Source organism: Pseudomonas sp. TH08 (genome assembly GCF_016651275.1).
GTDB lineage: Bacteria > Pseudomonadota > Gammaproteobacteria > Pseudomonadales > Pseudomonadaceae > Aquipseudomonas.
This window is the reverse complement of the sequence record NZ_JAEKEE010000001.1, coordinates 1-57352: the sequence shown is the minus strand read 5'-3', so window position 1 is coordinate 57352 and position 57352 is coordinate 1. Positions and strand designations below refer to the sequence as shown.

The window sequence follows — 57352 nt, the reverse complement described above, 5'->3', positions numbered from 1 at the left end:
TGGTCTTGCTGATTCAGATGCAGCCGTACCGGATGGCGCGTCTGACCAACTTCGCCGACCCGTGGGCCGACCAGTTCGGCGCCGGTTATCAGCTGTCGCAAGCGCTGATCGCGTTCGGTCGCGGCGAGTGGCTGGGCGTAGGCCTGGGCAACAGCGTGCAGAAGCAGTTCTACCTGCCGGAAGCGCACACCGACTTCGTGTTCTCGGTTCTGGCTGAGGAACTTGGTGCGGTCGGTTCGTTGTGCACCGTGGCGCTGTTCGTGTTCGTGTGTATTCGCGGCATGTACATCGGCTTGTGGGCCGAGAAAGCCAAACAGTTCTTCGCCGCTTATGTGGCCTACGGTCTGTCGTTCCTGTGGATTGGTCAGTTCCTGATCAACATCGGTGTGAACGTCGGCCTCTTGCCAACCAAGGGGCTGACCCTGCCGTTCCTCAGTTATGGCGGCAGTTCGTTGGTGATTTGCTGTGCCTGTCTCGGCTTGCTACTGAGGATCGAGTGGGAGAGTCGAACCCACCTGGGCAGTGAAGAGATGGAATTCCATGAGAGCGACTTCGCTGAGGAGCCGAATCATGGGCGCTAACGTATTGATCATGGCCGGCGGCACCGGCGGCCACGTATTCCCGGCGCTGGCCTGTGCCCGCGAGTTTCAGGCGCGCGGTTACACCGTGCACTGGCTCGGCACGCCACGTGGGATCGAGAACGAACTGGTGCCAGCCGCAGGGCTGGAACTGCACCGGATCAATGCCACCGGCCTGCGCGGCAAGGGCAAGCTATCGCTGCTCAAAGCGCCGTTCATGCTGCTGAAATCGGTATGGCAGGCGCGGGCGATCATTCGCCGTCTGAAGCCGGTGTGTGTGGTCGGCTTCGGTGGTTATGTGACTGGCCCCGGTGGTCTTGCCGCGAAACTGGCCGGCGTACCGGTGATCGTTCACGAGCAGAACGCCGTCGCTGGCACCGCCAATCGGTTGCTGGTGCCGTTCGCCGCCCGGGTGTGTGAAGCGTTCCCCGACACCTTTACTCTGTCGGACACCCGCCGTACCACCGGAAATCCGGTGCGCAGCGAGCTGTTCCTCGACACATCGCGACCTGCTCTGGCCGGTCGCAAAGCGCGTTTGCTGATCCTCGGCGGAAGCCTGGGCGCAGAACCGTTGAACAAATTGCTGCCTGAAGCCCTGGCCCAAGTCGCTGCCGATTTGCGCCCGGAAGTGTTTCATCAGGCCGGCAAAAACCACGATGAAGTGACTGCAGAGCGCTACCGCGCCGCCGGCGTCGATGCGCAGGTGCAGCCGTTCATCAAAGACATGGCCCAGGCCTATGGCTGGGCTGACCTGGTGGTGTGCCGCGCAGGCGCGTTGACCATCAGTGAGCTGGCTGCCGCCGGTCTGCCCTCGATGCTGGTGCCTTTGCCCCATGCGATCGACGATCACCAGACCCGCAACGCCGATTATTTGGCCCGTGAAGGCGCTGCCTTCCTGATGCCGCAAAGAACGACTGGTGCCGCGGACCTTGCCGCGCGCCTGACAGAGGTCTTGATGCAACCGCAACGACTCGAAGATATGGCCCAAGCCGCCCGCCGTCTGGCGAAACCCGATGCCACCCGTAGCGTGGTCGATACCTGTCTGGAGGTGGCCCATGGTTGAGAATCAGAAAGCCATGCCGCAACCGGAAATGCGCCGCATCCGTCGCATCCACTTCGTCGGCATCGGCGGCGTGGGCATGTGCGGCATCGCCGAAGTGTTGTTGAACCTGGGCTATGAAGTCTCCGGTTCCGACCTGAAAGCTTCGCCGGTCACCGAGCGTCTGGAATCGTTCGGCGCGCACATCTTCATCGGCCACCGTGCCGAGAATGCCGCGACCGCCGACGTACTGGTGGTGTCGAGCGCTGTGAACACCTCCAACCCGGAAGTCGCCACCGCCCTTGAGCGCCGCATTCCGGTGGTGCCGCGTGCGGAAATGCTCGCCGAGTTGATGCGCTATCGCCACGGCATCGCCGTTGCCGGTACCCACGGCAAAACCACTACTACCAGCCTGATCGCTTCGGTATTCGCCGCCGGTGGTCTCGATCCGACGTTCGTCATCGGTGGTCGACTGAATGCTGCGGGCACCAATGCACAACTGGGTACCAGCCGTTACCTGATCGCCGAAGCCGATGAAAGCGATGCGAGCTTCCTGCACCTGCAACCGCTGGTGGCCGTGGTCACCAACATCGACGCCGACCACATGGCGACCTACGACGGTGACTTCAACAAACTGAAGAAAACCTTCGTCGAGTTCCTGCACAACCTGCCGTTCTACGGTTTGGCCGTGATGTGCCTGGATGACCCGGTCGTGCGCGAAATCCTGCCGCTGGTGAAACGTCCGACCGTGACCTACGGCTTCAGCGAAGATGCCGACGTGCGTGCAATCAATGTGCGTCAGCAAGGCATGCAGACCTTCTTCACCGTGCTGCGTCCTGACCGCGAGCCGCTGGATGTTTCCGTGAACATGCCGGGCAACCACAACGTGCTCAACTCGCTGGCGACCATCTGCATTGCGTCCGACGAGGGCGTCAGCGATGAAGCCATCGTTCAGGGCCTGTCGGGTTTTCAGGGCGTCGGTCGACGCTTTCAGGTCTACGGCGAACTGCCGGTGGACGGCGGCAACGTGATGCTGGTCGACGATTACGGTCACCACCCGACCGAAGTCGCGGCCGTAATCAAAGCCGTGCGTGGTGGCTGGCCGGAGCGCCGTCTGGTGATGGTCTACCAGCCGCACCGTTACAGCCGCACCCGCGACCTGTACGACGATTTCGTCAATGTACTGGCCGATGCCAACGTGCTGCTGCTGATGGAAGTCTATCCGGCCGGCGAAGAGCCGATCCCGGGCGCTGACAGCCGCAAACTGTGCAACAGCATCCGCCAGCGCGGTCAGCTCGACCCGATCTACATCGAGCGTGGCGTTGATCTGGCGCCGCTGGTCAAGCCGCTGCTGCGTGCTGGCGACATTCTGTTGTGCCAAGGCGCCGGTGATATCGGCGGTCTCGCGCCGAAGCTGTTGAAAAGTGAATTGTTCGCTGGCGCCGTGGCGGCGTCGGTCGAGGGGAAGTTGAAATGACTGCTGCCTACGCCAAGCTGTTTTCCACTATCGCGCCGAAAGACTTCGGCCGCGTTGCCGTGCTCTTTGGCGGTCTGAGTGCCGAGCGTGAGGTTTCGCTGAAATCCGGTAATGCTGTGCTCGACGCGCTGCAAAGCGCTGGCGTGGACGCGTTCGGCATCGACGTTGGCGCCGATATTCTGCAGCGTCTGCTGAGTGAAAAAATCGACCGCGCGTTCATCATTCTTCACGGCCGTGGCGGTGAAGACGGCAGCATGCAGGGCCTGCTCGAAGTCGCCGGGATTCCCTACACCGGCAGCGGCATCCTCGCGTCCGCACTGGCGATGGACAAATTGCGCACCAAGCAGGTCTGGCACAGCCTCGGGATTCCGACGCCGCGTCACGCCGTGCTGTGCAGCGAAGCCGATTGTATTTCCGCGGCGACGGAACTGGGCTTCCCTTTGATCGTCAAACCGGCGCATGAAGGTTCAAGTATCGGGATGGCCAAAGTGAGTTCTGCGTCCGAGTTGATCGACGCATGGAAAGCGGCCAGTACCTACGATTCGCAAGTCTTGGTTGAGCAATGGATCCAAGGTCCGGAGTTCACCATCGCCACCCTGCGTGACCAGGTGTTGCCTCCTATCGCCCTGGGTACACCGCACACGTTCTACGACTACGACGCCAAGTACATCGCCAACGATACCCAGTACCGCATTCCGTGCGGGCTCGATGCCGCCAAGGAACAGGAACTCATGGATCTCACGGCCAAGGCCAGTGAGGCGCTGGGGATTGCCGGTTGGGGCAGGGCGGACGTCATGCAGGACGCCGACGGGCAGTTCTGGTTCCTGGAAGTAAACACCGCACCGGGAATGACAGATCACAGTCTGGTGCCGATGGCGGCACGTGCTGCCGGTCTGGATTTCCAGCAGTTGGTGCTGGCCATTCTGGCCGCCAGTGTTGAAGGCGCAGTAACCCAAGAGGCGCGAGGTTAAGACCATGCAAGGCGCTCAGCTCAGACATCAGCCACCCGCACCCGGCCGCAAGCCGGTGCCGCGGGGTGCCAGCCGAATGGTGGCCAAAGAGCCGATGTCCGCGCGCCTGCCGAAAGCCAATTTCAGCTTTCTGAAAAGCCTGTTCTGGCCGGTGCTGTTGGTGGTACTGGGCTTTGGTACGTACGAAGGCGCAACGCGTTTGCTGCCGTACGCCGACCGACCGATCACCAAGATCGCCGTGCAGGGCGACCTGAGCTACATCAGCCAGCAAGCGGTGCAGCAGCGGATCGCCCCGTACGTGGCGTCGAGCTTCTTCACCATCGATCTGGCTGGCATGCGTACCGAGCTTGAGCAGATGCCCTGGATCGCCCACGCCGAAGTACGCCGTGTGTGGCCGGATCAAGTGGTGATCCGCCTCGAAGAGCAACTGCCGGTGGCCCGTTGGGGCGACGAGTCGTTGCTGAACAACCAGGGCCAGGCGTTCACGCCCAAGGAGCTGGCGAACTACGAACACCTGCCACAGCTGTTCGGCCCACAACGGGCCCAGCAGCAAGTGATGCAGCAGTATCAGGTGCTGAGCCAGATGCTGCGGCCGCTGGGCTTCTCGATTGCGCGCCTGGAATTGCGTGAACGCGGTAGCTGGTTCCTGACCACCGGTGCCGGCAGTTCCGGCCCCGGCATCGAGTTGCTGCTGGGACGCGGCAACCTGGTGGAAAAGATGCGCCGCTTCATCGCCATCTATGACAAGACACTTAAAGACCAGATTACGAACATTGCGCGCATCGATCTGCGCTACGCCAACGGCCTCGCTGTTGGCTGGCGGGAACCTGTAGCGCCGACGACAGACAAACCCGCTGTCGCAAAGAATTAAGAAGAGGCAGGACCCATGGCAAACGTGCAAAGCGGCAAAATGATCGTCGGTCTCGATATCGGCACCTCCAAGGTGGTGGCGCTGGTCGGCGAGGTCTCCGACGACGGCTCGCTGGAAATCGTCGGGATCGGTACGCATCCGTCCCGTGGCCTGAAGAAGGGCGTGGTGGTCAATATCGAATCCACCGTGCAATCGATCCAGCGCGCGATCGAAGAAGCCCAACTGATGGCGGGCTGCCGCATTCACTCGGCGTTCGTCGGCGTGGCGGGCAATCACATCCGCAGCCTGAACTCCCACGGCATCGTCGCGATCCGTGATCGCGAAGTCAGCTCGGCTGATCTTGAGCGCGTTCTTGACGCCGCCCAGGCTGTGGCGATCCCGGCTGACCAGCGCGTGCTGCACACCCTGCCGCAGGATTACGTGATCGACAACCAGGAAGGTGTGCGCGAGCCTCTGGGCATGTCCGGCGTCCGCCTGGAAGCCAAGGTTCACGTGGTCACCTGCGCCGTCAACGCCGCACAGAACATTGAAAAATGCGTGCGTCGCTGCGGTCTGGAAATCGACGACATCATTCTTGAGCAACTGGCGTCTGCGTACTCGGTACTGACCGACGACGAGAAAGAGCTGGGCGTGTGCCTGGTCGATATCGGCGGTGGCACCACCGACATCGCGATCTTCACCGAAGGTGCGATTCGTCACACCGCCGTGATCCCGATTGCCGGTGATCAGGTGACCAACGACATCGCGATGGCGTTGCGCACTCCGACCCAGTACGCCGAAGAAATCAAGATCCGTTACGCCTGCGCCCTGGCCAAACTGGCCGGTGCCGGTGAAACCATCAAGGTGCCAAGCGTTGGCGACCGTCCACCGCGCGAACTGTCGCGTCAGGCCCTGGCCGAAGTGGTCGAGCCGCGTTACGACGAACTGTTCACGCTGATTCAGGCCGAGCTGCGTCGCAGCGGCTACGAAGACCTGATCCCGGCCGGCATCGTCCTCACCGGCGGTACGTCGAAGATGGAAGGCGCCACTGAACTGGCCGAAGAAATCTTCCACATGCCGGTTCGTCTGGGCGTGCCGCACGGCGTCAAAGGCCTGGATGACGTGGTGCGTAACCCGATTTATTCCACTGGCGTTGGCTTGTTGATGTACGGCCTGCAAAAGCAGTCCGACGGGATCTCGTTCTCGGGCATCGGCAGCCGCGACAGCTACAGCAACGAAGAGCCACAGGCGCCGTTGCTGGACCGATTGAAGAAGTGGGTTCAAGGCAACTTTTAAAAGCAGCTGGAAGCGTCAAGCTTCGAGCGGCAAGCAGTAGCAGTAGATGCACCGCGACAAAAATGCAGTAGGCGAAAAAACTAGAGAATGTAAGGAGAGGGAAAATGTTCGAACTCGTAGACAACATCCCCGCAAGCCCGGTAATCAAAGTTATCGGTGTCGGCGGTGGCGGCGGCAACGCTGTCAACCACATGGTCAAAAGCAACATTGAAGGCGTTGAATTCATCTGCGCCAACACTGATGCTCAAGCGCTGAAAAACATCGGCGCGCGAACCATTCTGCAACTGGGTACCGGTGTGACCAAAGGTCTGGGTGCCGGCGCCAACCCTGAAGTAGGTCGTCAGGCCGCTCTCGAAGACCGTGAGCGCATTGCCGAAGTCCTGCAGGGCACCAACATGGTGTTCATCACCACTGGCATGGGCGGCGGTACCGGTACCGGTGCTGCACCGATCATTGCCGAAGTGGCCAAGGAAATGGGCATTCTGACCGTTGCGGTCGTGACTCGTCCGTTCCCGTTCGAAGGCCGCAAGCGTATGCAGATCGCCGACGAAGGCATCCGCATGCTGTCCGAAAGCGTCGACTCGTTGATCACCATTCCTAACGAGAAGCTGCTGACCATCCTCGGTAAAGACGCCAGCCTGCTGTCGGCTTTCGCCAAGGCTGACGATGTATTGGCCGGTGCCGTTCGCGGTATCTCCGACATCATCAAGCGTCCGGGCATGATCAACGTCGACTTCGCCGACGTACGTACCGTGATGAGCGAAATGGGCATGGCGATGATGGGCACTGGCTGCGCCAGCGGTCCGAACCGTGCACGTGAAGCCACCGAAGCGGCGATCCGTAACCCGCTGCTGGAAGACGTGAACCTGCAAGGCGCACGCGGCATCCTGGTGAACATCACCGCCGGTCCTGACCTGTCTCTGGGTGAGTACTCCGACGTGGGTAGCATCATCGAAGCCTTCGCTTCCGAGCACGCGATGGTCAAGGTCGGTACTGTTATCGATCCGGACATGCGCGACGAGCTGCACGTAACCGTAGTAGCCACCGGTCTGGGCGCGAAAATCGAGAAGCCTGTGAAGGTCATCGACAACACCGTTCACACTTCCATGGCTGCCTCCCAGGTACAACAACCGGCTGCGGCTCGTCAGGAAGCGCCAGCGGTCAACTACCGTGATCTGGACCGTCCGACCGTCATGCGCAACCAGGCTCAGGCCGGTGCTGCGGCTGCCGCGAAGATGAATCCGCAAGATGATCTGGACTACCTGGACATCCCGGCCTTCCTGCGTCGTCAGGCCGATTGATGGAATGTATCAGGGCTATGAAGGTGATTGGTGTTCAGCAAAGGCTCGGTCTGCTATTATCGCCAGCCTTTGTTGATACCAGTTCGCAATTTGCGCTGAAGCGGCCCAAGCCATGATTAAACAACGCACACTGAAAAATATTATCCGTGCCACAGGTGTAGGCCTGCACTCCGGTGAGAAGGTCTATCTGACCCTCAAGCCTGCGCCTGTCGACACTGGCATTGTGTTTTGTCGCGCTGACCTCGACCCTGTGGTGCAGATCCCTGCCCGCGCGGAAAACGTCGGTGAAACCACTATGTCGACGACGCTGATTAACGGCGACGTCAAAGTGGACACGGTAGAGCACTTGCTCTCGGCCATGGCTGGCCTGGGCATCGATAACGCCTACGTCGAGCTCTCCGCGTCCGAAGTCCCGATCATGGATGGCAGCGCTGGACCCTTCGTATTCCTGATTCAATCGGCTGGCCTGGAAGAACAGGACGCCGCCAAGAAATTCATCCGCATCCTGCGTGAAGTGACAGTGGAAGACGGCGACAAGCGCGCCACTTTCGTCCCTTTCGAAGGGTTCAAGGTGAGCTTCGAGATCGATTTCGATCACCCGGTATTCCGGGACCGCACCCAAAGTGCAAGCGTGGATTTTTCCAGCACTTCGTTCGTAAAAGAAGTCAGCCGCGCCCGTACCTTTGGTTTCATGAGTGATATCGAGTACCTGCGCAAGCACAACCTCGCACTCGGCGGCAGCGTTGAAAACGCAATCGTGGTCGATGCCGATGGCGTACTGAACGAAGACGGCCTTCGCTATGAAGACGAATTCGTGAAGCACAAGATCCTCGATGCCATTGGCGATCTGTACCTGCTGGGTAACAGCCTGATTGGTGAGTTCAAAGGCTTCAAGTCCGGTCACGCACTGAACAACCAGCTGCTGCGCAAATTGATTGAGCAGACAGATGCCTGGGAAGTGGTGACGTTCGAAGACGCCAGTACCGCACCGATCTCTTACATGCGCCCTGTTGCGGCGGTGTAAGTAAAAAACCTCTCTAGTTTTTTGAAGGCCATCCTCGGATGGCCTTTTTTTATGCCCTTAGTTTTTGTGTTGCCTGGGCCGGCCTCTTCGCGAGCAGGCTCACTCCTACATTTGAAATGCATTCCCCTGTAGGAGTGAGCCTGCTCGCGATAGGGCCAGTGAGGCCACTATATCTATCAGGAAGCCACCACCACCCGATTGCGCCCACTTTCCTTGGCCTGATACAACGCTTTGTCCGCCGCAAACAACAGCTGCTCCAGGGTCATCTCACTCGCCGCCGTCCAGGTCGCGATGCCAATACTCACCGTCATCGGCCTCTCGGCACCGTCGACCGGCGGTAACTGCTCAACCGCCTGACGAATATGCTCGGCAATCTGCTGCGCCCCATGACTGTCGGTCTCGGCCAGAATCACCGAAAACTCCTCACCACCGTAACGTGCAACCAGATCCGCCGGTCGTCGTACGTTTTCAATGATCACTCGGGCCAGTGTTTTCAACGCCTGATCCCCGGCCGGATGGCCGTGGCGGTCATTGAACGCCTTGAAATGGTCGGCATCGATCATCATCACCGATATCGGCTGGCCCGAACGCTGTGCGCGGAACCATTCGTGGCGCAACGACTGATCAAGCATCCGCCGGTTGGCGACACCGGTCAGCGCATCCGTGGCCGCCAGTTGCGCCAGTTCACGCTCGGCCCGCTGGCGCAAACGCAGTTCGCGGGCGAGCAGCCAGGTCAGCCACAGCAAACCCGCGCACAGCACGCCAGTCGCGCCGCTGATCAATATCGCGGTGCGGCGCCAAGTGGCAAATACCTCATCGCTGGAGAGCGCGACCATCACCGTCAGCGGCAGATTGCCAACCCGCGAATAGGTGTAGAGGCGCCGTTGATGGTCGATACTCGAAATGCTGGTGAAACTGCCATTACCATCCTTGTCGCGCAGAATCCGCACCACGTTGGGCCGATTGCCGAAGCTCTTGCCGATGGAGTCGCTTTGCAGATAGGGCTTCTGCGCGAGCAGCACGCCGTCGTTGTCGATGATGTTCAGCGTGCTGTTTTTGCCGATGTCGAGGCTGTTGAACAACTGATCGAAGTAGTCGAGTTTCATCGACGCCACGGCCACGCCGATGAACTCCCCGGTGTCCGAGGAAATGCGCCGGCTGAAGCTGATGCGCCATTGATTGGCCTCATCGCAGTCGCAGCGGGTTTTGAACGGGCGGCTGATGAACATGCCGACATCACGGTTGAAAGCGTGCGCGAGGAAGTAGTCGCGGTCGGCGAAATTACCCGGTTTGGGGTCGACCCGCGAGGAGTCGGCAATCACCTCGCCATGCTTGTCGAGCAGCAGGATGTCGCCTTTGAAGCGCGCGGTGGTGGAGCGGTCGAACAGCGCCAGATGGCGAATCTCTGGGGTGACGTCGCGCAAGTCATCACGCTGGGCGGCGGCGATCAGGCCTTGCAGGGTCAGGTCGTACAGTTCGACCGTGCGCAGGACGTCGGCGTCGATCAATTGCGCGATGGTGGTGGCGCTGCGGGTGGCCGAGTCCTGAGCGTTGGCGTGCTCACGAATCAGCAGAAAGGTGACGATGCAGATAATCGCGATCACGGTCAGTGAACTGCCGCAGATCAGCAGCAACTCGGGGCGTCCGGTCTTGCCCGTAACGGGTGGGGTACGGCTCGCGATCATGATGGGGTTATCGGTTGGGGGATTTGTGTAGTGAGGGGATTTATCCCCGATGGGCTGCGCAGCGGCCCCCTGATTTTTCAGTGAAGACAGGGGCGCTGCGCGCCCCATCGGGGATAAATCCCTCGCCACAGCTTAGAAGACGTTGATCGGGTAGTCGACGATCACGCGGTATTCATCTGTATCCGAATCAATCGCGCCGTAGCCATTGCCGCCACGGTTGGTCGCCCATTGCAGGCGCACCGCCAGATCTTTGGCCTGGCCGCTTTGCACCACGTACTTGAGGTCGATGTCGCGTTCCCAATGCTTGGCATTGCGACCTTCAGCGCTGTACCAGTTGGAATAGCCCTTGCTGTCCGGGTCGACTTTGGTCAGATCCACGGTGCCGCGCGAGTAGGACAGCGCCGAGGTCAGTCCCGGCAGGCCGAGGCCGGCAAAGTCGTAGGCGTATTTGAGTTTCCACGAGCGCTCGTTCGGGCCGTTGAAGTCCGAGTATTGCTGCGAGTTGTCGAGGTAAACGCTGTCGCCCTGGCTGATGTAATCGAACGGCGTATTGCCATTGACCCGTTGATACGCGGCAGTAACGCTGTGGCTGCCCACGCCGACAGTGAAATGCAGGCTGTAGGTGTTGTTGTCGATGTTGCCGAGCAGCGCATCACCGGTGTCCTGCGTGTGATAGAAATGCAGGCCAGGGTTGAGGCTGACCAGATCGTTCAACTGCCAGGTGTAATCCAGGTCGTAGTAGTACTGGTTCCAAATGTCCTTCAACTCGGACGCATACAGGCTACTGGTCAGGCCTTCAACGCCGCTCCAGGCCACGCCGGCCCAGTTCAGGTGCTGGCTGTCGTCGCCATCGGCCAGGCTGCCGTAGGAGGTGCCGATGCGTTTGTGGCCACTCTGGTTGTACGGTTTGGTGAAACTCGCCTGGCCGCCTTCGATCAACCAACCGTCGAAGCTGTGGTTGGTCAGGCTCACGCCACGAAATGTTTGCGGGAGCATGCGCGATTCACCGCCGGCAATCACCGGGTTGGTGAGGAACAAGTCGCCGGCCTTGAGTTCAGTGTCGAACGCACGCATCTTCAGCGTCCCGCCCGCCGTGGAAAATGAGCCCGGCGCTTTGCCGCCATTCTCTCGAACCGGCAGGATGCTCGAACCGTCCGTGCCGCCACCGCCGTCGAGTTTCAGCCCGAGCATGGCGTGGGCATCGATGCCGAAACCGACCGTGCCTTCGGTGTAACCCGACTGGAAGATGCCGAGAAAGCCTTGACCCCACTCGATGTTGTCGTCCGCCTGCTGCAAGCGGTTGCGATTCATGTAGTAGTTGCGGGCGTTGAGGTTGAGGCTCGAGCCTTCGACGAAACCTTCTTTGGCAGGCTCATCGGCGTGAGCGGAAGATGCCATCGTTGCGGCAATTGCAATGAACAACGGAGTAAAGCGGACTGGGTAACGCACGTGCAATGGAGCTCCTTGGGTCAACTGGCACCTCTATATTTTGAGGCGCTTGATGTTTCTTGTTGTTACAGACGAACCAAACGGCTTTCAGACCACAACGAAAAAAGGCCGCTGAATGGCAGCGGCCTGGAGTGACGACGGTTGAACGGGAAGAGCCAAACAACCGCGTCGAGGGAAACGGAGCGGTGCGCGACTCAGCTGTCTTTCTCGGACGCTTGAGCCTGGGTTGCGGCAGCCTGAGGCGCCTGCGTCGCGTCTTTGGCCTTGGCCATCATTTCAGCCTGGTGCTGGTCGAACGCCTGGGCGCGTGCGCTGTTCTGCGCAACGAACGCGTGGGATTCTTCAGCCATCGCCATCGGCGACAGGATCAATGAGGACAAAACGAAAGCGCTGGCAATACCCATACTGTTGGACATTCTGAAAACCTTCTCGCTTGGCGAGTGCTGTTTGGTGCGGGCAAAGATAAGGTTGCCGGGCGTTGGGAAACAGCGTGATTTTCATAAATGACTGTTACAGCAAAAGCAAAGATCACCTGTTGGTAAACGCATTCCCGGAGGCTGGGAAAACTTGTGGTGAGAGGATTTATCTGTGGCGAGGGGATTTATCCCCGTTGGGCTGCGAAGCAGCCCCAAAACCTGCGATCGCGATCTTTCTGACACAACCTGCACATAGAATTCAGGACTGCTTCGCAGCCCATCGGGGATAAATCCCCTCGCCACAGGGTGGATATGCAACAGTTAAACAGGCAAATAAATCCCGAACGTATTCATCCCGCGATCACTCCTCACAAACACATCGCCACCATGCATCAGCGCAATCGCCTTGACGATCGCCAGCCCCAGGCCATGGTTGTTGCCACTGTTACTGCGTGACGCATCCACCCGATAAAATCGCTCGAACAATCGCGGCAGATGCTCGCCGGCAATAGGTGAACCGGGGTTGGCTACACCAATACTCACTTGATGTTCTTCGACCTCAATTCGTACTTCGATCACTTGTCCCGGCGCGGTGTGCTGCACTGCGTTGCTGAGCAAATTAATCAGCGCCCGGCGCAAATGCGCGACCTCGATCTGCACCAGCGCATCGCCGCTGACCCGCACCTGAACCTGCGCGTCTTCGAGTATGAAATCCAGATACTCCAACGTCGTTGCCACCTCAGCGGCCATCGACGTCGAGGTGAGCTTGGTCGCCTTGTTGCCCTGATCGGCACTGGCCAGAAACAGCATGTCGTTGATGATTGAGCGCAACCGTTCCAGTTCTTCAAGATTGGATTGCAGCACTTCAAAGTAGTGTTCGGCCGAGCGTCCGCGCGTCAGTGCCACTTGGGTCTGGCCAATCAGATTGGTCAGCGGCGAGCGCAACTCGTGAGCGACATCGGCGTTGAACGATTCCAATCGCGAGTAGGCCTGTTCGACCCGCTCCAGCGTCGAGTTGAATGAGTCGACAAACTGCTCAAGCTCCGGTGGCAGCGGCGACAGACGCAAGCGTCCAGCTCTTAGCGGAGGTGCGAGTCTTTGAGCTTCATGGGACAGTTTGATCAGCGGCTTGAGGCCGATCCGAGCGACCCAATACCCCAGCGCCGAAGCCATCAGCACACCGACAATCGCCAGCCCGATCAGCGCGATCAACAGGTTGTGCTGGGTCTCGTGAAACGTCTCGGTATCAATGCCGATCATGAAGCGCAGCGGCGGACGCTGATCTTTTGCCGGCAGTTCAGTCAGCAGCACTTTCAGCGGATAGGGATGTTCGGCCAGCTGCATGTCGCGCATGCCCAGCGGGCCTTGGGCAAAAGCGCGAATCGCCGCATCCGGCTGACCGTATTCGTAACCTGGATCGCCGCTGACTACCCAGAAACGAATGCGCTTGTCCTCTTCGCCGAGCAGCTTCAGCTTGGCGTTGATCTTCACCCAATGCTCCGGCGTACCGAAGCGATTAAGGGCGGATTCGAGCACGCTGTAACGCGCGTCCAATTCGGCTTCCGGTAACAGGCCCAGTCCTTTGTCGACCTGTTGATACAGCGCGCCACCGATCAACAGAAACACCAGCAGAGCCACCAGCGTAAACATCCCGCTCAGGCGCAAGGCAATCGAATTACTGGACACCACGGCTCTCCAGCACATAGCCCATGCCGCGGATGGTGTGCAGCAGTTTCTCGTCGAACGGCCCGTCAAGCTTCGCGCGCAGGCGTTTGATCGCGACTTCGACGACGTTGGCGTCGCTGTCGAAATTGATGTCCCAGACCATTTCGGCAATGGCAGTTTTCGACAGAATTTCACCCTGACGCCGCGCCAATACACTGAGCAGCGAGAACTCTTTGGCGGTCAGGTCCAGCCGTGTCCCGGCGCGGGTCGCCTTGCGGCTGATCAAATCTATCCACAGGTCGGCGATGCTCACTTGCACCGGTTCATGGCCGCCACTGCGCCGGGTCAGCGCTTGCAGGCGCGCGACCAGTTCGAGGAAAGAAAACGGCTTGCCGAGGTAATCATCGGCACCGTCGCGCAAGCCTTTGATGCGATCTTCGACGCGCTCACGGGCGGTGAGCATGATCACCGGGGTCTGCTTGCGCGCACGCAGCGCGCGCAGCACGCCGAAGCCATCGAGGCCCGGCAACATGACGTCAAGGACGATCACCGCGTAGTCGCTTTCCAGCGCCAGATGCAGACCCTCGACGCCGTCGCGGGCCAGATCCACGGTGTAACCCTGTTCCGTCAGACCGCGGTGCAGATAATCCGCGGTTTTTTCCTCGTCTTCGATAATCAGAACGCGCATGACCGCCTCAGTCTGTAGTCGCCAGTGCCGCAGAAGGCAAAGCTTTAGGCCGGTGAAACAGCCGCTCAAGCCACAAGTATATGACCGGCGTGGTAAACAGCGTCAGCATCTGGCTGACCAGCAAGCCGCCGACCACCGCGATCCCCAGCGGTTGGCGCAGTTCGGCGCCGGTGCCGTAACCGAGCATCAGCGGCAACGCGCCGAGCAGGGCGGCGAGGGTGGTCATGATGATCGGCCGGAACCGAGTGATACACGCCTCGAAAATCGCATCCTGCGGTGACATCCCACGGTGGCGCTGAGCCTCCAATGCGAAGTCGATCATCAGAATGCCGTTTTTCTTGACGATGCCGATCAGCAACACCAACCCGATCAACGCCATGATCGAAAAGTCCTGGCCGCAGATCCACAGCATGATCACCGCGCCCAGACCCGCCGCCGGCAGCGTCGAAATGATCGTCAGCGGGTGTACGAAGCTTTCATAAAGCACGCCGAGAATGATGTACACCGCCACCAGAGCCGCGAGAATCAGCCATGGTTGACTGGCCAGCGAACTCTGAAACGCCTGCGCCGCGCCCTGGAAATTGCCGCTGATCGCGGTCGGCATGCCGATCTCGGCCTTGGCCTGATTGAGCAGAATCACCGCATCACCCAACGCCACGCCGGGCGCGAGGTTGAACGACAGGTTGGCGGCCGGGAACATGCCGTCGTGGGCGATCGACAGTGGGCCGATGGTCGGTGCATCAAATTTGGCCAGTGCCGACAGCGGCACCATCTCGCCACTCAGCGGCGAACGCAGGTAGAAATAGTTGAGGCTTTCGGCCTTGCCGCGCTGTTTGGTGTCCAGCTCCAGAATCACGTTGTACTGGTTGACCTGCGTCTGGAACTCGTTGATCTGCCGTTGGCCGAACGCGTCGTACAACGCCTCGTCGACATCGCTCGCGGTCAGGCCGAAACGCGCCGCCGCACTGCGGTCGATGCTGATGTGGGTGATGCTGCCGCCCAACTGCAAGTCGTTGGAGATGTCGCGGAACGCCGGGTTGCTGCGCAGTTTTTCCGTGAGGCGCTGCGTCCACGTCGCGAGGGTCGCACCGTCGTTGCTCTTGAGTACGTATTGGTACTGCGCACGGCTTGGGCCGGAGCTGAGGTTGATGTCCTGGCCGGCGCGCAGGTAGAGGACGATGCCGGGGACTTTCATCAGTTGCGGACGAATGCGGTCGATGAACTGGCTGGCGCTGACATCACGGTCGCCGCGTTTTTTCAGGGCAATCCAGAAGCGGCCGTTGGCGATGGTCTGGTTGCTGCCGGAGACACCCACCGAGTGGGAAAACGCCTGCACGGCCGGATCGGCCGCGACGATTTCGGCCATGGCCAAGTGTTTTTTCACCATGTCGCCGTAAGAAATATCCGCAGCAGCTTCGGTGGTGCCGAGGACGAAACCGGTGTCCTGCACCGGGAAGAAGCCCTTGGGGATAAAGATGTAACCCGCGATGGCCAAACCAAGCGACAGGCCGAATACCCCGAGCATCAATTTTTGATGGGCGAGGGCGCGGCGCAGGCCTTTTTCGTACCAGCCGAGCAGGCGTTCGCTGAACCCTGGTTTGTCGTGGGCGTGATGCACCGGTTTGCGCATGAACAACGCGGCGAGTGTCGGCGCCAGCGTCAGCGAAACCACCACGGAAATCAGAATGGTCGAGGTCGCGGTCAGAGCAAATTCCTTGAACAAGCGCCCGACCACACCCCCCATAAACAGCAGCGGAATAAACGCGGCCACCAGCGAGAAACTGATCGAGACCACGGTAAAACCGATCTCGCCCGCGCCTTTGATCGCAGCTTCGCGCATATCGTCGCCGGCTTCCAGATGCCGGTGGATGTTCTCCACCACCACAATCGCATCGTCGACCACGAAGCCCACCGCGACGACGATCGCCACCAATGTCAGGTTGTTCAGGCTGAATCCGAGGATGTACATCAAAGCGAAACTGGCGATCAACGACACGCCGAGTACCGCCGAAACAATTAGCGTCGCCGACAACTGGCGCAGGAACAGCGCCATCACTGCGACAACCAGCATGATCGCGATCAGCAGCGTGATTTCCACTTCATGCAGCGAGGCGCGGATGGTCTGGGTGCGGTCGATCAGGGTTTTTACCTGCACCGAGGCCGGCAACATGGCTTCGAGGCCGGGCAGGGCGGCCTGAATGCGGTCAACGGTTTCGACAATGTTGGCGCCGGGCTGGCGCGAGATCACCAGGTTCACCCCGGGTTGATCGCCGGCCCAGGCTTGTACGTAGGCATCTTCCGAACCGTTGACGACTTTGGCGACGTCGCGCAGGTGAACCGGGGCGCCGTCCTTGTAGGAAACGATGAGTTGGCTGTAGTCCTCGGGGTGGAACAACTGGTCGTTGGTCGACAGCGTGGAAATGCTCGACTCGCCGTATAGCGCACCCTTGGCCAAGTTGAGGCTGGTCTGCTGGATCGCCAGACGAATGTCGGCCAAGGTCAGGCCAATGGCGGCCAATTTGTCCGCCGAGGCTTGTACGCGAATCGCCGGACGTTGCTGACCGGTGATGTTGATTTGGCCTACACCGTCGATCTGACTGATCTGACGCGAGAGCAGTGTTTCCACCAGATCGCTGAGTTCGGTGCCGGGCATTTGCGTCGAGCTGACGCTGAGGATCAGCACCGGGCTATCGGCCGGGTTGACCTTCTTCCAGGTCGGCAGCGTCGGCATGTCTTTCGGCAGTTTGCCGGCGGCGGTGTTGATCGCTGCCTGGACTTCCTGGGCGGCGGTGTCGATGCTTTTGTCGAGGGTGAATTGCAGGGTCAGCAGGCTTGAGCCCAAGGCACTGCTCGAGGTCATCTGGGTCATGCCGGGAATGGCGCTGAATTGCACCTCCAACGGTGTGGCCACCGACGACGCCATAGTGTCGGGGCTGGCACCGGGCAACTGCGCGGAGACTTGAATCGTAGGAAATTCCGCTTCAGGCAGTGGGGCAATCGGCAAGCGTGGGAAGGCAATCACGCCGACCAGTACGAGCGCGATGGTCAGCAGAATCGTCGCCACCGGGTGATCGATACACCACGTCGAAACGCCTTTGTGTTCCTTCATGGTTTCGGCTCCGCTTGCACCACTTGCGGCGGCTCCGTCATGACTTGCACGGTCGAACCGGGTTTGAGCCGCGACTGGCCATCGGTCACCAGCACGTCGCCAGCCTTCACGCCTTTGATGATGTCCTGACCGCTGCCCTGATAAACCATCTGCACCTGTACGGCTTCGACTTTGTCGCCATTCACTCGGTAGACGAAGTGTTGGTCGAGGCCGCGTTGTACGACGGTGGGCGGCACCACCAGCGCATCTTTATCGAGGGCTGTCTGAATTTTTACCGTGACCAGCAGACCGGGCCAGAGCTTCTGGCTGGCGTTGTCGAATTCGGCCTTGGCGCGGATGGTGCCGGTGTTGGCGTTGATCTGGTTGTCGATAAGGGTCAGATGACCTTCGCCGAGCAGGTTGCCGGTTTCGCCATCGGTGTCGGCGCCGATGTAGGCCTTGACCTGGGCGTGCTCGGGATCGTTGATCAGGCCTTGCAGGGTTGGCAGCATTTGCTGGGGAAGGGAAAACTCCACCGCGATCGGGTCGATCTGGGTGACGGTGAACAGGCCTGCGGTGTCGGTCATGCGCAGGAAGTTGCCTTCGTCGACGGTACGAATACCGACGCGGCCGGTGACCGGGGAGCGGATCTGCGTGTAGGAAAGTTGTACCTGCGCCGCATCGATTGAAGCCTGGTTGCCTTGGGCGGTGGCTTTCAGTTGGTTGACCAGGGCTTGTTGCTGGTCGTAGGTCTGTTTCGAGATGCCGTCGTCGACGGTGAGCAGTTTGTAGCGTTTGAGGTTGACCAGGGCGACTTGCAGTTGGGCCTGGCTTTCGCCGAGTTGGGCGCGGGTCTGGTCAAGGCTGGCGCGGATCGAGCGGTCGTCGATGGTGGCCAGCAGGTCGCCTGCTTTGACGAGTTGGCCTTCTTTGACGAGGATTTTGGTGAGGATGCCGTCTATTTGGGGGCGCACTACGACGCTGTGTAATGAGAGTACCGAGCCGATGCCGCTGGTGTAGCGGGGGACGTCTTTTTCGCTGACCGCTATGACTCGCACGGGGATTGCGGTGGGGGTGGCGAGTTTGGTCGGGGCGGGTTTGAGTGCAAACCATAGGCCTGTGGCTGCGATGGCGATCAGCAGGGTGGCTAGCAGGGCTTTGTTCTTTTGGATTTGCATGCGGTTGGGGCGCCAGGGTTTGGAGTTTGGGCAGGTTGGGTAGTTATAAACTTGTTTGGGGGTCAGGAGGGTGACGGCTGGCTGTCAGCGCTGTCAGTTTCGTGTGGGTGCATATCCGTTGCTGCGGTAATGGCGGCTTAGGGTTTCGCCCTTACGGCGACTCACTTTTTTACAAGCGCCTAAAAAAGTAAGCAAAAAACGCTTGCTCCTACGTGCGGCCCGCTCGCTGGGGCTCGGGGTTCCTTCGCTGCGGGATCGATCCGGGCGCAGCGCCTACGGTTTGCTGCGCTGCACCTCCTCTCGCTGTGTTTGGCTGCGCCAAACGGTCGCTGCGCTCCCACGCCCGGATCAATCCCTCCACTCAGCCTTCCGACGTCGCCCGTGGATCAAGATCAAAAGCTGCACCCGAGCTAACGCTCATCCTGTTGAGTGGGGCGGCATACGCCGCGTGCGGGTTGTACTTATCTTCCCTGTGTGAGCTGGCTTGCCAGCGATGGCGGCCTGACAGCCGACCAAGGTCTTGCAAACTGCATGCTATCCCATTGTAGGAGCAGAGCTTGCTCGCGATGGCGGCCTGACAGCCGACCTGTCTCTGTCAGATGAACTCAACCCCTGTGGGAGCTGGCTTGCCAGCGATGGCGGCCTGACAGCCGACCAATCTCTGGCAGATGTACTCGGTCCAAACTGTGGGAGCGAGCCTGCTCGCGAAGGCGGCCTGACAGCCGACCTGTCTCTGCCAGATGAACTCAACCCATGTGGGAGCTGGCTTGCCAGCGAAGGCGGCCTGACAGCCGACCTGTCTCTGCCAGATGAACTCAACCCCTGTGGGAGCTGGCTTGCCAGCGATGGCGGCCTGACAGCCGACCTGTCTCTGCCAGATGAACTCAACCCTTGTGGGAGCTGGCTTGCCAGCGATGGCGGCCTGACAGCCGACCAATCTCTGGCAGACGGCATACGATCCCATTGTAGGAGCGAGCCTGCTCGCGAAGAGGTCTGTCCAGTCAGCCGATTACCTTGTGCTGTTTAAATATGAGTCAAATAACCAGAACCTTCCCACAAGGTTTTCAGGTTGTCCGTCGGACGTGCGCTCTCTAGGCTTGGGTTGTCGCCGAATACTCGGCGATCGGGTGTGAGAACCCGTTGAGATGTTTTAATCAAACACGAGTACGACCATAATCGCCGCCAGCTCATCTGCTGCCGGCAATACGTTATGGCGGCTGTGTGCGGGCGAACCTCGGTTCGGCCGGGTTGCTCTCTTACCGGTTTCTCACTCCGCACATAGCTGCCACCTCTCGTCGCGTGAGAAACGACAAGTGATGGCTTCAAATCATTTGATAAGAGAGTGTTTCCATGACTAAGCCCGTACCCGATCCCCCGCTAGAAACAACAACCCCCCTCGAAGACGCTCTCCGCGCCGACGACCAGTTAAAAAACCGCGAAGCCATAAAACGCGCCCTCGATTTCTACCTCAGCCCCGATCCCATAAAACCGCGCCTACCCAGCACGATGTTCCTCGTCCACCCGAACATCGACACAGAAAGCCTCCTCGCTCACGCCTGCGAGTCCCTGGCCTCGGCCCACGTGATGGCTGGCGATTTCGCTGATCAGCTCAGCCGTCCGCAACGCAGTACGGCATTGGCCATCCAGCAGATCGTGATGCTCGCCGAACTGGCGGTAAACCGTGTTTTGGATCGGGTTGATCCTCAGTCCTGATCAGGCAGGAACGCCGCGTCATCGTTCATCGCGAGCAGGCTCGCTCCTACAGTGGGAATGCATTTCAAATGTAGGAGCGAGCTTGCTCGCGATGGCGGTATAACGGTCCTCAAAAGGGACCGATCAGTCCCAATTCGGGACCCATTTGCCAACTACGCTTCTCAAGATCCGTCCCTGCTCGCGGATAAACATTGTGTAGCCCGGGTTCTCTCTGGGCCGCTCACCCCGGGAGTGTCTTGAAATGAAGCTGAAAACCGCTCTGCCGTACGTGCTTCTCTTGCTTCCTCTCACATCCTTCGCCGCGCCTGGCAGTCAATCCGGCGAGATCCGGTTTACCGGGCAGATCGTCGATTCCGGCTGTGAAGTCGGGCGAGTCGGTGCATTGAGTTCCAGCGAATCCCGCCAGGTCGAACTCAAGCCCGGCCTGAAACTGGACATCGGTACCTATCGCAACGCCTGCAGCCATGAAACGCTGCCGATGAACATGACTTACGTACCACTCAAGACTTCGACCGACAAAGGTATTGTCACCATCACGTACTTGTAAGCCGTTCGGCGTGCGGTGCAAATCTTCAGGTGCCGAGCCAAGGCGTGCAGGTATACTGCGCGCCTTCGCGGCTCACTGTTCGGGCCCGACTTTTTGCTTTCCGGAGCTTTTATGACTTCCCCGACCCTGCCGCCGGTTGACGACGCTGTAAGCGCTGTCCCGGCAGAATTGGCCGATGCCAGCGACACCCACAGCGAAATCCCGGCCTTCAAATTCCCGTTCAAACCGGGCGAGTTGGCGTCTGCCAAAGGCTCTAACCAGCCGTGGTACAAGAACGGCGCCAAGAATGGCCACACCAAGACCCCGGGCATGGCCCCGCCGGGCACCCGTCGTTCGATGGGCAAGCGCTGAGTTTTCCTGTCAGAAAGAGACTATTCCCACACGGATAAGCGATCCGTCCTCTGGGAATCCGATGACCTCTCGTCGAAGATTCACGCCTCTCGTGAATTCTTTGATGAAGGTCGTCCCAATGCCCTTGGCAAAAATCATATATGCCTTGTCAGTGTTAGCCCTGACCAGCGGCTGCGTGTCCTCCGTGGTTGAACCGTCGATTCGTTTCGGTGTTGAGCCTCTCGTTCCGCCCTTTGAAAGCCGAAACGATAAAGGTGAGCTGGTTGGGCTGAACATCGAACTGGGCAATGCGTTATGCACCGAGTTGCAAAAACGCTGCGTCTGGGTCGACCAGGATTACGCCACCAACATTGCGGCGCTTGAAGCCAATCGTTTTGATGTGATCATGCCGATGACTGCCACTGCGGCACGCCGCGAGCGAATCGACTTCACCGACAATCTCTATCCGTTGAGCAACCAGCTCGTCGCGCGCAAAGGCGCCAATCTGCATCCGGATGTCCGTTCCCTCGAAGGCAAACGCATCGGCGTGCTGGCCGGTACCAGTCGTGAAGCTTTTGCGAAGGAACGATGGGCGCCGTCTGGAGTGACGGTGCGCAGTTTTCAGTTCAACGATCAATTGATCGCCAGTCTGCTGACCGGCGAGATAGACGCCACCTTGCAAGATTCCATCGAAATCAACGAGGCGCTGCTACGGCATTCCCGGGGTGCGGCATTTGAATTCGCAGGTCCGCCGCTCAAGGACCCGATGCTGGGCACCGGCGTGGCCATGGCCGTGCGCAAGACCGACAGCAAACTGCGCGATGACCTGAACGCCGCCCTCGAACGTCTGAAGCGCAATGGTGTGTATCAAGCGATTACCGAAGAATATTTGCCACCCGTCGTGAACGAGCCGCTGCGCTATCAAGCCAATACCGACGGGTTTCCGTTCTCCGATTCGGTACAGGTCGGGGACACGATCTACTTGTCCGGCGTGCTGGGGCTGGATGACAAAGGCGATCTGGCAAAAGGGGGCATCGGCCCGCAGATGACTCAGGTAATGGAGAACCTGCGTAGCGCTTTGCAGAGCAGCGGTTCATCGCTGTATCAGGTCGCCAAATGCACGGTGATTCTGACTGACGTAAAGGACTTTGCAGGCATGAACGAGGTGTACCGCGGTTATTTTCCAGCCGACCGATTACCTGCGCGCACCACCTTCGCGGTCAGGCAACTGGTTGTGCCGGGGGCCAAAGTGGAGCTTGAGTGCTTGGCGGTGGCTCAACGCTGAGCCATTGCAGCTCAATCCATCGACCGTCCTGTCTCTGTCTATGGGCGGTTGATGGCTAAATGCCCAGAAGCTGAGCCAGATCAATATTTGACCAATTGGTGCGCTTAGAGTCAGCAGCCCTGCCGACTCTTCCAATAAAACGAGCGCGCTATCCATGAAGATCAATCTCCCGGTGACCGGTCGCAACGTCGAAGTAGCGCTGGATGCGAACATTCTTTCGACCACCGATCTGACCAGCGCAATCACCTACGCCAACGATGATTTCATCAGGATCAGCGGTTATACCCGCGACGAACTGCTTGGTGTGCCGCACAACTTGCTGCGTCATCCGGACATGCCGGCGCAGGCGTTTGCGCACCTGTGGCAGACGCTCAAACGTGGGCGTTCGTGGATGGGGCTGGTGAAGAATCGTTGCAAGAACGGTGATCATTACTGGGTCAGCGCGTTCGTCACGCCGGTCACTCAGAACGGTGCGGCGGTCGAGTATCAGTCGGTGCGCACGCGGCCGGATGAGCGCCAGGTGAGGGCAGCGGAGCGTGCCTATGCGCAGTTGCGCGGGACGCAGGTGGCGCGTTGGCGATTGCCGAATATTGGTGTGCGAGCGCAGATTACCGCGCTGGCCAGTGTGTTACTCGGTGGGCTGTTGACGCTCGAGTCCTGGTTGCGACCCGAGTCGATGTGGATCGACGCGGCGGCGTTTGTGATTGGCAGCGGTACTTGTGCAGGGGTTGTGCACTGGATGCTGCGGCCGCTGGAGCGGTTGACCGAGCGTGCCCGGCACATTGCCGATAACCCGTTGAGCCAAGGCATCTATACCGGCCGGCGCGATGAATTCGGGCAGATCGAGTTCGCTTTGCAGATGCTCGAGGCGCAGGTTGGCGCGGTGGTGGGGCGCATTGGCGATGCGTCGCAACAGTTGGCCGGGCATGCGGCGCAACTGGTCGATCATTTGCAAAGCAGCCATAGCAGTTCATTGGCGCAGCAGGCGGAAACCGATCTGGTCGCGGCGGCGATTCATGAAATGGCTGCCAGTGTCGCGCAAGTGGCCAGCCATGCGCAGCAAGCCTCGGTGGCGGCGGACATGGCCGGGACGGAAACCCGTGAAGGGCATTTGCTGGTCGGCGAAAGTCGCAGCGCGGTGTTGCGCCTGGCGGAGGAGCTGGGGCGCGCCACCGAGGTGATCCATCAACTCGAAGGCCACAGCAGCGAGATTTCCGGAGTGCTCGAGGTGATTCGCAGCATTGCCGAGCAGACCAATCTGCTGGCGCTCAACGCGGCCATCGAAGCCGCGCGGGCGGGTGACGCCGGGCGCGGCTTTGCGGTGGTGGCCGATGAAGTGCGCGGGCTGGCGCAACGCACGCAGCAATCGACCAACGAGATTCAGCGGATGATCAGCACCCTGCAAAATGGCGCGCGTGATGCGGTGCAGGTGATGCAGCAGAGCAGCGAGCATGTCGATGACAGCGTCGAACAGGCGCAACGGGCGGCGCGGGCGCTGGACGGGATCAGTGCGCGGGTCGAGCAGATCACCGAGATGAGTCTGCAGATCGCGGCGGCGGTGGAGCAGCAAAGCGCGGTGAGCGAGGACATCAATCGCAATATCGTCAGCATCCGCACGGCGTGCGAGGTGACGGTGGATGAGGGACGGCAGAGTCAGCGCAACTCCGAGGATGTGGCGGGACTGGCGGGGGATTTGCGCATGTTGGCGCGGGAGTTTTGGCGGCGGCGGCAGGTTCGCGATTGAGGGTGTGCTCACTTGCGCTATCGCGAGCAGGCTCACTCCTACAAGGGAATGCATTTCAAATGTGGGAGTGAGCCTGCTCGCGATGAGGCCGGGCGGACGCTAAAGAATCTGGATCAGGCCGCGCGCAGCGAGATAAACGCATACGTCTGCGCCGGCTCCGTCACCACCTGCGCCCCCGCGGCCAGCACTTGCCCGGCAATGTCATCGCCGGACACATGAAACAGCCATTCACTGTGCGCCTCGCCCAGCGGCTGCGCGGTGACCTGATCGATGACCGTGGCGAACGCCGCCATGTTCGGCAGATACGCAGTAAACCCGTCGCCCTTGAGCGCGGTGGTGCGAATCCCGAGCATCGCGCAAATGACGTCCTTGACCTGAATGTCATCACGATCCGCCTGCCGCGAACGCTGAATCAATTGCAGCAGTTCCTGATCAACCAACTCGCCGCCCACGATCAACTGCGGCCCCTGTTCCCAGGACTCCGGCGGGCAATCCTTGGCGAGGGGGTTGAGCGGGATGTGCGGGTTGATTTCCGCCGGGTAAATGCGACAAACCAGCGGCCGGCGTTCGTAGATGCGGCACAGTTTGTCTTCGTCAAGATTCCGGCAGGGCCCGACGTTGTACGCCGCGAAAGTGATGGCCACATGGGCATCGGTCATGCCGCTGCGCACCACCACCGAACGGCGTTCGGCGTGTTCACGTTGCTGCTCAGGCAAACCCAGGCCATTGCCGAGAAAGGCCTCGACCAAGACGATCACCTGACCACCATCCGCCGCCCACATACGGGCCTCGGCCAAGGTCAGGGGCACATGGTGATCGGTGCAGCATTTGCCGCAGCCTACGCAGGAAAACGTCGTATTCATTGAGCGATCTGTCTTCAATCAGGGTGTGAAACGGTGGCAAAAAACCACCGCACAGGCCGGGGGCGAAGCAAGTTATGCGCCATTCACTGGGCTTTGGCGGTCGGGCGGATCGAGTCCCACTCGGTGACGAACGCGGTTTTCGACTGTTTGTTAAACAGGCACAGCTCGGTGCCTTGCTGGCCTTTCATGTGTTTTTGCGGATATTGACCCTGCAGCAACACAGCGGTGTAACCAACGCGGTCATCGAATTGAGCGGGAGTGCCGACGGGTTTGGCATTTTTCAAACCGCTGGCCTTGGTGCAACTGGCGAGGACTGTTTTGTCGTAGGCCGCCCAGGCGTCGGGGCTGGAAGCATGGGCTTGAGAAGCGAGGGCGGTGAGGTAGAGCAAACTAAGGATGATAGTTTTCATGGTGGGCGTCCTTGGGTAGTAGCCAAGGTTGGAGTATGCCTGAGGGTGAAAGTGTCTGGGATGGCCTCATCGCGAGCAGGCTCACTCCTACATTTTGAAATGCGTTCCCCTGTAGGAGTGAGCCTGCTCGCGATGGCGACCTGTCAGTCCGGCACGAGCTCACGGCGGACTACATACATCCCGGCACTTTCATACAATCGCTGCGCTCGCAGGTTGTCCTCCAGCACTTTCAAATCTACAAAGCCTTCGCGCCGCTGTTTGAATGCCTCGAAGGCATGCAACAGCAACGCACGCCCGAGTCCGCGCCCCTGCGCCCGAGTATGCACCACCAGATTCTTGATATATGAACTGGTCCAGCATTGCGCCACACCGACGACACCTTCGGCATCGTAGGCGATAAAGCACAGTGTCGGATCATATTCAGGATCAGTCTCGAATTGCTTCTGCCAAGTGTCCAGCGCCGGCACCCGGCCGCCACCTTCGCGGTGGCCGAGCTGCATCAAGTCATGCACCAGCGGCGCCCATTCGACGGAGTACGTGCGCAGTTCAATGCCTTCAGGCAAAAGCACTTCCGGCGCGTCCTTAGCCAGATCACGCCGCATCAAAAAACAATACGTTTCGGCCAAGACTCAGTGCCCGTGCGCCGCGACGTGCTTGGCCGCTTCGATCAGACAGTGGGTCAACTCAGGTGAAGAAAACTTGGTCAGCACGCCGTTCGCTCCGGCCAATCGGGCTTTTTCGCTGTTCATCGCGCTGTCGAGCGAGGTGTGCAGCAGCACGTAGAGATGGGCGAAGTCCGGCGTCTCGCGCAGGGTGCGGGTGAAGGCGTAGCCGTCCATCTCGGACATTTCAATGTCGGAGACGATCAGGTTGATCTGCTGCGCAGTGCCTTGCAGGTCGAGCAGGCAGTCGATGGCTTCCTTGGCGCTGCGTGCGGTGTGGCATTGCAGACCGAGGTTGCGCAGGGTGTGCACCGATTGCTGCAATGCCACCTGACTGTCGTCGACCACCAGAATACGCGCGTTGCCGAGGACGTCGGCGTCTTCCATGGACAGGTCGGTCGGGGCCATTTCGATCTGCGCCGGGGCGATGCTGTGGATGACTTTTTCGATGTCCAGCACTTGCACCAGTACGCCGTCGACCGAGGTCACGCCGGTGATGTAGGCACGCGGGCCGCCAGAGCCGAACGGCGGCGGTTTGATGTCGGTGGTCAGGCAGTGGACGATTTTGCTTACCGCTTGCACGTGCAGACCCTGTTTCGAACGGCTGACATCGGTGACGATCAGGCAGCCGCCGTTCGGGTCTTCCAGCGGACGCTCGCCGATGGCACGGCTGAGGTCGATCACCGACAACGACGCGCCGCGCAAGGTGGCGATGCCTTTGACGTGCGGGTGCGACTCCGGCAGTTTGGTCAGCGGCGGGCAGGGAATGATTTCACTGACTTTCAGCAGGTTGATCGCCATCAGCTTGCCGCTGCGCAAGGTAAACAGCAGAAGCGAAAGTGAATCTGCGCGGGCTTTGGTGGAGGACATATAAACCTTCTGTGGAAAGGTGGTGGGCGAGGGTGTAAATCGCCAGAAACTATTGATGCCGGGTTATCGGCGTCAAAAGGTTGGGCTTTAGGTCTGTTGTCGGGCGGACAGGGATGTACCTGTGGTGAGGGGATTTATCCCCGATGGGGCGTGCAGCGGCCCCGCTTCTTATTTCAAAAGAGGGGACTGCTTCGCAGTCTATCGGGGATAAATCCCCTCACCACAGAGACTCAATCAAACAACAGGATGTGGTTATTTCATGCCTAGTCTTTTGGCCATGCGCCCAAGGTTTGCCCGATCCAGCCCCAACTCACGCGCCGCGCTCGCCCAGTTGTCCTGATTGCGCTCCAGCGCCGCACTGATCAAGCGCCGCTGATATTCCTCGGTGGCGCTGCGCAAATCGCCTTTGATCAGCGGCGCCGCCGCTACAACATCGGCAGCAGGTTCGGCGGAGTTATCCACAACCTCGCGCGGCAAATCCAGATCCGCCGCACTCAAACTGAGAATCTTCGGCCGTACCTTGCAATTGCCCAAAGCCTTCAACGCACTGCGTCCGATCAAGTGTTCCAGCTCGCGCACATTGCCCGGCCAAGTGTAGGCGAGCAGTGCCTCCTGGGCATCGCTGTTAAGGCGCAGGCTGTTGAGGCCCATGCGCGAACGGTTCTGTTCCAGAAAGAAACCGCTAAGCAGCAACACATCGCGACCGCGATCACGCAACGCTGGCACCTTTAAAGGGTAAACACTCAAGCGATGATAGAAGTCGGCACGGTAACGCCCGCTACGGACTTCTTCCGCCAGGTCACGGTTGGTCGCGGCGATCAGGCGCACGTCGACCTGATGTTCCTTGTCCGAACCCAATCGCTGCAACTGCCCGCTTTGCAGTACGCGTAACAGTTTGGCCTGCACCGTCAGCGACAACTCACCGACTTCGTCGAGAAACAACGTGCCGCCATTGGCCAGTTCGAACTTGCCACGACGGTCGCTGGTGGCGCCGGTGAAGGCGCCGCGCACGTGGCCGAACAGTTCACTTTCGACCAGCGTGTCGGGGAGGGCGGCGCAGTTGAGGCTGATGATCGGTTTGTCGGCACGCGGCGAGGCGGCATGGATCGCCTGCGCCACCAGTTCTTTGCCGACGCCGGTTTCACCGGTGATCAACACGGTCAGATCACTGCCGCCGACCAGGTTTATTTCTTCCACCAAGCGTTTAAGCGCTTTGCTCTGGCCGATCATTTCGCGGTTTTGCTGACCGCTGGCCTGACGATAAACCTCGGCGCGCTGGTGCTCGTCTTCGGCGCGAGTCGCCAGGCGCTCGATGCGTTCGGCAGCGTTGACCGTCGCCGCTGCAAGGCTGGCGAAGGCTTGCAAGGCGTCGAGTTCGATCGGTTCGAAACGCTCGGGATCGAGCGCGTCGAGGGTGATCAGACCCCAGAGCTGTTCATCGACGAACAGCGGGCAGCCAAGGCAATCGTGGACTTCGAGATGCTCGTCGAGGCCATCGACCAGGCCGTCATAAGGGTCGGGCAAGTCGCTGTCTGCAGCAAAACGCGTCGGCCCGGCACCGGCCAGCAGAATCTCGAAACGCGGATGCTCGCTGACTTTGAAGCGCCGGCCGAGGGTGTCGGTGCTCAAACCATCGACTGCCAGTGGCACCAGCGATTCACCGTCGAGACGCAACAACGCGGCGGCATCGCACGGCAGCAGCGCGCGCATGGCTTCGAGCAGGCGTCTGTAGCGCTCGCCCTCCGGCAGTTCACGAGAAAGATCGGAGACCAGGGGTAGCAGAGCAGTCAGTAGAGATTTGGCAGTCATGGTTTTGTAGTCAAAGAGACAATATGTAGTCGGGATGACTATAAGTCGCTTTGAGTCTTTATGACTACGTAAATTTCAAACTGTTGATTTATAAGGATAAATAAGTTGGCACGGAAACTGATAAGCCTAAGGTAACTTTTCAAAGAAAGCTCAGGAGTCAACCTTATGCTTAGCGTCCAGGATCGTGCCATCGTCAAGTCCACCGTGCCTCTGCTGGAAAGCGGCGGAGAGGCGCTGATCACCCACTTCTACCGGATGATGCTCTCTGAATACCCAGAGGTGCGCCCATTGTTCAATCAGGCGCACCAGTCCAGCGGCGACCAGCCGCGTGCTTTGGCCAACGGTGTGTTGATGTACGCCCGCCACATTGATCAGCTTGATCAGTTGGGCGATCTGGTGGCGAAGATCATCAACAAGCATGTGGCCCTGCAAATCCTTCCCGAGCATTACCCGATTGTGGGTGCGTGCCTGCTGCGTGCGATCTCTGAAGTGCTCGGTGAAGAGATCGCCACGCCCGAAGTGATGAGCGCCTGGGGCGCGGCTTACGGGCAACTGGCTGACATTCTGATCGGCGCCGAAACCGCCATCTATGACCAGAAAGAACAAGCCGTCGGCGGCTGGCGCGGGGCGCGTGAGTTCATCGTTGCGGCCAAGGTCGAGGAAAGCGCGGAAATCATCTCGTTCTACTTCGAACCTGCGGACAAAGGCCCGATACTGGCGGCCGAACCGGGTCAGTACATCGGCATGAAGTTGATCCTTGATGGCGAAGAAATCCGCCGCAACTATTCGCTGTCGGCGCTGGCCAACAAAGGTCAGTACCGCATCAGCGTCAAGCGCGAGCCGGGTGGTCGCGCGTCCAATCACTTGCACGATCAGTTGCATGTTGGCGCGAGCATTCAGTTGTTCCCGCCGTCGGGTGAGTTCACCTTGACCGCGAGCGACAAGCCGTTGGTGCTGATCAGCGGCGGCGTTGGCATTACCCCGACACTGGCGATGCTCGAAGCCGCGCTGGAGACCGAGCGTCCGGTGCACTTTATCCACTGCGCGCGCAACGGTAGCGTCCACGCCTTCCGAGACTGGATTGATGGGCTGGCGGCGCGTCACCCGCAACTTAAACGTTTCTACTGCTATGCCGAAGATGACGGCGTGAGCCCGGCGGCGGACAAGGTTGGGATGCTGAGCCAGGAGTTGCTCGGTGAGTGGTTGCCTGAGCAGCGTGACGTGGATGCGTACTTCCTTGGGCCGAAAGGCTTCATGGGCGCAATCAATCGGCATCTGAAGGCGCTGGGTGTGCCGGAGAAGCAAAGCCGTTACGAGTTCTTCGGGCCGGCTGCTGCTTTGGAGTAACCCTTCAGACCGAGTTGTCTGCATCGCGAGCAGGCTCACTCCTACAGGGGCGGTGGCGTACATGAAAGTGGTGTACGACGCAGATCCCTTGTGGGAGTGAGCCTGCTCGCGATGGTCGTTACGCGGTCTTGATTCTTAAAAAGTGTTTAAAGGTTAATCGTTTCTTAACCGGTTTATCGTTAATTCCCCGATGCTGATGATAGGCGCTCGTTCGTTTACATGATCAGGATCGCCCCATGTCGCACCTCACCTTCGCCCGTCGTATCAGCTTCGCTGCCCTGGGTCTGTCGGCCGCATTGCTGGCCAGCCCGTTTGCCTCTGCCGAATCTGCCTTGATCACTCCGCAGACTCTGATCGTCGATCAGAGCTTGCCCAAGGCACAGGTTGCAGCCATGGAACTGGCAGCACGGCGTTATGGCAGTTTCTGGAACAGTGGCGAAGAGGCGCTGGCCACCGCAGCCTTGTCGCCGCAGTTTGTCGACAAGACTCCACCCGAAGGCCGGGTACAGGGGCCGACCGGACCATTGCTGGCGTCGAAGTTCTTTCGTACGGCGGTGCCGGATCTGAGCTGCGATATAGAGCAAATGATCGTCGCCGGTGATCGCGTGGTGGTGCATCTGCACTTTCGCGGGCATTTCACTGGCACGTTCAAGGCTCTCAAAGGGCAGGGGCAGCGTGTAGACTTCCGGGCAACCGATATCTATCAGATCGACAACGGTCGTATCGCCGCCAATTGGCATATCGAAGACAACATCAGCCTGATGGCGCAACTGCAAGCGCAGCCGCTGGCCGGCTGAACCATGGACATACAAGGGAAAGGCAATGAGCGAGGAAACGATTCGGTTGGGCCGTGAACGGCGCTTTCTGGTGCTGCTGGGGATCATCTGCCTGGCGCTGATCGGTGGCGCGCTGTACATGCAGATCGTGCTCGGCGAAGCGCCGTGCCCACTGTGTATTTTGCAGCGTTATGCGTTGCTGCTGATCGCGCTGTTCGCGTTCATCGGCGCGGCCATGCGCACGCGGCGCAGCATCACCGTGTTCGAGGTGCTGGTAGTGATTTGTGCGATTGCCGGGGCCGGCGTTGCCGGGCACCACGTGTACACCCAGTTCTATCCGGCAGTCAGCTGTGGCATCGATGTGTTGCAGCCGATTGTCGATGATCTGCCATTGGCGAAGATCTTCCCGCTGGGCTTCCAGGTCGACGGTTTCTGCTCGACGCCGTATCCGCCGATCCTCGGCCTGTCGCTGGCGCAATGGGCGCTGGTGGCGTTTGTGCTGGTGGTGATCCTGGTGCCACTGCTCACCTCGCGTAACCGAAAAGAACTGCGCTGAATCAACTTTTCGGCAGTTGCGCCGATACAGCTAACGCCTCGATTTGCGGATCAGCAAGTCGGGGCGTTTTGCCGTTCAGAGACTTTGTGAAATCGCCGTGACGAACGGCAAGGGAGGGTGCGGCAGGTGTGCGACATGTTGTCACACGCGGTGTGCCGCAGGGCTTCGTGAAGTGGCCGATTGGCCTCTTGTTACATAAAAACATTGGTCTGTTTCAGCGTTTTTCTGGTTTTGAACGTGAGTGCCAGATCAGGCAGTTTTAACACGCTCTGGCAAATGGCCAGAGCCCTTGGAATATCGGGCTTTGCGCCGATCAGACGTTCAGAAAAAGCCTTCGGAGCTGTCTGAACTGAGGCGGATACACCTACATTTTTTGGTGTTTTTGTTGAGAATCGATTTCGATAACATGCGGAACTTTTGCAAAAATGGTGATGGATTGTTGCTCGAATGGATAAAAATTATTTCGGGATAAGACATGGTGTATAGGGCGCTACCTATCTACAATCGCCCGCACTGAATTCCCGGCACTGTTCAGCCTTTATTAAGGAGCACTTTATTAAAGGGCTGCGCAGGAAGTCGGGTGTCGAGCAAGTCGAGAGGCTTTCAAGACACCCAGGTGTCGGTGCCTTCCAACTTTCCGCACCAAATGGAATTGGTCTGTAACAAGGCCTTTGACCACGAATTCGAATAAGAACTTAACGCTGTCCCGGGATTTGTCGAGCGTCTGACGCGCGACGGGCGGCCCTTATTCAATCCAAAGAAAATGCCAACCCTTGGCAGGGTGAAGTGTTGGCGATCAAAACCCAACTGCATTGCGCAAGCTGCTTTAGAGGTCGTGAGATGAGTAAAAACAGGTACCCCAGATTACTAGGCCTAGTGCCGCTGCTCGGCACGTTGTTGCTGGGAGGCTGCAACATGACCTTGCTCAATCCAACGGGCCAGGTCGGCCTGGAACAGCGCAACCTGATCATCACCGCGACCCTGCTGATGCTGTTGGTCGTTGTGCCGGTTATCGTCATGACCTTCCTGTTCGCCTGGAAATACCGCGCGTCGAACAAGAACGCCGTCTACACCCCGAAATGGTCGCACTCGACCAAAATCGAAGTGGCTGTGTGGACCATCCCGGTCCTGATCATCATTGCCCTGGGTTACATCACTTACATCTCGACTCACGAACTGGACCCGTATCGTCCGATTGAGTCTGACGTCAAGCCAGTGACCATCGAAGTGGTCGCGCTGGACTGGAAGTGGCTGTTCATCTACCCGGAACAAGGCATTGCCACGGTCAACAAGATCGTGTTCCCGGCGCACACGCCAATCAACTTCAAGATCACCTCTGACGCTGTGATGAACTCGTTCTTCATCCCGGGTCTGGGCGGCCAGATCTACGCGATGGCGGGCATGCAGACCAAACTGCACCTGATCGCTGACCGCAACGCTGAAATGGACGGTATCTCCGCCAACTACAGCGGCGCGGGTTTCACCGGCATGAAGTTCAAAGCCATCTCAACGACTCAGGAAGATTTCGACGCCTGGGTAAGTGAAGTCAAGAAGTCACCTAAACAGCTTGATCAAGCTGAATACGCAGCCCTTGCCAAGCCAAGCCAGAACAACCCAGTCGAGCTCTACTCCTCGGTCACGCCGAACCAGTTCCAAATCATCGTCGACAAGTACGAAGGTATGAAGCCGGGCAAGCCACTGAAGCACGAGAAGAAAGAGAAAGAAGTGGCGGCCACGGAAATTGACTCGAGTTCGCATTCAGCTGCCGGGGCAGAGGAGTAAACGATGTTTGGTAAATTAAGTTGGGAAGCAGTCCCATTCCACGAACCGATCGTGATGATTACCATCGCCATGATCGCGCTCGGTGGTCTGGCGCTGTTCGCTGCAATCACCTACTTCAAGAAGTGGACCTACTTGTGGACCGAGTGGTTGACCTCGGTTGACCACAAGAAAATCGGCGTGATGTACATCATCGTCGCCATGGTCATGCTGCTGCGCGGCTTTGCCGACGCCATCATGATGCGTACCCAGTTGGCCATGGCCACCGAGGGTTCGCCTGGCTACCTGCCGCCTGAACACTATGACCAGATCTTCACCGCTCACGGTGTGATCATGATCATCTTCATGGCGATGCCATTCTTCACCGGCCTGATGAACCTTGCAGTGCCGCTGCAGATCGGCGCACGTGACGTTGCCTTCCCGTTCCTGAACTCCCTGAGCTTCTGGCTGCTGGTGTCCGGCGTTGTGCTGATCAACCTGTCCCTGGGCGTTGGCGAATTCGCCAAGACCGGTTGGGTTGCTTATCCACCGCTGTCGGGTCTGCAATACAGCCCTGGCGTGGGCATGGACTACTACATCTGGGCGCTACAGCTGTCCGGGTTAGGTACGACGCTAACGGGGGTTAACTTCCTCGCGACCGTGCTGAAAATGCGTACCCCTGGCATGAAACTGATGGACATGCCGATCTTCACCTGGACCTGCACCTGGGCTAACGTTCTGATCGTGGCTTCGTTCCCGATCCTGACCGCTACCCTGGCACTGCTGACCCTTGACCGTTACATGGATTTCCACATTTTCACCAATGAACTTGGTGGCAATCCAATGATGTACGTCAACCTGTTCTGGGCGTGGGGCCACCCTGAGGTATACATCCTGATCCTGCCGGCATTCGGCATTTTCTCGGAAGTCATCTCGGCCTTCACCGGCAAGAAACTGTTCGGCCACCACTCGATGATCTACGCCTCGGGCGCGATCTCGGTACTGGGCTTCATGGTTTGGCTGCACCACTTCTTCACCATGGGTTCGGGTGCAAGCGTCAACGCCTTCTTCGGTCTGGCGACGATGCTGATTTCCATCCCGACGGGTGTGAAGCTATTCAACTGGCTGTTCACCATCTACCAGGGCCGCCTGCGCTTCACCAGCCAGGTGCTGTGGACTCTGGGCTTCATGGTGACCTTCGCCATCGGCGGCATGACCGGCGTACTGCTGGCCATCCCGGGTGCTGACTTCGTTCTGCACAACAGCCTGTTCGTGATCGCGCACTTCCACAACGTGATCATCGGCGGTGCGGTATTCGGTTACATCGCCGGTTTCGCCTTCTACTTCCCGAAAGCGTTCGGCTTCAAGCTGCACGAAGGCTGGGGTAAAGCAGCGTTCTGGTTCTGGATCTCGGGCTTCTTCGTCGCGTTCATGCCGCTCTATGCACTGGGCTTCATGGGCATGACCCGTCGTCTGAACGCCACCACCAACCCTGAGTGGGTACCGTACCTGTACGTTGCCATGTTCGGTGCGGTGATGATTGCTGCCGGTATCGCCTGCCAACTGATTCAGCTGTACGTCAGTGTGCGTGACCGCAACAAGCCAGAGAACATCTGCGATCACGGTGACCCGTGGAATGCACACACTCTGGAATGGTCGACCTCGTCGCCACCGCCGTTCTACAACTTCGCTGTGCTGCCTAAGGCTGACTGCATCGACCCGTTCACCGAAGCCAAGGAAAACGGTACTGCGTACCAGCAACCGGCCAAGTACGAGCCGATCCACATGCCGAACAACACTGCCACTGGCGTAGTGATGGGCGCGCTGTTGACCGTCTTCGGTTTCGCCATGATCTGGCACATCTGGTGGCTGGCCATCGCGAGCCTGGTAGGCACTGTCGTCTACTTCGTGATCCACGCTGCACGTGATGACCAGGGCTATATGGTTCCGGTTGAAACGATCGAACGTATCGAAGCCGAGCAGCACAAGCGTCTGGTCGCGGCAGGGAAAATCCCGGCCAACGCCACCCGTGTTGAAACCTCGTTGGAACAGGCTTAAACCATGTCGAATTTAGTGACCAATGCTGGACACGCCCATGGTGAACATGGGCACGATGACCATCACCACGATTCGGGCGAGATGACCGTATACGGTTTCTGGCTCTACCTGATGACCGACTGCATTCTGTTTGCGTCGATCTTCGCGGTATACGCGGTACTGGTAAACAACGTCGCCGGTGGCCCTGCGGGCCACGACATCTTCGAACTGCCATACGTGCTGGGCGAAACCGCTCTGCTGTTGTTCAGTTCGATCACCTACGGCTTCGCCATGCTGGCGTTGTACAAAGGCAAGAAGCAGCAGGTTCTGGGCTGGTTGTTCATGACCTTCCTGCTGGGCGCAGGCTTTATCGCCATGGAGATCAACGAGTTCCACCTGCTGATCTCCGAGGGCTTCGGTCCTAGCCGTTCGGGCTTCCTGTCCGCGTTCTTCACCCTGGTCGGCACCCACGGTCTGCACGTATCTGCGGGTCTGATCTGGATGGGCATCATGATGTACCAGGTCAACAAGCACGGCCTGACGGCGACCAACAAGACCCGTCTGAGCTGCCTGAGCCTGTTCTGGCACTTCCTGGACGTGGTGTGGATCTGCGTATTCACCGTTGTTTACCTGATGGGGACCCTGTAATGGCTAACGCACACTCCCATGACAGCCACGACGCCAGCCACGGCAGCGTCAAGTCCTACGCGATCGGCTTCATCCTTTCGGTGATCCTGACTGCTATTCCGTTTGCACTGGTGATGTACCCGTCGTTGCCGAAATCGATCACGCTGATGATCGTTCTGGCTTTCGCCGTGATCCAGGTGGTTGTCCACCTGGTGTACTTCCTGCACCTGGACCGTTCGGCTGCGCAACGTAACAATGTGATCGCCTTCGTGTTCGCCGCGATTGTGATCGTGCTGCTGGTTGGCCTGTCGTTGTGGATCATGTTCAGCATCCACACGTACATGATGGCGAAGTGAGGTAGACCCGATGTCGCTCAAGCACTTTATCCAAATCACCAAACCGGGGATCATTTTCGGTAACGTGCTTTCTGTGGCAGGCGGGTTCTTCCTGGCCTCGAAAGGGCATGTCGATCTGGCGGTGTTTCTGGCAGCCATGATCGGCACGTCCCTGGTTGTCGCCTCCGGTTGCGTGTTCAACAACTGCATCGACCGCGACATCGACCTGAAGATGGAACGCACTAAAAACCGCGTGCTGGTGCAGGGCTTGATCTCCCTGAAACTGGCCTTGGTTTACGCGACCATCCTTGGTGTTCTCGGCGTTGCGTTGTTGTACAAGGTGGCCAACCCGTTGGCTGCCCTGTTCGCGGTAATCGGCTTTGTTATCTACGTCGGCTTCTACAGCCTGTACCTCAAGCGCAAGTCGGTTCACGGCACGCTGGTGGGCAGTCTGTCCGGCGCCATGCCGCCAGTGATCGGTTACGTTGCTGTAACCAATAGCTTCGACATGGCCGCGCTGACGTTGCTGGTGATGTTCAGCCTGTGGCAGATGCCGCATTCCTACGCCATCGCGATCTTCCGCTTCAACGATTATCTGGCCGCATCGATTCCGGTGCTGCCAGTGAAGCGCGGGATTCAAGTGGCCAAGAAGCACATTCTGCTCTACATCCTGGCGTTCCTCGTGGCGACCTTAATGCTGACCTTCAGCGGCTACGCCGGCATGAGCTACCTCGCTGTAGCAGCGGCCATGGGCATGTACTGGTTGTACATGGCCTGGACCGGCTACAAAGCGGTGGATGACACCGTCTGGGCACGTAAGCTGTTCGTGTTCTCGATCTTCACCATCACCGCGTTGAGCGTCATGATGTCCCTGGACTTCAAGGTGCCGGCGGAGTTGCTGCTGACGTACGCGCCGTAAGGCTCAAAGGCTTGAAGAAAAACCCCGCACATTGAGAGATGTGCGGGGTTTTTTGTTGGGTAACTGTTGCGTTTGGGACAGCGCAACCACCTCGACGCGATCCCCTTGTAGGAGTTGCGGCACGCTGCGATCTTTTGATTTTGATTGTTGAACTAAAGATCAGATCAAAAGATCGCAGCGTGCCGCAGCTCCTACAGGATTTTGTGTTGGTAACCTGAGCGTGGGCCAACAAGTTGCTATCAATTGGCAAAAGACCTAGATTTGGATCCAACCATATCGATGGCACGTATCGATTCAAAGATCCTGCGGTCATCGGTCCAAACCTGCGGTTCTTCATACACTGATCATAAGGCTGGGCGAAATGACTGAGAGGATGACCTGCGACGAACGCTTCATTGCCCTGGCCCAGGATCTGAACTATGACATCTATGGTGAGAACACGGCCGGCGGCAATTACGCGCCGCTGATCCGTCATCACGATGAGTTGTACATCAGCGGCATGGTGCCGCGTACTCACGGCAAGATTCAGTATCCCGGACGCGTCGGACTGGAGCTGACCCTGAGGGATGCCCAGGCCGCCGCGAGCATCAGTGCGATGCGTTGTCTGGCGCTGATCGTCGATGCAGTCGGTTCTCTGGACAAGATCAAGGCGTTGCTGCGGGTCACCGTGTATGTGAAGTCGACGCCGGACTTTGTTGACCTGAGTGAAGTGGCCAACGGCGCATCGGACGTGTTCAGCCATGTGCTCGGCGATGCTGGCCGGCACACGCGTACCACCGTCGGTGTGTATCAGTTACCGAAGAATGCGGCGATTGAAGTCGACATGATTGCGGCATTGCACTCCGACGCATAACCCCCAGGCCGAAAACCAAAAAGCCCCACACTGAATCCCAGTGCGGGGCTTTTTCGTCAGCGCTGAAAATTACTGCGCAGCGATGCTGTACCCATCAAACGCGGTCTGTTTTTGCAGGGCGGTGATGATGTTCTTGCGGTTAACGGCCTGCTCGGTGCCTTCGTTATCAACGAAGACTTCGCTTTCCAGTTCCGCTTCTTCACCTTCACCGACGAAGGTGAAACCGAGGAATTCCAGCGCTTCACGGTCAACGCTCAGGCGCGAGCGCGGCGTGCGCATTGGCAGAGTTACGCTGATGCCGTCTTTACTGATGGTGAAGATTTCGACTTCTTTCTTCTTGGCTGTTTTGCTCTTGCCGCCACTCGGGTTGCTGATCGCCTGATGAGTCTGGTTCAGCACTTTGAGAGCCAGGCCGTAAACGATTTCCTGGAACGCCGGATCGTCCTTGAAGCTGGACAGGATGCGGCCGATCGAGAACTTGCTGCTGAGGTCTTCAAGAGCGGCGAGATCGGCGGCTTCGGCGTCTTTCAGAGACTTGAGTTCGCCCATCAGCTCGTAGGCCTTGTCGTCATCGAAGCTGTCGTGAGCCTGACGGATTGCGGTGCGCAGTTCGCGGATCTGGTCGCTTTCGCGGGTCGACTGGAACGCGTCCAGGACCATCTCGCTGATGATTTTGGCTTGTGGCAGGTGTTGTGAAAGATTGATGGAGTTTTCGTATTCCGCTTTGGACGATTCGGTGACTACGGATTCAGCGGTGTTGAAATCGGACATTGAAATTTCACTACTTTTTAACTTGAGTGGAGATGAGCAAGCCCGTGGGCTTTTTCAGGCCGACTAATTTAGGGGAGCGCGGCGGCGTTGTCACGGAGCAACGGGCCGGCGGTCTCAACTATTTCCCCGGGGTGTTCAGATTCATCGAGCGCACCATCCATTGTTCGGCCGTTTGCTGATCTGTCGGCAGCGAGAAGCGGAACGTCGCACCGCGACCGCTGATGTCCAGCAACTGAATCTCGCGCCCGTGCAGTTGCAGAATGCGGTGCACAATGCGCAGCCCCAGGCCGCCGTCGCGTCGCGCGCCACCGATATTGAAGGGCCGCAGGAACAGACCTTCGCGCAACTCGGCAGCAATGCCCGGCCCGGTGTCACTGACCGTCACATCGACCAATGCTGCATGGGGTTTCAGATCCAGTTCGATTTCGCCGCCCTGGGGCGTATGGCGCAAAGCGTTATCAACGAGATTGGTCAGCACCCGTTCGATCAGCCCGAGGTCGGCGCAGACCGTTGGCAGGTTGGGTACGAAATGCGCCTTGAGCTCCACTTGTCGTGCTTCGGCCGTAAGTTCGAATTTCTGAAAGATGTCCTGCACCAGATCGATCAGGGAGAACCGCTCCAGCACCGGTTGCACAAAACCGTGCTCGAGGCGCACCAGCTCCAGCAGTGATTGCGCGAGGCCACCGACCTTGCGGCTTTGATCGAGAGCGATGCCCAGATAACGGCGGCGTTCCTCTGGGGACAGCGTGGCGTCTTTGAGTGACAGGGTTTCCAGATAACCGTGCAGCGAAGCCAAAGGCGTGCGCAGGTCGTGGGAAATATTCGCCACCAGTTCGCGGCGTTCCTGATCCTGACGGGTCAAGGAGCGCCACTGTTCGCCGAGGCGGTTTTGCATCTGCCGGAAAGCCGCGTCGAGGACCGCAATTTCATCCGGGTCAGCTGATTTTTCCACCGGTGCCGGTACGGCTCGCGGCGCGCCATCGATATCAAAACGGCTGACCGTTTCGGTCAGTCGCCGCAGCGGCCGTGTAATCAGATTGAACGCCGTAAGACCGGCAATCAGGCACAGCAACGCCACCAGCCCGATTGACAGCAGCGCGGTGTTAAGCGCCGCGCTGGTCGCCCCACGCTCGGCGAAACGGTCATGTTCTTCGCTGAGCAACACCACGTACAGATAACCGGCCGGTTTACCGTTGACCCGCAACGGCGCGGCGCTGAAAACCTTACGCCCGTCAATGCTGCGCGGGTCATCGCCGAGGATCGGCAGAGGCTGATCGTTGAGCAGTTGGCGGATCGGCGCCAGATCGACCTGCTGCCGACGAATCCGGCCCTCGGGTGCGGCATTGCCGACGATCCGCCCCTCGGTGTCGAGGAGATACACCTCGACACTCGGGTTGACCAGCATCAACTGACTGAACAGTTCGCGCACGGCACCGGGCATCAGGCCATTGCTGTCCATCAGCACCGTGTCGTGGGCGATGTGTTGCGCCAGATCCCTCGACAGCCCCTGCACCACCTCCAGTTCATGCATCTGACTGGAACGCACTTGCAGCCATGCCGAGGTGCCGCAGCACACCAGCAGCAACACGGCGAAAACGATGGACAGGCGCTGCGTCAGGGTCAATTTCATGGGTGTTCTGCACCGAATTTATAGCCGCGGCCCCACACCGTGAGGATACGCGAGGGCTGGGCCGGGTCTTTTTCGATCTTTGCCCGCAGGCGATTGATGTGGGTGTTCACCGTGTGTTCGTAGCCCTCATGGCTGTAGCCCCAGACGGCGTTGAGCAGGTCCATGCGCGAGAAGACTTTGCCCGGTTGGCGCGCGAAGAAGTACAGCAGATCGAACTCCCGTGGCGTGAGATCGAGGCGCTGCCCGTCGAGACTGACATCGCGGGTGATCGGGTCGATGCTCAGGCCATCGAGGCTGAGGCTGCCGGCGTCCATCTTCAGATTGCGCGCCATCGCATCGACGCGGCGCAACAAGGCTTTGACCCGGGCCACCAGTTCGAGCATCGAAAACGGTTTGGCGAGGTAATCATCGGCGCCCAGTTCAAGGCCAAGAATGCGGTGCAATTCGCTGGAGCGGGCACTGGTGATGATGATCGGTGTGTAGCGGGCCATGGCCCGGGCGCGGCGGCAGATTTCCAGACCGTCGACCCCCGGCAGCATCAGGTCGAGGATCAATGCATCCCAATGACCTTGCTGCAGCAGGCGCATGCCTTCGTCGCCGTCGGCGCTGTGTGTCACCTCAAATTGTTCATCCCGCAGATGCAGGCAAATGAGGTCGGCGATGTGCAGGTCGTCCTCGACCACGAGAACGCGTTTGGTCTGTTCCATGAAACTCAATCCTTCGGCGCGATAGGCGCATTGTGCGGGTTTTCCTCCGGGCGAGTTATCACGAATTCGTTAACTTCCCGTGAGGATTTGGCGATCAAACCAAACCTAGGCTGTGTTCCATGAAGGGCATCTGGAATTTTTGGAGACGGCCATGTTTTCACGGCGGCAGATTCTGTTAGCGGGCGGCGGGCTAGGGGTTGCAGCCCTGGTGGCGGGTGTATTGCCAAAATTGTCGACCAGCACCGCACTGGTCAGTGAAGCGCGAGCAGACGAGGCGTTCGAAGTGACTCACAGCGACAGTCAATGGCACTCGCTCCTGACCGACGAGCAGTACCAGATCCTACGTGAGGAAGGCACTGAGCGGGCCTACACCAGCCCGCTCAACAACGAACATCGCACCGGCACCTTTGCCTGTGCCGGGTGTGATCTGGCGCTGTTTTCATCCGCGACCAAATTTGACAGCCGCACCGGTTGGCCGAGTTTCTGGGCACCGCTGGAACAGGCAGTGGCCACGCGCAAGGACCGCTCGTTCGGCATGTCCCGCGACGAGGTCCACTGTCGCCGCTGCGGCGGCCATCTGGGACATGTTTTCGATGATGGGCCCAAGCCTACCGGCCTGCGTTACTGCATGAACGGCCTGGCGATGACCTTCAAAGCCGTGGCGGCTTGAGTCATGACCCGTTCGCGATCTTCACTTCAAACAGGACGAATTTATGTGGCTCTTGGTTCTCGCTTATCTCGGTGGCGTGCTGACGATTGTCAGCCCGTGCATCCTGCCGGTTCTGCCTTTTGTCTTCGCTCGCACCGGGCAGCCGTTTATCAAGAGTGGCTTGCCGCTGCTGGCGGGGATGGCGGTGACCTTTGCGCTCGTCGCCTCGTTGGCGGCGGTGGGCGGCGGTTGGGTGGTGCAAGTCAATCAGTACGGGCGCTGGCTCGCGTTGCTGTTCGTTGCACTGTTCGGGCTGACCTTGCTGCTGCCGCGCGTGGCAGAACGGCTGACCCGGCCGCTGGTGTCGGCGGGCAGTCGTTTGTCGGAAGCCGCCGGGCAGGACAATCGCCCGCGTCCCGGCGCTTCGTTTCTGATCGGCGTCGCCACGGGCCTGCTCTGGGCTCCGTGTGCCGGGCCGATTCTGGGGTTGATTCTGACCGGCGCAGCACTGCAAGGGGCAAGCATCGCCACCACGCTGTTGTTGCTCGCTTACGCGGCGGGCGCCGCTACATCGCTGGCGGCGGCATTGCTGCTGGGCGGTAAGGTCTTTGCGCTGATGAAGCGTTCGATCGGCACCGGCGAGTGGATTCGTCGTGGCCTCGGCGCATTGATGTTGGCCGGTGTCGCGGCGATTGCGCTGGGGCTTGATACCGGGGTTCTCGCACGGTTATCGACGGCGTCTACCGGTGGTCTGGAACAGTCTCTGGTCGGCAGGCTTTCGGGTAAAACCGCCAACGCGAACGGCGCGATGATGGCGCAGATTCCGCCGGCAGATGACACGGCCAACGGCAACATGATGGCCGCTGGCGGTGCAATGAAAATGGCGGCCAAAGCTGCGGGCACATTACCGGTCGAGGGTCAGTTGCCGCCGCTGGATGGCGCTGTGCAATGGCTCAACTCGCCAGCGCTTGATGCCCAAGCGTTGAAGGGCAAAGTCGTGCTGGTGGATTTCTGGACTTACTCCTGCATCAACTGCCTGCGCACGCTGCCGTACGTCAAAGCCTGGGCCGAGAAGTATCGCGATCAGGGCTTGGTGGTGATCGGCGTACACGCCCCGGAATTCGCTTTCGAGCGTGACGTCGGCAACGTCACCAAAGCCATGAAAGAGCTTGGCATCAACTATCCGGTGGCCATCGATAACGACTACAAGATCTGGCGTGCCTTCAACAATGAATATTGGCCGGCGCATTACTTTGCCGACGCTCAGGGGCGTATCCGTTACCACCACTTTGGCGAAGGGGACTACGCCGAATCGGAGCGCGTCATACAGCAATTGTTGCGTGAAGCCGGTGCGAAAAGCGTCGCGAACGGTTTGATCAATGCTGACGCCAAGGGCGTGCAACTGGCGCCGGACATGAACGAAGCGCAATCGCCGGAGACCTATGTCGGCTACCAGCGTGCGGAACATTTCGTAGCGCAAACCAACCTTGAGCCTGACAAGGTCGCGACCTACAACCCTCCGGCCAATCTCGCCCTGAATGACTGGAGCCTCGGCGGCCAATGGACCGTCGGTGCCGAGCGCGCCACTGCCAGTGCCACCGCCAGCCGTATCGTTTATCGCTTCCATGCCCGCGATCTGCATCTGGTGCTTGGGCCGGGAGCGGACGGTAAACCGGTGCGTTTCAAAGTGTTGATCGACGGCCAGGCGCCGGGTGCGGCGCATGGTGTCGACGTCGCCCCCGACGGTAGCGGTCATGTGACCGAGCAGCGCCTGTATCAACTGGTGCGGCAAACCGATGGCGTGAAGGATCGGACCTTCAGCATCGAATTTCTTGACCCGGGCGTGTCGGCCTACGCCTTTACCTTCGGCTAATCAGGAATTATTGAAATGAAAATTACATGGCGTCGTATGTTGTTGGGAGTGGCGGTTGCAGGCGTGATAGGCCAGGTTTCAGCGTTCTCCCTGGGCGGTGAAGACGCGGTGGTCATTCCACCGCCAACCCTTGATGAAGTCACTCAGGCACGCAGCGAAACGGCGGTGTTCGCCGGTGGCTGCTTCTGGGGTGTGCAGGGTGTTTTCCAACACGTCAAAGGCGTGCAGAAAGCCGTTTCGGGTTACGCCGGCGGCGCGGCCAATACGGCAGAGTATGAGCGGGTCAGCGAAGGCGATACCGGCCATGCCGAGTCGGTGCAAGTCACCTTCGATCCGGCTCAGGTCAGCTACGGCAGCCTGCTGCAGATCTACTTCTCGGTGGCCCACAACCCCACTGAACTCAACCGCCAAGGGCCGGACAGCGGCACGCAATATCGCTCGGCGCTGTTCCCGGTCAACGCCGATCAGCAGAAGGTTGCGCAGGCCTACATCACGCAACTCGATGCGGCGCATGCCTTCAATAAACCCATCGTCACGAAACTGGAAAGCTACAACGGCTTCTACCCGGCGGAGGACTATCACCAGGATTTCCTGACGGAGCACCCAAGTTATCCCTACATCGTGATCAACGACATGCCGAAGGTGGCGAATCTGAAGCAGGTGTTTGCTCAGCGCTATCAGGAGAAACCGGTGTTGGTGAAAAGTGGCTCCTGACTCATTGGCTGCCCAATGGCGGGCGTTGAGCCTGAAGGGTGCGCAGCAAGCGGTAATATTTCAGTGAGCGAGCGCTGATCAGACCAGTGATAAAGCCCGATGCGACGGCTTTGAACAACACCATATCCGGGGCGGCAGCCCGCTCCGGGTGCACGTCATCCTGATAGCCGAAATAGTAATTCACGGCAAAAAAAAGCAGCAGCAGTATCAGCGCTTTCCAGGTGCCCGGCACGATCAACCCGGTTTCCGGATCATCAAGATTGACCCCCTTGTTCGGGAAAATCAGCCATGCCGACAGGGTGCCCAGTAACAAAGCAATGAGCCAGCCGCCCAGGGTCAAGCCTGGATCATCCGTCAGGTTCAATGACATCAGCGACCAGACCAATAACACCAGCGGGGTCGATAACAGCGCAAATCGGCTTTCGTTTTGCGGTTTGCGGGCCTTGAGACCGAAATACAGCAGAACCAGAAAAACGACATAAACCCACAGGGGGGTATTTTGTAGAGTGACAAGCATCGCACAGCGTCCGTGCTGGAAAGAGGAACCGGATCATAGCGGTTGCCAGGGTGGACGCCGCTTATTTTAATCGCGGCCGTTCCATTGCAATCACCGATGTCTCAAACCCCAGGCTGGCAAAAAAGGCCTCGGCACCTTCCCGTCCGGCGCGCAGTACCCAGGTGATGTCGGGGTTGTCGCCCATCACATGCTCAACCAGCTGGCGGCCAATGCCTTCGCGCCGGTACTGGCCGTCGACCACGACCATCGACAGGTAGCCGTTGGACAAACCATCGCAGATACCCCGGGCGAAGCCGACGATCCGGGCGTCGCGCAGGGCAACCGCCGTGCGTTGAGAGTTGTTGATCAGTTGCGTGAAATGTTCGCTGGATCCGGTGCGGTGCCCCCAGCCATGTTGTCCGAGGAACAGCCGTACCGACTCCACCTCGTCAGGCAACAGGTTGCGTACGGTCAGGTTGTTTTTCATCAATGGTTCGACTCCTTGTCAGCAGTTTTTCGAGATTAGTCCAGCGCTCGACGTCAGGATCTACCCCACGTCTGCATTGCGAATTCGACGAAGCGGCGCAGCTTCGGCAAGCGATAGCGATCCGGGGCGTAGAGCAAGTGCAAGGGACGGCTGGGAGGTTGGTAGTCGGCAACGACGGTCACCAGTTTGCCGTCGCGCAGATCCCGTTCCACCAGGGCATCGGGCAGCATCACGATACCCATGCCGGTGCGGGCCGCTTGATGCAAACCGGCTGAAGTATTCATCAGCATCGGCCCGCTGACGTCGACGAGAATTTCTCCGTCCGGGCCGCTGAGGCGCCAGCGTTTTTCCACGGATTGCCAATCGTCGCCAGCGGGATAGGCGAACGACAGGCAGTCGTGTTGCTGCAAGTCTTCGGGTGTCTTCGGCATACCACGGCGGGCCACATATTCCGGGGAGGCGCACACGGTCAGTGTGTAATCGATCAAGGGACGGGCGATCAGGTTCGACTCCTCGAAATGACCGAGTCGAAACGCGACGTCGAGACCGCTCTCCAGCAGGTCCGGACGGCTGTTGGTCAGCACCACATCCATTTTGACCTGCGGATACTGCAGGGAAAAATCGCTGAGCGCCGGTGCCAAACGTTCTACACCAAAGGTCAGTGGCGCGGTAATGCGTAACAGGCCACGGGGTTCATCGAGTGCTTGTTCGGCCAGACGTTCTGAGTCGGCCACCAGTCCCAGTACATCCAGACAACGCTGGTAATAAACGCTGCCGAATTCAGTCAGGCGCTGACGTCGGGTGGTGCGTTGCAGCAGTTGCACGCCAAGGCGTTGCTCCAGCGCCCGCAGATGATTACCTACCATCGTCGTCGACATATCGCACTGCAACGCGGCCGCCGTCATGCTCCCGGCTTCGACGACTTTGACGTAGACACTCATTGACTGGAATACGTCCATTATCAAGCCCTGCTTTTAAATGATCGAAGTTTTACTGAGTTTATCCAGTTCGAGTGGCTAACCATACTGCCAACACACTGACCTGCACTGGAGCTTGAAGTCATGACCGCCGCCCTGATGAACACCTACCAACCGCTGGCCCTGAGTTTCACCAGAGGCCTGGGCACCCGACTGTGGGATCAGGCTGGTCGCGAGTATCTGGATGCGGTTGCCGGCGTGGCGGTGACCAATGTCGGCCACTCGCATCCGAAGATTGTTTCGGCGATCAGCGAGCAGGCGGGGTTGCTGCTGCATACCTCCAATCTGTACAGCATCGACTGGCAGCAACAGCTGGCAAAACGGCTGACTGAACTGTCCGGGATGGCGCGTGCGTTTTTCAACAACTCCGGTGCCGAGGCCAATGAGACGGCGCTGAAGCTGGCGCGGTTGTACGGTTGGCGCAAAGGCATTGAACAGCCGTTGGTGGTGGTAATGGCTAACGCCTTCCATGGCCGTACATTGGGTACGTTGTCGGCCAGCGATGGCCCGGCGGTACGCTTGGGTTTCAACCAATTGCCGGGTGATTTCGTCAAAGTGCCGTTCGGTGATCTCGCTGCGCTGGAACAGGTGCAGCGCAAACATGGCGAGCGAATTGTGGCGATTCTGGTCGAGCCGATTCAGGGCGAAAGCGGCGTGCAGTTGGCGCCGCCCGGCTATTTGAAAGCGCTTCGTGCAATGTGCGATCGTCACGCCTGGCTGCTGATGCTCGATGAGATTCAGACGGGCATCGGTCGCACCGGCCGTTGGTTCGCGTTCCAGCACGAAGGCATCGTTCCCGACGTCATGACCCTGGCCAAAGGACTGGGCAATGGCGTGCCGATCGGCGCGTGCCTGGCGCGGGGCAGGGCGGCGGATCTGTTCACGCCCGGCAGCCATGGCAGCACGTTCGGCGGCAATCCGCTGGCCTGTCGAGTGGGTTGCACGGTGCTGGATATCATCGAAGAACAAGGATTGCTGGAAAATGCGCGGTTGCAGGGTGAGCGTCTGTTGGCGCGGTTACGCGCAGAACTGGCGGACAACCCCAATGTGCTGGCGATTCGCGGTCAGGGCTTGATGATCGGTATCGACCTGAAACAACCGGTGCGTGACCTGACGCTGATCGCCGCGCGCGATCATGGATTACTGATCAACGTCACGCGTGGCAAGACGATACGGCTGCTGCCACCGCTGACGATTGATGAGCGTGAGGTGGAGATGATTGTCAGGGGAGTGGTGCGGGCAGTAACAACTCACTGACAGGCATCCGCTGCCCCTTGTGGGAGCGAGCAAAGACTTAGTCCGGATAATCCGCCAGATCCGGCGCCAGCATCCGCGTTTTCTCCGCGCCATTCGAATTGTGCTGAATGATTTCCCGCGGCTGCCCCTGCTCATTGAAAAACACCTGGCCGATCCCCGCCGAATTCCACAACCGTTCACCCGCTTCCGCGTGTTCCGGCGTGTACGGCACGATGCGCATCAGCCTACGTTTCGTAAACCAGTTCAGCGGTGAGCGCGGCGAGTAGAGCCAGCGGTTGAGGCGGTCGAACCATTCCAGCAGGGTTTTTGGAAACTCGTTCTTGATGCCGCTGCTGGTGATCTGCCAGATCCGTGGTCCGGCCTTGCGGTGTCGGATAAGTACTTCGTAGACGAAGGAATAATGCACATCGCCGGACAGCACCACGTAATTACCCGGTGTGCGCGAGTGGCGGAAAATGTTCAGGATCACCTGTGCCGCGCCGCGATGGGCCATCCAGTTTTCCGCGTCCACCAGCAGTGGATATCCGCACCAACTGAAGACTTTCTGCACGGTTTCAATCAGCTTCACGCCGAAGATCGGCGCTGGCGAAACGATGATCGCCGACGGGTGATCGAGCAGCTCCTGTTGCAGTTCGCTCAAGGCCTCCCAGTCGAGCAGGCCGGAAGGCTGCTTGAGCGCCATCTCACTGCGCCAGCGCCGGGTGCGGGTATCGATGACCACCAGCGCAGGACTCGCCGGCAGTACGAAATGCCAATGTTGAAAGCGCAGCAGGTCGTCAATCAGATCGTCTTGCAGCGGGCTGTCGAGGTATTGGTCATCGCCGCTGGTGCTCAACCCCAGAGTTTTCTCCAGCAGCCCTTTGAAGGCGTCCGGGTTATTGCCCCAGCCCTGACACAACATGTAAGCGATCAACGCGTTGCCGATGATGCGTTTGGAGAACGGATGGCCGTAAGCCGTTTCCTCCCATTGCGCGGACAGGTTCCAGTCGTCGGTGATGTCGTGATCGTCGAAAATCATCAGGCTCGGCAGATGCGCCAGTGCTCGAGCGACGTTGCCCAGGCCAGCCTTGAAACCGTCGATCCGCGTCTGTTCGAGGGCATAGCGCTGACGTCGTTCGGGCGTCAGCGCAGGGGCTTGCGGATTGATCAGTGCCCAGGCAACCGGCGACCAAACCAGCAAGTACATCGCCATGACTTCGGCCAGGGTCACCAGGTGGTTATCGGCATTACTGCTGGTGAAAATCGGCTTACGCGCACCGCCGAAAAATCGCTCGCGCAATGTCTCGTTGCTTTCCAGCGCGGGTAACAAATCCGCACGGTGGTAGTAACTGGCAGGGTGTTCGTAGAGCTTGGCGCTGTCACTGACAACGGCACCTTCGAGGTGTTCGTCGAACAGGCCAAGACGTTCGATCAAGGCGTGAATCGCCCTCAGCATCGGCCCGGCAACGTCGTCGGCGTAGACCTGATCGCCGCTCATCATCAACAGGGCCGGGCGTTGTTGCGGATCGGTTTCGGTTGCCAACAATCGATCGACACAGAGCAAACCATCCGCTGCGGGGTGATGCGGCTTGCGGCAGGAGCCATGTAGCAGTTGATCAATCCGCGAACGCAGAACGAAGTTCGGGTTCGTCGCATCGCCATACAGCAGATGCGGTGCCCACTCAGCGATCCCAGTGGTGCCGTCAATCAGCAGGTCATAGTCGATATGCGTGTCGCAGGGCAGGGCGCTTTGCAGGGTGACCTCAATGAGGTGAATGAATGCCCGACGGCCTACAGGAATGACCGTACATTGCTCGGCACCGAGAGGAATATCTCCTACATCGTGCAGGCGCAAAGTCAGTGACAGTTGGCGTGTACCCACCAGCCACAACACCAGTCGCGTCGGTTCCAGCCGTCGCAACAGCGGACCGGCCAAAACGGCTGGCAACGGGATCAGGTCATCAGGTGTTGGAGGCATTCGCAGGCAAAGCTCAAGGCGCACAGGCCGGCGATGATAGCGCAGCCGGCGCCTTTAACCCTTAAGCGAGACTTAAGATTGGCTCTTCTTCAACTTCAGATCGAGCAGTCGCCACGCAGCCTTGCCCGCATCGTTGCCGTCCACTTGCTGCACTGAACAGTCAAAACGGTAGCTGATATCGTCACCCAACATATTCCGGGCAGTGGCGGTACTGCTAACGGTGTAGGTCTGATCCTTGAAGCGTTGGCTGCTGGCGTCCCTGGCGCTCGAGATCACCGTCGACGCTGAAAAGCGCATGGCACTCTTGATGAAGGGCTCGCAAATCATGAACGCCATCAAGGATTTGTCGGCATTCGGATTGCTGCCGGCGAGTCTGCGCAAAACAGCGAAGTCGTTGCCCACGGTGTCCTTGAAGTCCTTCTCTGCCAGTGAAGCTGGCAGGCGATTGCTGTAGTTGGGCAGGAGCGCGGACTCGGGTGGCGAAGGCTCATTCTGTGGTTTACCAGCAACGAATGCCGGAAAATTGTCCGGTGCAGGTGCAGGTGCAGGTGCAGGTGCAGGTGCAGGTGCAGGTGCAGGTGCCGGCGGCGCGACGGCGACCGGGGCCGGCGCAGGAACAGTCTCGGGCTCGGGTTCAGGCATCATCGCAGCAGGCGCGACCGCTTGAGTTGCCGTTTCTTGAACCTGCTTTTTTGCAGTTTTAAGCTCCGGTGCAAAGAGTGACAGCGTGATGGAAAACACCACCACGCCGACAATAAACCCCGCCCCGGCACCGAGAACGTTGCCGAAAAAAAGATTCCAGTTGCCGCGGTTCTTCACCACCCAGCGCCACATTAAACCCCATGTCGCCAGAAATGCGAGTAGACACAGAAACGCCATTCGATCCTTTCCTTTACCTGCAAAAATCCTGAGACAGCGCGCATTGATGAGGCGCGCTGTAGACGGACGGCAAGATAACAAAATAGTAGCGTCGCGCCACTCACTTCATCCACGTAACGGACTTTGATGATGGCGGATCTTTCTCAATCAAAGGATGGACAGATGATCGACTTCAACAACAAAGGCTTCTTCAAACTCAAGCAGAACGACGAGTACGCCGAACGTGTGACGGCGTTGCTGTTGGAAGGTGAAGAGGTGATCGATTCCTATAAAGCCATGCGCGATGGCGTGGTGTTCACCAACAAACGCATCATCGCGGTCAATGTGCAGGGAATCACCGGCAGCAAGAAGGATTTCACTTCACTGCCGTACAAGAACATTGTCGCGTATTCCGTGGAGACCTCCGGAACGTTTGATCTGGACTCGGAACTGGAGATTTATTTTTCGTCGCTGGGGAAGGTGAAGTTCGAGTTCACCGGGAAAACGTCGATGGTGGAGATTTCGAAGTACATCTCCAGGCATCTATTGTAAGGGCGCGCGGCGCGCTGAATTACAGAATGTCCTTCAGATAACCCTTGAGCGCGAGCAGCGGCTGATCAAGCTGCTCCAGCGACTGCGCCTGGCTGAAGTCCGCTGACAGCTTGTGCAACTCACGACCGAGCGGTTTCTCGACACCGCCCAAGGCGTCCAGCGCCAGTCCCAGGCATTCATTCACTTTTAACTGAATGGTCTCCACATCACGCCGGCGCACCAACAACTCGAAAATGTCCCGCTGGTAGTCACCCATGACCATGTCATCGCGCAGGATCGGGCTCAGGCCTTCTTCCTCGTAGGCGAGCTTGAGGGAGAAAAGGGCGACTGTTTCCAGAGAGGTTTCCATGGTGTGCCTTTAGGGGATCTCGCCGGACAGCTAATGGCACTCCGGCAGGCGAATGGTCGTTGAATTCGAGCAAGTATACCGCCCCACGATTCCTGATCAGCAGGCTGTTCTGTGAGGTAATGAAGCTTACAAGGAATTTTGACAGGTGGTCAGAGTGGCGAGGCCGGCGGCGCGTAAGAGTGATACATATAGTTGTCATTTATCTAGGCACAGTACCCGCCCTATTGCGGCAGGCTCTTCTGATGTATTCCTTGATGGCCTTCCCGCTGCGCGTCAGGGTCACGCCCAGCTTATGGGCACGCTCGGCATTTTGATCACTCTTTGGTAAGGGAAAAGAATTTTCAGAAGGGGGTTGACCACGGATTCCAGTCCTGTATTATTCGCCTCCCGCTGACGAGGACTTTGAAACTGGTTAGCGCAAGTGATTGATTTGAATGAAAATAATCACTTGACAGCAAATGAGGCTGCTGTAGAATGCGCGCCTCGGTTGAGACGAAAGATCTTAACCAACCGCTCTTTAACAACTGAATCAAGCAATTCGTGTGGGTGCTTGTGGAGTCAGACTGATAGTCAACAAGATTATCAGCATCACAAGTTACTCCGCGAGAAATCAAAGATGTAACCAACGATTGCTGAGCCAAGTTTAGGGTTTCTTAAAAACCCAAAGATGTTTGAACTGAAGAGTTTGATCATGGCTCAGATTGAACGCTGGCGGCAGGCCTAACACATGCAAGTCGAGCGGATGAGAGGAGCTTGCTCCTGGATTCAGCGGCGGACGGGTGAGTAATGCCTAGGAATCTGCCTGGTAGTGGGGGACAACGTTTCGAAAGGAACGCTAATACCGCATACGTCCTACGGGAGAAAGCAGGGGACCTTCGGGCCTTGCGCTATCAGATGAGCCTAGGTCGGATTAGCTAGTTGGTGAGGTAATGGCTCACCAAGGCGACGATCCGTAACTGGTCTGAGAGGATGATCAGTCACACTGGAACTGAGACACGGTCCAGACTCCTACGGGAGGCAGCAGTGGGGAATATTGGACAATGGGCGAAAGCCTGATCCAGCCATGCCGCGTGTGTGAAGAAGGTCTTCGGATTGTAAAGCACTTTAAGTTGGGAGGAAGGGCAGTAACTTAATACGTTGCTGTTTTGACGTTACCGACAGAATAAGCACCGGCTAACTCTGTGCCAGCAGCCGCGGTAATACAGAGGGTGCAAGCGTTAATCGGAATTACTGGGCGTAAAGCGCGCGTAGGTGGTTTGTTAAGTTGGATGTGAAATCCCCGGGCTCAACCTGGGAACTGCATTCAAAACTGACAAGCTAGAGTATGGTAGAGGGTGGTGGAATTTCCTGTGTAGCGGTGAAATGCGTAGATATAGGAAGGAACACCAGTGGCGAAGGCGACCACCTGGACTGATACTGACACTGAGGTGCGAAAGCGTGGGGAGCAAACAGGATTAGATACCCTGGTAGTCCACGCCGTAAACGATGTCAACTAGCCGTTGGGAGCCTTGAGCTCTTAGTGGCGCAGCTAACGCATTAAGTTGACCGCCTGGGGAGTACGGCCGCAAGGTTAAAACTCAAATGAATTGACGGGGGCCCGCACAAGCGGTGGAGCATGTGGTTTAATTCGAAGCAACGCGAAGAACCTTACCAGGCCTTGACATCCAATGAACTTTCCAGAGATGGATTGGTGCCTTCGGGAACATTGAGACAGGTGCTGCATGGCTGTCGTCAGCTCGTGTCGTGAGATGTTGGGTTAAGTCCCGTAACGAGCGCAACCCTTGTCCTTAGTTACCAGCACGTTATGGTGGGCACTCTAAGGAGACTGCCGGTGACAAACCGGAGGAAGGTGGGGATGACGTCAAGTCATCATGGCCCTTACGGCCTGGGCTACACACGTGCTACAATGGTCGGTACAAAGGGTTGCCAAGCCGCGAGGTGGAGCTAATCCCATAAAACCGATCGTAGTCCGGATCGCAGTCTGCAACTCGACTGCGTGAAGTCGGAATCGCTAGTAATCGTGAATCAGAATGTCACGGTGAATACGTTCCCGGGCCTTGTACACACCGCCCGTCACACCATGGGAGTGGGTTGCACCAGAAGTAGCTAGTCTAACCTTCGGGAGGACGGTTACCACGGTGTGATTCATGACTGGGGTGAAGTCGTAACAAGGTAGCCGTAGGGGAACCTGCGGCTGGATCACCTCCTTAATCGACGACATCAGCTGCTTCATGAGCTCCCACACGAATTGCTTGATTCATTGAAGAAGACGAAAGAAGCAGCCCGAAATTGGGTCTGTAGCTCAGTTGGTTAGAGCGCACCCCTGATAAGGGTGAGGTCGGCAGTTCGAATCTGCCCAGACCCACCAATTTTGTGTGGGAAACGCCTGTAGAAATACGGGGCCATAGCTCAGCTGGGAGAGCGCCTGCCTTGCACGCAGGAGGTCAACGGTTCGATCCCGTTTGGCTCCACCACTACTGCTTCTGAAGTTCGAAAGCTTAGAAATGAGCATTCCATCAGTGTGATGATGAATGTTGATTTCTAGTCTTTGACTAGTTCGTTCTTTAAAAATTTGGGTATGTGATAGAAAGATAGACTGAACGTTACTTTCACTGGTAACGGATCAGGCTAAGGTAAAATTTGTGAGTTCTCTTAATTGAGAAATTCGAATTTTCGGCGAATGTCGTCTTCACAGTATAACCAGATTGCTTGGGGTTATATGGTCAAGTGAAGAAGCGCATACGGTGGATGCCTTGGCAGTCAGAGGCGATGAAAGACGTGGTAGCCTGCGAAAAGCTTCGGGGAGTCGGCAAACAGACTTTGATCCGGAGATGTCTGAATGGGGGAACCCAGCCATCATAAGATGGTTATCTTGTACTGAATACATAGGTGCAAGAGGCGAACCAGGGGAACTGAAACATCTAAGTACCCTGAGGAAAAGAAATCAACCGAGATTCCCTTAGTAGTGGCGAGCGAACGGGGACTAGCCCTTAAGTTGATTTGAGATTAGCGGAACGCTCTGGAAAGTGCGGCCATAGTGGGTGATAGCCCTGTACGCGAAAATCTCTTAGTCAATGAAATCGAGTAGGACGGAGCACGAGAAACTTTGTCTGAATATGGGGGGACCATCCTCCAAGGCTAAATACTACTGACTGACCGATAGTGAACTAGTACCGTGAGGGAAAGGCGAAAAGAACCCCGGAGAGGGGAGTGAAATAGATCCTGAAACCGTATGCGTACAAGCAGTGGGAGCAGACTTTGTTCTGTGACTGCGTACCTTTTGTATAATGGGTCAGCGACTTATTTTCAGTGGCGAGCTTAACCGAATAGGGGAGGCGTAGCGAAAGCGAGTCTTAATAGGGCGTCTAGTCGCTGGGAATAGACCCGAAACCGGGCGATCTATCCATGGGCAGGTTGAAGGTTGGGTAACACTAACTGGAGGACCGAACCGACTACCGTTGAAAAGTTAGCGGATGACCTGTGGATCGGAGTGAAAGGCTAATCAAGCTCGGAGATAGCTGGTTCTCCTCGAAAGCTATTTAGGTAGCGCCTCATGTATCACTGTAGGGGGTAGAGCACTGTTTCGGCTAGGGGGTCATCCCGACTTACCAAACCGATGCAAACTCCGAATACCTACAAGTGCCGAGCATGGGAGACACACGGCGGGTGCTAACGTCCGTCGTGAAAAGGGAAACAACCCAGACCGTCAGCTAAGGTCCCAAAGTTATGGTTAAGTGGGAAACGATGTGGGAAGGCTTAGACAGCTAGGAGGTTGGCTTAGAAGCAGCCACCCTTTAAAGAAAGCGTAATAGCTCACTAGTCGAGTCGGCCTGCGCGGAAGATGTAACGGGGCTCAAACCATACACCGAAGCTACGGGTATCATCTTCGGATGATGCGGTAGAGGAGCGTTCTGTAAGCCTGTGAAGGTGAGTTGAGAAGCTTGCTGGAGGTATCAGAAGTGCGAATGCTGACATGAGTAACGACAATGGGTGTGAAAAACACCCACGCCGAAAGACCAAGGTTTCCTGCGCAACGTTAATCGACGCAGGGTTAGTCGGTCCCTAAGGCGAGGCTGAAAAGCGTAGTCGATGGAAAACAGGTTAATATTCCTGTACTTCTGGTTATTGCGATGGAGGGACGGAGAAGGCTAGGCCAGCTTGGCGTTGGTTGTCCAAGTTTAAGGTGGTAGGCTGGAATCTTAGGTAAATCCGGGATTCTAAGGCCGAGAGCTGATGACGAGTTATCTTTTAGATGACGAAGTGGTTGATGCCATGCTTCCAAGAAAAGCTTCTAAGCTTCAGGTAACCAGGAACCGTACCCCAAACCGACACAGGTGGTTGGGTAGAGAATACCAAGGCGCTTGAGAGAACTCGGGTGAAGGAACTAGGCAAAATGGCACCGTAACTTCGGGAGAAGGTGCGCCGGTGAGGGTGAAGGACTTGCTCCGTAAGCTCATGCCGGTCGAAGATACCAGGCCGCTGCGACTGTTTATTAAAAACACAGCACTCTGCAAACACGAAAGTGGACGTATAGGGTGTGACGCCTGCCCGGTGCCGGAAGGTTAATTGATGGGGTTAGCTAACGCGAAGCTCTTGATCGAAGCCCCGGTAAACGGCGGCCGTAACTATAACGGTCCTAAGGTAGCGAAATTCCTTGTCGGGTAAGTTCCGACCTGCACGAATGGCGTAACGATGGCGGCGCTGTCTCCACCCGAGACTCAGTGAAATTGAAATCGCTGTGAAGATGCAGTGTATCCGCGGCTAGACGGAAAGACCCCGTGAACCTTTACTATAGCTTTGCACTGGACTTTGAATTTGCTTGTGTAGGATAGGTGGGAGGCTTTGAAGCGTGGACGCCAGTTCGCGTGGAGCCATCCTTGAAATACCACCCTGGCAACTTTGAGGTTCTAACTCAGGTCCGTTATCCGGATCGAGGACAGTGTATGGTGGGTAGTTTGACTGGGGCGGTCTCCTCCTAAAGAGTAACGGAGGAGTACGAAGGTGCGCTCAGACCGGTCGGAAATCGGTCGTAGAGTATAAAGGCAAAAGCGCGCTTGACTGCGAGACAGACACGTCGAGCAGGTACGAAAGTAGGTCTTAGTGATCCGGTGGTTCTGTATGGAAGGGCCATCGCTCAACGGATAAAAGGTACTCCGGGGATAACAGGCTGATACCGCCCAAGAGTTCATATCGACGGCGGTGTTTGGCACCTCGATGTCGGCTCATCACATCCTGGGGCTGAAGCCGGTCCCAAGGGTATGGCTGTTCGCCATTTAAAGTGGTACGCGAGCTGGGTTTAGAACGTCGTGAGACAGTTCGGTCCCTATCTGCCGTGGACGTTTGAGATTTGAGAGGGGCTGCTCCTAGTACGAGAGGACCGGAGTGGACGAACCTCTGGTGTTCCGGTTGTCACGCCAGTGGCATTGCCGGGTAGCTATGTTCGGAAAAGATAACCGCTGAAAGCATCTAAGCGGGAAACTTGCCTCAAGATGAGATCTCACTGGAACCTTGAGTTCCCTGAAGGGCCGTCGAAGACTACGACGTTGATAGGTTGGGTGTGTAAGCGCTGTGAGGCGTTGAGCTAACCAATACTAATTGCCCGTGAGGCTTGACCATATAACACCCAAGCAATTTGCGTCGAAAGGCCAGAGTTGCGGTGTGTGAAGACGAAACGAACCGAAAGTTCGATGTTCACAAACACCGATAGCTGTCACATACCCAATTTGCTGAAGCGAGGCCATCTGGTCACGAGTCAGTACCCGAATTTCTTGACGACCATAGAGCGTTGGAACCACCTGATCCCATCCCGAACTCAGCAGTGAAACGATGCATCGCCGATGGTAGTGTGGGGTTTCCCCATGTGAGAGTAGGTCATCGTCAAGATTAAATTCCGAAACCCCAATTGCGAAAGCAGTTGGGGTTTTGTTTT

The 57352-nt window shown here is 58.3% G+C and carries 48 protein-coding genes, 2 tRNA genes, 3 rRNA genes and 2 pseudogenes (1 of these 55 cut by a window edge); 34 read left to right on the top strand and 21 right to left on the bottom strand.

The annotated features are described in order from the left end of the window. The 8 genes from ftsW to lpxC all read left to right on the top strand — a co-directional run. On the top strand, positions 1-581 hold the end of the coding sequence (ftsW, locus tag JFT91_RS00270; protein WP_007916996.1) for a putative lipid II flippase FtsW. Its footprint begins 637 nt before the window's first position; 581 of the gene's 1218 nt are visible here — the last part of the coding sequence; its start codon lies beyond the left edge, outside the window; it ends in the stop codon at positions 579-581. Further along, positions 571-1641 carry an undecaprenyldiphospho-muramoylpentapeptide beta-N-acetylglucosaminyltransferase gene (murG, locus tag JFT91_RS00265; RefSeq protein ID WP_064392864.1) on the top strand — a complete coding sequence of 357 codons (1071 nt, stop codon included), beginning with the start codon at positions 571-573 and terminating at the stop codon, positions 1639-1641. The genes ftsW and murG overlap by 11 nt, the downstream gene beginning before the upstream one ends. Further along, positions 1634-3094: a UDP-N-acetylmuramate--L-alanine ligase gene (murC, locus tag JFT91_RS00260; protein ID WP_201228436.1), complete on the top strand. Its 1461-nt coding sequence runs from the start codon at positions 1634-1636 to the stop codon at positions 3092-3094. Before murG ends, murC begins: the two co-directional genes overlap by 8 nt. After that, a complete protein-coding gene (locus tag JFT91_RS00255) occupies positions 3091-4065 on the top strand; it encodes a D-alanine--D-alanine ligase (RefSeq protein WP_201146596.1) in 975 nt (324 codons plus the stop codon). The genes murC and JFT91_RS00255 overlap by 4 nt, the downstream gene beginning before the upstream one ends. A gap of 4 nt (positions 4066-4069) precedes the next feature. Further along, positions 4070-4936: a cell division protein FtsQ/DivIB gene (locus JFT91_RS00250; protein WP_201146597.1), complete on the top strand. Its 867-nt coding sequence runs from the start codon at positions 4070-4072 to the stop codon at positions 4934-4936. 15 nt (positions 4937-4951) lie between these two features. After that, entirely contained in the window at positions 4952-6211 is a 1260-nt protein-coding gene (gene ftsA / locus JFT91_RS00245) for a cell division protein FtsA (protein ID WP_008082764.1), read from the top strand. Between the two features lie 104 nt (positions 6212-6315). Further along, positions 6316-7512: a cell division protein FtsZ gene (gene ftsZ, locus JFT91_RS00240; protein WP_095190806.1), complete on the top strand. Its 1197-nt coding sequence runs from the start codon at positions 6316-6318 to the stop codon at positions 7510-7512. A 112-nt stretch (positions 7513-7624) separates the two neighbouring features. Further along, complete coding sequence (gene lpxC / locus JFT91_RS00235) at positions 7625-8536, top strand: UDP-3-O-acyl-N-acetylglucosamine deacetylase (RefSeq protein ID WP_007916984.1); 912 nt, start codon at positions 7625-7627, stop codon at positions 8534-8536. A 176-nt stretch (positions 8537-8712) separates the two neighbouring features. Here the strand turns inward: lpxC and JFT91_RS00230 are convergent, their stop codons facing one another. The 7 genes from JFT91_RS00230 to JFT91_RS00200 all read right to left on the bottom strand — a co-directional run bounded on the left by JFT91_RS00230 (position 8713) and on the right by JFT91_RS00200 (position 18705). Continuing rightward, positions 8713-10221 (bottom strand): sensor domain-containing diguanylate cyclase, encoded by a 1509-nt coding sequence (locus JFT91_RS00230; RefSeq protein WP_201231286.1) that lies wholly within the window; start codon positions 10219-10221, stop codon positions 8713-8715. 132 nt (positions 10222-10353) lie between these two features. Then, positions 10354-11670 carry an OprD family outer membrane porin gene (locus JFT91_RS00225; protein ID WP_201231285.1) on the bottom strand — a complete coding sequence of 439 codons (1317 nt, stop codon included), beginning with the start codon at positions 11668-11670 and terminating at the stop codon, positions 10354-10356. A gap of 194 nt (positions 11671-11864) precedes the next feature. Beyond that, a complete protein-coding gene (locus JFT91_RS00220) occupies positions 11865-12086 on the bottom strand; it encodes a hypothetical protein (protein WP_201228433.1) in 222 nt (73 codons plus the stop codon). Between the two features lie 321 nt (positions 12087-12407). Next, positions 12408-13772 (bottom strand): heavy metal sensor histidine kinase, encoded by a 1365-nt coding sequence (locus JFT91_RS00215; RefSeq protein ID WP_201231284.1) that lies wholly within the window; start codon positions 13770-13772, stop codon positions 12408-12410. Then, a complete protein-coding gene (locus tag JFT91_RS00210) occupies positions 13762-14439 on the bottom strand; it encodes a heavy metal response regulator transcription factor (protein WP_007916978.1) in 678 nt (225 codons plus the stop codon). Before JFT91_RS00210 ends, JFT91_RS00215 begins: the two co-directional genes overlap by 11 nt. A 7-nt stretch (positions 14440-14446) precedes the next feature. Continuing rightward, positions 14447-17548 (bottom strand): multidrug efflux RND transporter permease subunit, encoded by a 3102-nt coding sequence (locus tag JFT91_RS00205; RefSeq protein ID WP_201231283.1) that lies wholly within the window; start codon positions 17546-17548, stop codon positions 14447-14449. Further along, positions 17545-18705: an efflux RND transporter periplasmic adaptor subunit gene (locus tag JFT91_RS00200; protein ID WP_201231282.1), complete on the bottom strand. Its 1161-nt coding sequence runs from the start codon at positions 18703-18705 to the stop codon at positions 17545-17547. The genes JFT91_RS00205 and JFT91_RS00200 overlap by 4 nt, the downstream gene beginning before the upstream one ends. A 1350-nt stretch (positions 18706-20055) precedes the next feature. Here JFT91_RS00200 and JFT91_RS00195 point away from each other — a divergent pair. From JFT91_RS00195 to JFT91_RS30050, 6 genes and pseudogenes are all read left to right on the top strand, one after another. Further along, complete coding sequence (locus JFT91_RS00195) at positions 20056-20418, top strand: DUF6124 family protein (protein WP_201231281.1); 363 nt, start codon at positions 20056-20058, stop codon at positions 20416-20418. Between the two features lie 241 nt (positions 20419-20659). Further along, positions 20660-20965, top strand: coding sequence for a type 1 fimbrial protein (locus tag JFT91_RS00190; RefSeq protein WP_201231280.1), 306 nt, complete (start codon positions 20660-20662; stop codon positions 20963-20965). 111 nt (positions 20966-21076) lie between these two features. Further along, complete coding sequence (locus tag JFT91_RS00185) at positions 21077-21316, top strand: hypothetical protein (protein ID WP_201206527.1); 240 nt, start codon at positions 21077-21079, stop codon at positions 21314-21316. 118 nt (positions 21317-21434) lie between these two features. Continuing rightward, positions 21435-22580, top strand: a complete 1146-nt coding sequence (locus JFT91_RS00180; protein ID WP_201231279.1) for a transporter substrate-binding domain-containing protein — start codon at positions 21435-21437, stop codon at positions 22578-22580. A gap of 154 nt (positions 22581-22734) precedes the next feature. Then, positions 22735-23016, top strand: a pseudogene (locus tag JFT91_RS30055) (PAS domain-containing protein); the annotation flags it as partial. Between the two features lie 300 nt (positions 23017-23316). Continuing rightward, positions 23317-24324: pseudogene (locus JFT91_RS30050) on the top strand (methyl-accepting chemotaxis protein); the annotation flags it as partial. A gap of 113 nt (positions 24325-24437) precedes the next feature. Here JFT91_RS30050 and JFT91_RS00170 read toward each other — a convergent pair. The 5 genes from JFT91_RS00170 to norR all read right to left on the bottom strand — a co-directional run bounded on the left by JFT91_RS00170 (position 24438) and on the right by norR (position 28938). Then, positions 24438-25187 carry a YkgJ family cysteine cluster protein gene (locus tag JFT91_RS00170; protein WP_201228426.1) on the bottom strand — a complete coding sequence of 250 codons (750 nt, stop codon included), beginning with the start codon at positions 25185-25187 and terminating at the stop codon, positions 24438-24440. A gap of 83 nt (positions 25188-25270) precedes the next feature. Further along, positions 25271-25597: a hypothetical protein gene (locus tag JFT91_RS00165; RefSeq protein ID WP_201231277.1), complete on the bottom strand. Its 327-nt coding sequence runs from the start codon at positions 25595-25597 to the stop codon at positions 25271-25273. Between the two features lie 143 nt (positions 25598-25740). Continuing rightward, positions 25741-26199 carry a GNAT family N-acetyltransferase gene (locus JFT91_RS00160; RefSeq protein ID WP_201231276.1) on the bottom strand — a complete coding sequence of 153 codons (459 nt, stop codon included), beginning with the start codon at positions 26197-26199 and terminating at the stop codon, positions 25741-25743. Between the two features lie 27 nt (positions 26200-26226). Next, positions 26227-27129: a chemotaxis protein CheV gene (locus JFT91_RS00155; protein ID WP_201228423.1), complete on the bottom strand. Its 903-nt coding sequence runs from the start codon at positions 27127-27129 to the stop codon at positions 26227-26229. A 252-nt stretch (positions 27130-27381) separates the two neighbouring features. Beyond that, on the bottom strand, positions 27382-28938 hold the full coding sequence (gene norR / locus JFT91_RS00150) for a nitric oxide reductase transcriptional regulator NorR (protein ID WP_201231275.1): 1557 nt from the start codon (positions 28936-28938) through the stop codon (positions 27382-27384). A gap of 165 nt (positions 28939-29103) precedes the next feature. Between norR and hmpA the strand changes: the two genes are divergently transcribed. The 9 genes from hmpA to JFT91_RS00105 all read left to right on the top strand — a co-directional run bounded on the left by hmpA (position 29104) and on the right by JFT91_RS00105 (position 38146). Beyond that, positions 29104-30285, top strand: a complete 1182-nt coding sequence (gene hmpA / locus JFT91_RS00145; protein ID WP_201231274.1) for an NO-inducible flavohemoprotein — start codon at positions 29104-29106, stop codon at positions 30283-30285. Between the two features lie 236 nt (positions 30286-30521). Further along, the gene (locus JFT91_RS00140; RefSeq protein WP_201231273.1) at positions 30522-31082 is read left to right on the top strand and encodes an ester cyclase; all 561 of its coding nucleotides are present in this window, start codon (positions 30522-30524) and stop codon (positions 31080-31082) included. A 25-nt stretch (positions 31083-31107) separates the two neighbouring features. Continuing rightward, on the top strand, positions 31108-31617 hold the full coding sequence (locus JFT91_RS00135; RefSeq protein WP_201228420.1) for a disulfide bond formation protein B: 510 nt from the start codon (positions 31108-31110) through the stop codon (positions 31615-31617). A gap of 840 nt (positions 31618-32457) precedes the next feature. Beyond that, positions 32458-33399 carry a ubiquinol oxidase subunit II gene (gene cyoA, locus JFT91_RS00130; protein WP_008084799.1) on the top strand — a complete coding sequence of 314 codons (942 nt, stop codon included), beginning with the start codon at positions 32458-32460 and terminating at the stop codon, positions 33397-33399. Between the two features lie 3 nt (positions 33400-33402). Then, the gene (cyoB, locus tag JFT91_RS00125; protein WP_158958288.1) at positions 33403-35433 is read left to right on the top strand and encodes a cytochrome o ubiquinol oxidase subunit I; all 2031 of its coding nucleotides are present in this window, start codon (positions 33403-33405) and stop codon (positions 35431-35433) included. 3 nt (positions 35434-35436) lie between these two features. After that, entirely contained in the window at positions 35437-36060 is a 624-nt protein-coding gene (gene cyoC, locus JFT91_RS00120) for a cytochrome o ubiquinol oxidase subunit III (protein WP_129395410.1), read from the top strand. After that, complete coding sequence (gene cyoD / locus JFT91_RS00115) at positions 36060-36395, top strand: cytochrome o ubiquinol oxidase subunit IV (protein ID WP_201147669.1); 336 nt, start codon at positions 36060-36062, stop codon at positions 36393-36395. Before cyoC ends, cyoD begins: the two co-directional genes overlap by 1 nt. Positions 36396-36405: 10 nt before the next feature. Continuing rightward, positions 36406-37293 carry a heme o synthase gene (gene cyoE, locus JFT91_RS00110; RefSeq protein ID WP_053123579.1) on the top strand — a complete coding sequence of 296 codons (888 nt, stop codon included), beginning with the start codon at positions 36406-36408 and terminating at the stop codon, positions 37291-37293. A 361-nt stretch (positions 37294-37654) separates the two neighbouring features. Beyond that, positions 37655-38146: a RidA family protein gene (locus JFT91_RS00105; RefSeq protein WP_201206504.1), complete on the top strand. Its 492-nt coding sequence runs from the start codon at positions 37655-37657 to the stop codon at positions 38144-38146. A 69-nt stretch (positions 38147-38215) separates the two neighbouring features. Here JFT91_RS00105 and JFT91_RS00100 read toward each other — a convergent pair whose 3' ends face one another. From JFT91_RS00100 to JFT91_RS00090, 3 genes are all read right to left on the bottom strand, one after another. Next, on the bottom strand, positions 38216-38917 hold the full coding sequence (locus JFT91_RS00100) for a hypothetical protein (protein ID WP_201231272.1): 702 nt from the start codon (positions 38915-38917) through the stop codon (positions 38216-38218). A gap of 118 nt (positions 38918-39035) precedes the next feature. Beyond that, positions 39036-40547, bottom strand: a complete 1512-nt coding sequence (locus JFT91_RS00095) for a sensor histidine kinase (RefSeq protein WP_201231271.1) — start codon at positions 40545-40547, stop codon at positions 39036-39038. After that, positions 40544-41254: a response regulator transcription factor gene (locus JFT91_RS00090; protein ID WP_201147677.1), complete on the bottom strand. Its 711-nt coding sequence runs from the start codon at positions 41252-41254 to the stop codon at positions 40544-40546. Before JFT91_RS00090 ends, JFT91_RS00095 begins: the two co-directional genes overlap by 4 nt. Before the next feature lie 151 nt (positions 41255-41405). Between JFT91_RS00090 and msrB the strand changes: the two genes are divergently transcribed. From msrB to msrA, 3 genes are read left to right on the top strand one after another with little or no spacing between them, the layout of a single operon-like run. Continuing rightward, positions 41406-41924: a peptide-methionine (R)-S-oxide reductase MsrB gene (msrB, locus tag JFT91_RS00085; RefSeq protein ID WP_201228417.1), complete on the top strand. Its 519-nt coding sequence runs from the start codon at positions 41406-41408 to the stop codon at positions 41922-41924. A 43-nt stretch (positions 41925-41967) separates the two neighbouring features. Next, positions 41968-43776, top strand: coding sequence for a cytochrome c biogenesis protein DipZ (locus JFT91_RS00080; protein ID WP_201231270.1), 1809 nt, complete (start codon positions 41968-41970; stop codon positions 43774-43776). A gap of 15 nt (positions 43777-43791) precedes the next feature. Then, positions 43792-44490: a peptide-methionine (S)-S-oxide reductase MsrA gene (gene msrA, locus JFT91_RS00075; protein ID WP_201206493.1), complete on the top strand. Its 699-nt coding sequence runs from the start codon at positions 43792-43794 to the stop codon at positions 44488-44490. 1 nt (position 44491) lies between these two features. On the opposite strand, the gene JFT91_RS00070 is transcribed toward msrA, so the two are convergent. From JFT91_RS00070 to JFT91_RS00060, 3 genes are all read right to left on the bottom strand, one after another. Beyond that, complete coding sequence (locus JFT91_RS00070) at positions 44492-45007, bottom strand: DUF6622 family protein (protein ID WP_201231269.1); 516 nt, start codon at positions 45005-45007, stop codon at positions 44492-44494. A gap of 61 nt (positions 45008-45068) precedes the next feature. Continuing rightward, the gene (locus JFT91_RS00065; RefSeq protein ID WP_201206491.1) at positions 45069-45473 is read right to left on the bottom strand and encodes a GNAT family N-acetyltransferase; all 405 of its coding nucleotides are present in this window, start codon (positions 45471-45473) and stop codon (positions 45069-45071) included. Between the two features lie 53 nt (positions 45474-45526). Next, positions 45527-46432, bottom strand: a complete 906-nt coding sequence (locus JFT91_RS00060; RefSeq protein ID WP_201231268.1) for a LysR family transcriptional regulator — start codon at positions 46430-46432, stop codon at positions 45527-45529. Positions 46433-46534: 102 nt separating this feature from the next. Between JFT91_RS00060 and JFT91_RS00055 the strand changes: the two genes are divergently transcribed. After that, on the top strand, positions 46535-47707 hold the full coding sequence (locus JFT91_RS00055; RefSeq protein WP_201231267.1) for an aspartate aminotransferase family protein: 1173 nt from the start codon (positions 46535-46537) through the stop codon (positions 47705-47707). 37 nt (positions 47708-47744) lie between these two features. Here the strand turns inward: JFT91_RS00055 and JFT91_RS00050 are convergent, their stop codons facing one another. Further along, entirely contained in the window at positions 47745-49664 is a 1920-nt protein-coding gene (locus JFT91_RS00050; protein ID WP_201231266.1) for an alkaline phosphatase D family protein, read from the bottom strand. 72 nt (positions 49665-49736) lie between these two features. Next, the gene (locus tag JFT91_RS00045) at positions 49737-50543 is read right to left on the bottom strand and encodes a hypothetical protein (RefSeq protein ID WP_201231265.1); all 807 of its coding nucleotides are present in this window, start codon (positions 50541-50543) and stop codon (positions 49737-49739) included. Between the two features lie 162 nt (positions 50544-50705). Here JFT91_RS00045 and JFT91_RS00040 point away from each other — a divergent pair, with 162 nt between their 5' ends. After that, a complete protein-coding gene (locus JFT91_RS00040; protein WP_103304522.1) occupies positions 50706-51074 on the top strand; it encodes a PH domain-containing protein in 369 nt (122 codons plus the stop codon). A 19-nt stretch (positions 51075-51093) separates the two neighbouring features. On the opposite strand, the gene JFT91_RS00035 is transcribed toward JFT91_RS00040, so the two are convergent. Further along, positions 51094-51423, bottom strand: coding sequence for a hypothetical protein (locus JFT91_RS00035; RefSeq protein WP_201206483.1), 330 nt, complete (start codon positions 51421-51423; stop codon positions 51094-51096). Positions 51424-51568: 145 nt separating this feature from the next. Here JFT91_RS00035 and JFT91_RS00030 point away from each other — a divergent pair, with 145 nt between their 5' ends. The 6 genes from JFT91_RS00030 (at position 51569) to rrf (ending at position 57306) form a co-directional block, all read left to right on the top strand. Continuing rightward, on the top strand, positions 51569-51751 hold the full coding sequence (locus tag JFT91_RS00030) for a PAAR domain-containing protein (protein ID WP_518524851.1): 183 nt from the start codon (positions 51569-51571) through the stop codon (positions 51749-51751). A gap of 345 nt (positions 51752-52096) precedes the next feature. Continuing rightward, positions 52097-53633: ribosomal RNA gene (locus JFT91_RS00025) — 16S ribosomal RNA — on the top strand. A gap of 81 nt (positions 53634-53714) precedes the next feature. After that, a tRNA-Ile gene (locus tag JFT91_RS00020) sits at positions 53715-53791 on the top strand. 30 nt (positions 53792-53821) lie between these two features. Next, a tRNA-Ala gene (locus JFT91_RS00015) sits at positions 53822-53897 on the top strand. Between the two features lie 247 nt (positions 53898-54144). Next, positions 54145-57039 (top strand): 23S ribosomal RNA (locus tag JFT91_RS00010). A 151-nt stretch (positions 57040-57190) separates the two neighbouring features. Continuing rightward, a 5S ribosomal RNA gene (gene rrf / locus JFT91_RS00005) occupies positions 57191-57306 on the top strand. The 16S, 23S and 5S rRNA genes sit together here with 2 tRNA genes alongside, the layout of an rRNA operon. The last annotated feature ends 46 nt before the right edge of the window (positions 57307-57352 follow it).

What these genes read in the sequence shown, in the direction of transcription:
- JFT91_RS00070 (WP_201231269.1), bottom strand. Translation starts at nt 45,007, where the DNA reads ATGCTTGTCACTCTACAAAATACCCCCCTGTGGGTTTATGTCGTTTTT.
- JFT91_RS00185 (WP_201206527.1), top strand. Translation starts at nt 21,077, where the DNA reads ATGACTTCCCCGACCCTGCCGCCGGTTGACGACGCTGTAAGCGCTGTC.
- JFT91_RS00250 (WP_201146597.1), top strand. Translation starts at nt 4,070, where the DNA reads ATGCAAGGCGCTCAGCTCAGACATCAGCCACCCGCACCCGGCCGCAAG.
- JFT91_RS00160 (WP_201231276.1), bottom strand. Translation starts at nt 26,199, where the DNA reads ATGCGGCGTGATCTGGCTAAGGACGCGCCGGAAGTGCTTTTGCCTGAA.
- msrB (WP_201228417.1), top strand. Translation starts at nt 41,406, where the DNA reads ATGTTTTCACGGCGGCAGATTCTGTTAGCGGGCGGCGGGCTAGGGGTT.
- JFT91_RS00050 (WP_201231266.1), bottom strand. Translation starts at nt 49,664, where the DNA reads ATGCCTCCAACACCTGATGACCTGATCCCGTTGCCAGCCGTTTTGGCC.
- JFT91_RS00040 (WP_103304522.1), top strand. Translation starts at nt 50,706, where the DNA reads ATGATCGACTTCAACAACAAAGGCTTCTTCAAACTCAAGCAGAACGAC.
- JFT91_RS00035 (WP_201206483.1), bottom strand. Translation starts at nt 51,423, where the DNA reads ATGGAAACCTCTCTGGAAACAGTCGCCCTTTTCTCCCTCAAGCTCGCC.
- JFT91_RS00220 (WP_201228433.1), bottom strand. Translation starts at nt 12,086, where the DNA reads ATGTCCAACAGTATGGGTATTGCCAGCGCTTTCGTTTTGTCCTCATTG.
- lpxC (WP_007916984.1), top strand. Translation starts at nt 7,625, where the DNA reads ATGATTAAACAACGCACACTGAAAAATATTATCCGTGCCACAGGTGTA.
- cyoD (WP_201147669.1), top strand. Translation starts at nt 36,060, where the DNA reads ATGGCTAACGCACACTCCCATGACAGCCACGACGCCAGCCACGGCAGC.
- ftsA (WP_008082764.1), top strand. Translation starts at nt 4,952, where the DNA reads ATGGCAAACGTGCAAAGCGGCAAAATGATCGTCGGTCTCGATATCGGC.
- JFT91_RS00080 (WP_201231270.1), top strand. Translation starts at nt 41,968, where the DNA reads ATGTGGCTCTTGGTTCTCGCTTATCTCGGTGGCGTGCTGACGATTGTC.
- JFT91_RS00060 (WP_201231268.1), bottom strand. Translation starts at nt 46,432, where the DNA reads ATGGACGTATTCCAGTCAATGAGTGTCTACGTCAAAGTCGTCGAAGCC.
- JFT91_RS00155 (WP_201228423.1), bottom strand. Translation starts at nt 27,129, where the DNA reads ATGTCCTCCACCAAAGCCCGCGCAGATTCACTTTCGCTTCTGCTGTTT.
- cyoA (WP_008084799.1), top strand. Translation starts at nt 32,458, where the DNA reads ATGAGTAAAAACAGGTACCCCAGATTACTAGGCCTAGTGCCGCTGCTC.
- JFT91_RS00195 (WP_201231281.1), top strand. Translation starts at nt 20,056, where the DNA reads ATGACTAAGCCCGTACCCGATCCCCCGCTAGAAACAACAACCCCCCTC.
- JFT91_RS00190 (WP_201231280.1), top strand. Translation starts at nt 20,660, where the DNA reads ATGAAGCTGAAAACCGCTCTGCCGTACGTGCTTCTCTTGCTTCCTCTC.
- ftsZ (WP_095190806.1), top strand. Translation starts at nt 6,316, where the DNA reads ATGTTCGAACTCGTAGACAACATCCCCGCAAGCCCGGTAATCAAAGTT.
- murG (WP_064392864.1), top strand. Translation starts at nt 571, where the DNA reads ATGGGCGCTAACGTATTGATCATGGCCGGCGGCACCGGCGGCCACGTA.
- cyoB (WP_158958288.1), top strand. Translation starts at nt 33,403, where the DNA reads ATGTTTGGTAAATTAAGTTGGGAAGCAGTCCCATTCCACGAACCGATC.
- JFT91_RS00140 (WP_201231273.1), top strand. Translation starts at nt 30,522, where the DNA reads ATGTCGCACCTCACCTTCGCCCGTCGTATCAGCTTCGCTGCCCTGGGT.
- JFT91_RS00105 (WP_201206504.1), top strand. Translation starts at nt 37,655, where the DNA reads ATGACTGAGAGGATGACCTGCGACGAACGCTTCATTGCCCTGGCCCAG.
- JFT91_RS00100 (WP_201231272.1), bottom strand. Translation starts at nt 38,917, where the DNA reads ATGTCCGATTTCAACACCGCTGAATCCGTAGTCACCGAATCGTCCAAA.
- JFT91_RS00165 (WP_201231277.1), bottom strand. Translation starts at nt 25,597, where the DNA reads ATGAAAACTATCATCCTTAGTTTGCTCTACCTCACCGCCCTCGCTTCT.
- JFT91_RS00180 (WP_201231279.1), top strand. Translation starts at nt 21,435, where the DNA reads ATGCCCTTGGCAAAAATCATATATGCCTTGTCAGTGTTAGCCCTGACC.
- JFT91_RS00170 (WP_201228426.1), bottom strand. Translation starts at nt 25,187, where the DNA reads ATGAATACGACGTTTTCCTGCGTAGGCTGCGGCAAATGCTGCACCGAT.
- JFT91_RS00095 (WP_201231271.1), bottom strand. Translation starts at nt 40,547, where the DNA reads ATGAAATTGACCCTGACGCAGCGCCTGTCCATCGTTTTCGCCGTGTTG.
- JFT91_RS00230 (WP_201231286.1), bottom strand. Translation starts at nt 10,221, where the DNA reads ATGATCGCGAGCCGTACCCCACCCGTTACGGGCAAGACCGGACGCCCC.
- murC (WP_201228436.1), top strand. Translation starts at nt 1,634, where the DNA reads ATGGTTGAGAATCAGAAAGCCATGCCGCAACCGGAAATGCGCCGCATC.
- JFT91_RS00065 (WP_201206491.1), bottom strand. Translation starts at nt 45,473, where the DNA reads ATGAAAAACAACCTGACCGTACGCAACCTGTTGCCTGACGAGGTGGAG.
- JFT91_RS00135 (WP_201228420.1), top strand. Translation starts at nt 31,108, where the DNA reads ATGAGCGAGGAAACGATTCGGTTGGGCCGTGAACGGCGCTTTCTGGTG.
- JFT91_RS00200 (WP_201231282.1), bottom strand. Translation starts at nt 18,705, where the DNA reads ATGCAAATCCAAAAGAACAAAGCCCTGCTAGCCACCCTGCTGATCGCC.
- JFT91_RS00090 (WP_201147677.1), bottom strand. Translation starts at nt 41,254, where the DNA reads ATGGAACAGACCAAACGCGTTCTCGTGGTCGAGGACGACCTGCACATC.
- JFT91_RS00055 (WP_201231267.1), top strand. Translation starts at nt 46,535, where the DNA reads ATGACCGCCGCCCTGATGAACACCTACCAACCGCTGGCCCTGAGTTTC.
- JFT91_RS00205 (WP_201231283.1), bottom strand. Translation starts at nt 17,548, where the DNA reads ATGAAGGAACACAAAGGCGTTTCGACGTGGTGTATCGATCACCCGGTG.
- JFT91_RS00045 (WP_201231265.1), bottom strand. Translation starts at nt 50,543, where the DNA reads ATGGCGTTTCTGTGTCTACTCGCATTTCTGGCGACATGGGGTTTAATG.
- hmpA (WP_201231274.1), top strand. Translation starts at nt 29,104, where the DNA reads ATGCTTAGCGTCCAGGATCGTGCCATCGTCAAGTCCACCGTGCCTCTG.
- JFT91_RS00210 (WP_007916978.1), bottom strand. Translation starts at nt 14,439, where the DNA reads ATGCGCGTTCTGATTATCGAAGACGAGGAAAAAACCGCGGATTATCTG.
- cyoC (WP_129395410.1), top strand. Translation starts at nt 35,437, where the DNA reads ATGTCGAATTTAGTGACCAATGCTGGACACGCCCATGGTGAACATGGG.
- JFT91_RS00255 (WP_201146596.1), top strand. Translation starts at nt 3,091, where the DNA reads ATGACTGCTGCCTACGCCAAGCTGTTTTCCACTATCGCGCCGAAAGAC.
- norR (WP_201231275.1), bottom strand. Translation starts at nt 28,938, where the DNA reads ATGACTGCCAAATCTCTACTGACTGCTCTGCTACCCCTGGTCTCCGAT.
- msrA (WP_201206493.1), top strand. Translation starts at nt 43,792, where the DNA reads ATGAAAATTACATGGCGTCGTATGTTGTTGGGAGTGGCGGTTGCAGGC.
- cyoE (WP_053123579.1), top strand. Translation starts at nt 36,406, where the DNA reads ATGTCGCTCAAGCACTTTATCCAAATCACCAAACCGGGGATCATTTTC.